This is a genomic window from Kitasatospora sp. NE20-6 (assembly GCF_045862635.1).
In genome coordinates, this window is sequence record NZ_BPRL01000002.1 from 1 (window position 1) to 57,671 (window position 57,671).

Below are 57,671 nucleotides of genomic sequence, written 5' to 3' on the forward strand. Positions count from 1 at the left end.
CCCTCGGCCCGGCCCCATCGCGCCGGGGGGGGGGGGGCCCGCCGGCCCCGGCCCGGGCCCCCCCCGCCGGGGGGCCGGCCGCGGCCGGCCCGCACGGCCGGACGCGGCCGGACCGCTCACGCCTCGCCGGTGTGCTCCGCGAGGATCGCCCGCAGGCGGGTCGTCCGGGGTGCGCCGGGCCGCTCGGCGACCGCCTGGGCCAGCAGCGGGCCCGCCGGGTGCACCACGGAGAGGTGCCGCTCCGCACGCCCGAACGCCGTGTACGCCCACTGCCGGGTGAGCAGGGCGCCCGCGTCGCCCGGGACGACGGCGACGACGCCCGGCCACCGCCGCCCGACCGCCTGGTGCGCGGTGAGCGCCCAGCCGTGCCGCAGACGGTCGGCCTGGGCGGGGGAGAGCGTGAGGCGGGCGCCGTCGGCGAGCTCCAGGTGGAGCCCGGCGGCGTCGCCGTCCAGCACCCGGCCGGGCAGGGTGGTGCCCGGGGCGGGCGACCAGGCGACCCGGTCACCCGGGTCGAAGCCGCCGAACGTGCCGGGGCCGGGGTTGAGCCGGGCCTTGGCGGCGGCGTTCAGCGCGCGGGTGCCGGCACTGCCCGCGTGGCCCGCGGTGAGCAGCACGACCTGCTCGGCGGGGATGCCGAGCGCGCGGGGGATGGAGTCGGCGAGCAGCTGGACGGCCCGGTGCACGGCCTCGCCGGCGTCCTGGACGGCCAGCACCACGACCTCCTTCTCCGGGGCCTCGACGGGCTGCAGCTCGCCGATCGAGATGCCGGAGACGAGCTCGCCGACGGGACCGAGGTCGGGCGTGCGGGACGCCACGACGGGGCAGAACTTCGCGGCGGCCAGATCGGCGAGGAAGCGTCCGGGACCGGCCGACCAGAGCTGGGCCGGGTCACCGCTGAGGACGAGCCGGGTGCCGTCGGCCAGCGCCTCCAGCAGGGTGGCGGCGAGTTCGACGTCGAGCAGCTGGGCGTCCGGGACGACGAGCAGGTCGAGGCCGAGGGTGCCGTCCACGGCGCGGCCCGGGCCGTCCGCGGTGCCGCCGAGAAGCCGGGCGAGGGTGGTGACCCGGGCGGCCGCGGGGGAGTCGTCCAGCAGGGCGCCGAGGGCGGCGCTGCCGTGGTCCGTCCAGGCCGCCGCCCAGGCGTTCAGGCCGAGGCCGTCGGCGGCGGCCAGCAGGGCGGCGAGCTCCGCGCGGGAGGCCTCGCCGCCGGTGTGGACGACCAGGGCGTCACCGGCCACCGCGCGGATCAGCGCGGCCGCCGAGGAGGAGGGCGCGGCAGCGGCGGCGGCCTCCCAGGCGGCGGGGCCGGGCCGGACCGGGACGTGCTCGGCCCCGTCCTGCGCGTCGTCGCCCGGCTCCGCGCCCTCGTCCTCCTCGCTGCCGCTGTCGGCCTCGGCACCGGCCTCGGCATCGGCAGCGGAATCCGTGCCGGAGTCGGCAGCGGAGTCGCTCTCCTGCCCGGTCTCCTCGCCGGCCGGTGCGTCGGTGCCGGGCACGAGGGTGGACCGCAGCCGGACGAGCCCCTCGCCGAGGCTCTCCTCGGCGAGGGCGAGCCGCTCCAGTGCCAGCAGGGTGCGGGTGGGGGGCTCCTCGTCCTCGTCGGCCGGGCGGTGCCCGGGCAGCTCCTCCTGGAAGGCCATCACCCGGCCGTCCACCACGGCCTCCTGCAGCGCGGCCGCGGCGTCCGGCACCCGGTGGGCCTCCAGGGCCGCCGCGACCTCGCCGATCTCCTGCGCGGAGTGGCCGCGCAGCACGGCCTGCTCCAGCAGCCACGGCACCAGGGCGCCCGCACGGCGCGGGTCGGCCGGGTCGGCGGTGGCGCCGAGGAGGCCGCGGGCGAAGCCGTCGGCCTGGTCGGGACGGACCCCGGGCAGGCCGAGGACGGCCCACGGGTCCTCGCGCAGCACCGCGCCGGCGCTCTCGCCGAGGGCGGCCACGGCCGGCCCGGCGAGCCCGGCGGGGGCGCCGCCGGCGGCCAGCGCCTCGGCGGCGGCCGCGAGCGCGGCCCGGTGCTGCTCGTCCGTGCGCGGCCCGGGGGCGGCGGCGGGTTCGGTGCCGGGCCCGGACGACGCCCCCGCCACGCGGATCGCCTCGGCGAGCGCGGCGACCGCCTCGGCCTGTCGCTCCGGGGCCGGCTGCTCCGCTTGCGTCATCTGTGTCTCCTCGCGGCCGACGGTGTCACAGCTCCGTCCAGCCCTGGTCCGGGTAGCGGTGCACCGGCGCCGAGACGTCGTCGAGCGCACCGCGGATCTCACCCGGAAGCGTAAGGGCCTCCACGGACAGGGCTGCCTGCAGCTGGGCGGACGTGCGGGCGCCGACCAGGGCGCTCGCCACGCCGGGCCGGTCGCGGACCCAGGCGAGGGCGACCTTCAGCGGGCTGGTGGCGAGCCCGTCGGCGGCGGTGGCGAGCGCGTCGACGATCCGGCGCGAGCGTTCGCCGAGGTACGGCTGCACGGTGCCGGCGTGGTGGGAGGAGGCCCCGCGCGACTCGGGCGGCACCCCGTGCCGGTACTTGCCGGTGAGCACGCCCCGGCCGAGCGGCGAGGAGGCGAGCACGCCGATGCCGGCGTCCAGGGCGGCGGGCAGCACCTCGCGCTCCAGGCCGCGCTGGAGCAGGGAGTACTCGAGCTGCGCGGCGGCGGGCGGCACCCGGGCGGGGTGGCCGTGCTGCCAGGAGGCGGCCTTGGCGAGCTGCCAGCCGCTGAAGTCGCAGACGCCGGTGTAGCGGGCGCGGCCGGAGGAGACGGCGATGTCGAGGGCGTGCAGGGTCTCGTCGAGCGGGGTGGCGGGGTCGTGGCCGTCGACCTGCCAGAGGTCGACGTGGTCCGTGTTGAGGCGGCGCAGCGAGGCGTCCAGTGCGGTGAGGAGGTGGCCGCGGGAGGCGTCGTGGCGGCGGCCTGGGCCGGGGCGGGCGCCGGCCTTGGTCGCGATGACGAGGTCGGAGCGCGGCACGAGGCCGTCGGTGAGCCGGGAGAGGAGGTACTCGGCGCCGCCGTCGGCGTAGGCGTCGGAGGTGTCCACGAGGGTGCCGCCGGCGTCGACGAAGGCCTTGAGCTGCTCGGCGGCCTCCTGCTCGTCGGTGTCGAGGCCCCAGGTCAGGGTGCCGAGGCCGATCCGGCTCACCGTGAGGCCCGTCCTGCCGAGGTGGCGCTGCTTCATGGGGGGTGCCCCTTCGTCGACGGGCTGGTACGGCAGGGTGGGGGCGGAGCCCACGAGCGCAGAGCGTAGCGGCCGCGACACGCCGGGTGGCGGAGACCCGCGCGACCGGGTGACGCAGCCCACAGCTACCCGCCGGTAGCCCGGGATCGGGCGGCGCGGCTACCCTCGCGGTAGGACCGACCGGAAGGCGTGGGCAGCGCAATGCGACTTGGCATCAACCTGGGGTACTGGGGACTCGGCATGGACGCCGACAACATCGCCGTCGCGCAGGAGGCGGACCGCCTCGGCTACGCGGTCTGCTGGGCCGCGGAGGCGTACGGCTCGGACGCCGCGACCGTGCTCAGCTTCGTCGCGGCGAAGACCGAGCGGATCGACGTGGGTTCGGCGATCTTCCAGATCCCGGCCCGTACGCCGGCCATGACGGCGATGACCGCGGCCACCCTGGACACCCTCTCCGGCGGGCGCTTCCGGCTCGGCCTCGGCGTGTCCGGCCCGCAGGTCTCCGAGGGCTGGTACGGCGTGAAGTTCGACAAGCCGCTGGCCCGCACCCGCGAGTACGTGGAGATCATCCGCAAGGCGATGGCCCGCGAGCGGCTGGTGCACGAGGGCGCCCACTGGACGCTGCCGCTGCCCGGGGGCCCGGGCAAGCCGCTCAAGCTGACCGTGCACCCGGTGCGCGAGCACATCCCGCTCTACATCGCGGCGATCGGCCCGAAGAACCTGGAGCAGACCGGCGAGATCGCCGACGGCTGGCTCGGCATCTTCTTCGCGCCCGAGCACGCCGCCCTCTCCCTCGACCCGCTGAAGGCGGGCCGCGCCACGGCCGGGCTGACCCTGGACGGCTTCGACCTCTGCCCGACCGTCACCATCGCGGTCGACGAGGACGTCCGGGCCGCCGCCGACGTGCAGCGCGACTACGCCGCGCTCTACATCGGCGGGATGGGCAGCAAGGACAAGAACTTCTACAACCAGCTGACCCGCCGCATGGGCTTCGAGCAGGCCGCGGACGAGATCCAGCAGCGCTACCTCGCCGGCGACAAGGCCGGCGCGGCCGCCGCCGTCCCGCACGAGCTGATCGACGCCACCTCGCTGATCGGCACCACCGAGCGGATCGCCGACCGGATGCAGGCCTACGCGGAGGCGGGCGTCACCACGCTCACCCTGGCCCCGGCCGGCTTCACCCTGGACGAGCGGATCACCGCACTGCGCACCGGCGCCGAGGCGCTGGAGCGGGCCGGCCTGGCCTGACGGGCGCCCCGGGCCCGTCCCGGCCTCCGCCCCGCGCGGAGGCCGGGCGCGGAGGCGGGGAGGCGGGGAGGCATCGGGGACAGAGGTGGGTGACGGAGCCCGCGGGCGGAGGCTCAGAGCCAGCCGGCCCGCTTGAACGACCGGTAGAGCACCGTGCAGGCCAGCGCCATCAGCCCGACCGCCGCCGGGTAGCCCCAGGGCTGCCGCAGCTCGGGCATGTGCTCGAAGTTCATCCCGTAGATGCCGGCGATCATGGTCGGCACGGCCGCCAGCGCGGCCCAGGCGGAGATCTTCCGCATGTCGTTGTTCTGCTGCACGCTGACCTGCGCGAGGTTGGCCGCCAGGATGTCGGTGAGCAGCCGGTCGAGCGCGTCTATCTGCTCGTTGACCCGGGTCAGGTGGTCCAGCACGTCCCGCAGGTAGGCCTGCAGGTCCTCCGGCACGAACGGCAGTCCGCCGCGCACCAGCCGGGTGGCGGGCTCCTGGAGCGGCGCGACCGCCCGCCGGAACGCCACCGCCTGCCGCTTGAACGAGTAGATCCGCTCGGCGACGCCGCGGGTGCGGCCGGGCGAGAAGACGTCGGCCTCCAGCTCGTCCAGATCGCCCTGGACGGTGGTGACGAGGTCGACGTAGTCGTCGACGACCCGGTCGCAGACCCCGTACAGCACGGCCGCCGGGCCCAGGGCCAGGATCTCGGGGCGCCCCTCCAGCTCCTTGCGCAGCGCGCCCAGCGGGCTGATGGCGCCGTGGCGGACGGTGATCACGAAGGCGTCGCCGACGAACATCAGCACCTCGCCGGTGACGACCGGCACGTCCGGCCGCTCGTAGGCCAGGGTCTTGACGACGGCGAAGACCGAATCCGGGTAGACCTCCAGCTTGGGGCGCTGGTGAGCGGCCGTCAGGGCGTCCTCGACGGCCAGCGGGTGCAGGTCGAACTCGGCCGCGACCAGGTCGAGTTCCTCGGCGGACGGGTCGTGCAGCCCGATCCACAGGAAGCCGTCCCCGGCGGCCCGCACGGCTTCCAGCGCGTCCGAGAAGTCCTCGGGGCCCTTCACCCGGTGGCCGTCCCGGTAGGTGGCGCAGTCGACGATCATGCGGACATTCTCCCGCGCCGACGCCCCGGCGGTCATCACATCCCGTCACATCCGCGGAAATCACACGCGACGGACACCGCCCGGCCCCGACCGCCCGTAGCCCCGCCCCGCACCCGCCCCACCACCCGTGCCCGTAGCCCGTCCCACCCCGCCCCGCACCCGCCCCCGGGTGCAGGCCTTAGGCTTGGCCGCATGCCCACGCTGCTGCTCGTACGCCACGGCCGCTCCACCGCCAACACCGCCGGTGTGCTGGCCGGGTGGACACCCGGCGTGGACCTCGACGACACCGGCCGCGAGCAGGCCGCCGCCCTGGTCGGACGCCTCTCCGGGGTGCCGCTGGCCCAGGTCGTCAGCAGCCCGCTGGAGCGCTGCCGGCAGACGCTCGCCCCGTTGCTCGCCGCCCGTCCGGAGCTCGGCGGCCCCGCCGTCGACGAGCGGTTCGGCGAATGCCGCTACGGCGACTGGACCGGCCGGCCGCTGCGCGAGCTCGCCGGGGAACCGCTCTGGCGCGTCGTCCAGGACCACGCCTCCGCCGCCGCCTTCCCGGGCGGCGAGTCGCTGCGCGAACTCTCCCACCGCACGGTCGACGCCGCCCGCGAGTGGAACGAGAAGGTCGCCGCCGAGCACGGCGAGGACGCGGTCTGGGCCGCGTGCACCCACGGCGACGTCATCAAGGCGGTCGTCGCCGACGCGCTCGGCCTGCACCTCGACCACTTCCAGCGGATCTCCGTCGAACCCTGCTCGGTCACCGCGATCCGCTACACCCCCCACCGCCCCTTCCTGCTGCGCCTCGGCGACACCGGCAGCCTCGCCGCGCTCGCCCCCCGGCCGGAGCGGCCGCAGGTGCCCGGCGGCGACGCCGTGGTCGGCGGAGCCGCTTGAGCAGACCGGCCGCAGCGTCCCCACGGCGCACGCCGTAGGGTGGCCGATGAGCCCGTCCGAATCCCGATCCGGAGCGAGAGAGTGCCCCGTCAGGTCTTCTTCTACGACCAGCCCGAGCGGTTCGTGGCCGGTACCGTCGGCCAGCCCGGTTCCCGCGCGTTCTACCTGCAGGCCAGCGCCCGCGGCCGGATCACCAGCGTGCTGCTCGAAAAGGCCCAGGTGGCCGCGCTCGCCGAGCGGGTCGAGGAGGTGCTCGACGAGGCGCTGCGGCGCAGCGGCGGCTCCACCGCGATCCCGGCGGTCGCCCCCACCGAACTCCTCGACAGCGCTCCGCTCGACGTGCCGCTGGAGGAGGAGTTCCGGGTCGGCACGATGGCGCTCGCCTGGGACAGCGCCGACGAGCGCCTCGTCGTCGAGGCCCAGGCCGTCGTCGAGGACGCCGAGGACGAGGAGACGGCCCTCTTCGAGGACGACGAGAACGGCCCCGACATGCTGCGGGTCCGGCTCACCGGCGCGATGGCCCGGGTGTTCGCCCGGCGCGCCCTCGACCTCGTGGCCGCCGGCCGCCGGCCCTGCCCGTTCTGCAACCTCCCGCTCGACCCGGAGGGTCACCTGTGCCCGCGCGCGAACGGCTACCGGCGCTGAACGACGCCGAGCAGCCCCAGGACCCGCAGACGCCGGCCCCCCGCGCCCCGGAACGGGGGCCGGAGCAGCCGCCCGAGCCCGGGCCTGAGCCCGAGCCCGAGCTTGAGCCCGAGCCCGGGCTTGAGCCCGAGCCCGGGCCCGGCCTCCCCGGCACCGACCCGGCCACCAGCGCCGCGCTCGCCGCCGACCTGCCCGCCGCCCTCGCCCTGCTGCGCGAGGGCCGGCTGGCCGTCCACGGCCGGCTCACCGACGCCTCCAACGCCGTCCTCTACTGCACGGTCGCGCTGGACGGCGTCACGGCCCCCTGCGTCTACAAGCCGGTCGCCGGCGAACGCCCGCTCTGGGACTTCCCCGACGGCACCCTCGCCGGCCGCGAGGCCGCCGCGTACGAGCTCTCCGCCGCCACCGGCTGGGCGCTGGTGCCGCCCACCGTGCTGCGCGACGGGCCGCACGGCCCCGGCATGGTGCAGCTGTGGGTCGAGCCCGACCCGGACGCCCCCGAACTCCTCGACCTCCAGGACCCGGACGGCCCGGCCCCCGGCTGGCTGCCGATCGTCCGCGCCGAGATCGAGGACGGGCGGACGGCGCTGCTGGTGCACCGCGACGACGACCGGCTGCGCCGGCTCGCGGTGCTCGACGCGGTGCTCAACAACGCCGACCGCAAGGGCGGCCACTGGATACCGGCCGCCGACGGCCGGATCTACGGCATCGACCACGGCGTGACCTTCAACACCGACGGCAAGCTGCGCACCCTGCTCTGGGGCTGGGCCGGGCAGCCGCTGACCGGCGAGGCCCGCGAGGTGCTGGGCCGGCTCGCCGCCGACCTCGACGGGCCGCTCGGCGGCCGCCTCGCCCCGCACCTCACGCCCGCCGAACTCGACGCGGCCCGCGCCCGGACCGCCGCCCTGCTGCGCACCGGGAGCCATCCGCTGCCGTCGGCGCAGTGGCCTTCTATTCCCTGGCCGCCGCTCTGATACCGATCCGGAACCGACGGCGAACGTAATCCGGCCGATCCCGTCGACTGGTTGGTCTTTCAAATGATCGCAAGGTTAGAGTCGGAGCCATGCATGCCTGGCCCGCCTCCGAGGTTCCCGCCCTGCCTGGTCAGGGGCTTCCCCTTCGAATCCACGACACCGCCACGAACAGTGTCCGGGAGGTCGTGCCCCAGGGCCCGACCGCCCGTCTCTACGTCTGCGGCATCACCCCGTACGACGCGACCCACCTGGGCCACGCCGCCACCTACACCACCTTCGACCTGGTGCAGCGGGTCTGGAAGGACGCCGGTCACGACGTCCTGTACGTGCAGAACGTCACCGACGTCGACGACCCGCTCCTGGAGCGCGCCGTCGCCACCGGCCAGGACTGGACCGAGCTCGCCGAGCGCGAGACCGCCCTCTTCCGCGAGGACATGACCGCCCTGCGGATGCTCCCGCCGGCGCACTACATCGGCGCCGTCGAGTCCATCCCGTGGATCGTCCCGCTGGTCAGGAAGCTGCTCGCGAGCGGCGCCGCGTACGAGCTGGACGGCGACGTCTACTTCTCGGTCGACGCCGACCCGCGCTTCGGCGGGGTCAGCGGCCTCGACCGCGAGGCGATGCTGCCGGTCTTCGCCGAGCGGGGCGGCGACCCGCAGCGCCCCGGCAAGAAGCACCCGCTGGACGCCCTGCTGTGGCTCTCCGCCCGCCCCGGCGAGCCCGCCTGGGACACCGAGCTCGGCCACGGCCGCCCCGGCTGGCACATCGAGTGCGTGGCGATCGCCCTGGAGTTCCTCGGCATGTCGTTCGACATCCAGGGCGGCGGCAGCGACCTCTCCTTCCCGCACCACGAGATGGGCGCGTCGCACGCGCAGGCCGTCACGGGCGAGCACCCGTACGCCCACGCCTACGTCCACGCGGGCATGGTCGCGCTGGACGGCCACAAGATGTCGAAGTCCCGCGGCAACCTCGTCTTCGTCTCGAAGCTCCGCCGCGAGGGCGTCGACCCGGCGGCCATCCGCCTCGCCCTGCTCGCCCACCACTACCGCAGCGACTGGGAGTGGACGGAGCACGACCTCACCCGGGCCCAGGAGCGCCTCGCCCGCTGGCGGGCCGCCGTCTCCCGGCCGGACGGCCCGGACGCGTCCGGCCTGCTCGCGGAGGTCCGGACCGCCCTCGCCGACGACCTGGACGCCCCGGCCGCCCTCGCGGCCGTCGACCGCTGGGCCGAGGGCCAGGCCGCGACCGGCGGCGAGGACATCGGCGCCCCCGGGCTGGTGTCGCGCACCGTGGACGCGCTGCTCGGCGTGGCGCTCTGACGGCGCACCCCGGACACGCCGCAGGGGCCACCGACCGGTGGCCCCTGCGGCGTTCCACGTCCTACTCGTCGTCCTTCGGCGCCTCGTCCTTCGGCGTCTCGTCCTTGGGTGCCTGGTCCTCCGGCGTCTCGTCCTTCGGCGCCTCGTCGGGCCCGGTCTCCGGTGCGTCCGGAGCCTCGCCGGCCGTGGCCCCGGGTGCGTCGGCGGTGGTGTCCGGCCCGTCGGTCCTGGGCTCCGGGGGAGCCTCCGTCGGGCGCTCCGCGACCGCGTGCCCGGCCACCGGCTTCTCCCCGGTCGGCCCGAGGTTGTCCCGGCGCCGCAGGTAACGCTCGAACTCCCGGGCGATGGCGTCGCCGGACGCCTCCGGCAGCTCCGCGGTGTCCTGCGCCTCCTCCAGCTGCTGCACGTACTCCGCCACCTCGCTGTCCTCGGCGGCGAGCTGGTCGACACCGAGCTGCCAGGCCCGGGAGTCGTCGGCGAGCTCGCCCGGCGGGATCCGCAGGTCGAGCAGGTCCTCCAGCTTGTTGATCAGCGCCAGGGTGGCCTTCGGGTTGGGCGGCTGCGCCACGTAGTGCGGCACCGCGGCCCAGAGCGTCACGGCCGGCACCCCGGCGTGGGCGCAGGCCTCCTGCAGCACGCCGACGATCCCGGTCGGGCCCTCGTACTTGCTCTCCTCCAGGTCGAGGGAGCGGGCGAGCGCCGCGTCCGAGGTGACGCCGCTGACCGGCACCGGCCTGCTGTGCGGGGTGTCGCCGAGCAGCGCACCCAGGATCACGACCAGCTCGACGCCCAGCTCGTGCGCGAAGCCGAGCAGCTCGTTGCAGTACGAGCGCCAGCGCATGCTGGGCTCGATGCCGCGGACGACCACCAGGTCGCGGATCTTCGGCTCGTTGACCCGCACCACCGACAGCCGGGTGGTGGGCCAGGTGATCCGGCGTACGCCGCCGTCCAGCCAGATCGTCGGACGGTTCACCTGGAAGTCGTAGTAGTCCTCGGCGTCCAGCGCGGCGAACACCTTGCCGCCCCAGGTCTCGTCGAGGTGTCCGACCGCGGCCGAGGCGGCGTCGCCGGCGTCGTTCCAGCCCTCGAAGGCGCAGATCATCACCGGGTCGATCAACTCGGGAACGTCCTCCAGCTCGATCACCCAGCGTCTCCCTCCGTCGGCCGGTGCCGCCCCCCTCCCGGCCCGCGGACCGGTGGCCGGCAGTCGGCCGGTCGAACCTCGCGTGGAACGCCGCGTTCCACGGTCCCTACCTGCCCAGCCTACGGGCTTTGATGCCTGCCCAGGCCGGAGTGGGCAGCCTATCCGAGCACGGCGTCCGACACGCTCGGCAGGTAGCCGCCGGACTGCCCGGACGCCTTCGGGTGGTACGACTCCCACAACGGGAGCGTGATCGGGTGGATCCACTCGTCCGGGCCGCCGCGGCAGGCGCCGTGGTCCGCGAACCCGGCCCGGACGTCGGCGAACCGGAACCCCTGCTTCGCCGATTGACGTCCGATCAGCTCGTCCAGCCGGTCGGTCAGCGCGTTGAAGCGCGACCGCCGCGCCTCCGTCCCGATGAGGCAGGTGCTGCCGGTGCCCAGCAGGTGCGGGTAGCCGGTCACCACCACCCGGGCCGCGGGGGCCTGCGCGTCGAGCGCGCGGTAGAGGGTGTCGAGCCGGCCGGGCAGTTCCTCGGCGAGCCGCCGCTCCGACTCGTCGAGCGCCGCGTCGCACCGGGCGTCGGTGGTGAGCGGCTGGAGGCAGGCGACGGCCGCGTCCGCGAAGGCGAGGTCGTTGCCGCCGATGGTGAGGGTGACGAGGGTGGTGTCCGCCGGCACCCGGGGGATCTGGTCGCGCAGCACGTCGGCGGTGAGGGCGCCGCTGCACGCGGCGAAGAGGAAGTCCGCCGGGCCGTGCCCGGCGCGCCAGAGCGCGGGGTAGGCGCCGGCGGAGCGGTGGCAGGCGCCGCTCGCCGGGTCGTAGCCGCCCGCGCCGACCCCGGCGGCGAAGGAGTCTCCGAGTGCGGCGTAGCGGTCGGCGGGCGCCGCCGACGCGGGGGCGGCGGACAGCATCAGGGGGACGGCGGCGAGGGCGGCGAGCAGCTTGGGACGCACGGTTCCTCCAGGAACGCACGGGCATGGTCGTCACGCACAGTAGCGCTACGGGTGCGTAACGCAAGCACCTTCCACTCTGCAAATCAGCGCAAGCGGTTTGCGCTTTTTGCCGTACACTCACAGCCATGACACGACGACTTGCCGAAGTGGCCAAGAAGGTCGGGGTGAGCGAGGCCACCGTCAGCCGAGTGCTGAACGAGAAGCCCGGCGTCTCCGAGGCGACCCGCGCGGCGGTGCTCACCGCTCTCGACGTGCTCGGGTACGAGCGCCCGACCCAGCTGCGGGGCGAGCGGGCCCGGCTGGTCGGACTCGTGCTCCCCGAGCTGCAGAACCCGATCTTCCCGGCGTTCGCCGAGGTGGTCAGCGGCGCCCTGGCCGGCCAGGGGTTCACCCCCGTGCTCTGCACCCAGACCGCCGGCGGGGTCTCCGAGGCCGACTACGTCGACCTCCTGCTGGAGCAGCACGTCTCCGGCATCGTCTTCTTCGGCGGCCTGTACGCGCAGGGCGACGCCCCGCACGAGCACTACGACCGGCTGGCCGACCGCAGCCTGCCGACGGTGCTGCTCAACGCCGCCATCGACGACCTCGACTTCCCCCGGGTGTCGTGCGACGACGCCGTCGCCGTGGAGCAGGCCGTGGGCCACCTGCGGCAGCTGGGACACAGCAAGATCGGCCTGGTGGTCGGTCCGGTCGACCACGTGCCGTCCCAGCGGAAGCTGGCCGCGGCCCGTGCGGCGCTGGCCAGGGTCGGTGCGGAGCTGCCGGACATCCACGTCGAGCGGGCGCTGTTCAGCCTGGAGGGCGGGCAGGCGGCGACGACCAGGCTGCTGCGCCAGGGGGTCACCGGGATCGTCTGCGCGAGCGACCCGCTGGCGCTGGGCGCGGTGCGCGCCGTCCGCCGCGCGGGGCTCTCCGTGCCCGACGACGTGTCGGTGATCGGCTACGACGACTCGTCGTTCATGATGTGCACCGACCCGCCGCTGACCACGGTGCGCCAGCCGATCGAGGCCATGGGGCGCGCGGCCGTGGAGCTGCTGGTGGGGGAGATCGCCGGGGTGAAGGTGACCCACGACGAGCTGCTCTTCGAGCCGGAGCTGGTGGTGCGGGGTTCGACCGCGCCGATGCGGCCGCGCGGCTGACGGCGGGCCGGACGCGGGGCTGCCGCGGATCGGCCGGGGGCCGATCGCAGCCGGTCAGGGCTTCCTGACGGACAGACAGATGCAGGGCGGGCACTCCGGTGCCCGCCCTTTTTTCGTGTGCACTCGGTCGGTGCGATCCGTTGACATGCCTGTAGCACCTCTGTAACTCTTGGCTGCCATCGCGCAAAACAGCTACAGATGAACGTCATTTTCTTGATTCCTTCTGCAACTTCCCCCACGAAGGCAGGAACCCCCATGGGAATCTCGTGCTGCCCGTCCTCGGCCCCCGATGCGACCGCCACCGCGGTCCGCCCGGCACCGGCCACCCGGACCCGGACCACCGGGCCCCACCCCGTCGTCGTCACCGCCCGGCCCGTCGGCCGGTGCACCGGACTCCACCACCCCGTCCGGTAGCTGACGCTCCACCACAGGTTTCGGACCGCCCCACTCGGTCGGCTGTCCGATCCGGGGCCTGCGCCCCGGTGCACCCGCGAGGGTGCCGCGCGGCGGAGCCGGGGGCCGCCACGCCGCGCACCATCACGAACCGCAGAGACAGAGGGACACAATGAGATCGAAGCGCACACTGCCGCGGCTCGGCGCCGCGACGGTCGCGACCGGCCTGCTGATGATGGTGATAGGCCCGGTCGTCCCGGCCCACGCCGCCGGCGGACCGAACCTCGCGGCCGGCAAGACCGTCACCGCCAGCAGCTCCACCGGCGAGCGCGTCGTGGCCAACGTCAACGACGGCAGCCAGGACAGCTACTGGGAGTCCAGCAACAACGCCCTGCCGCAGTGGGTCCAGGTCGACCTCGGCAGCGCCACCGCCATCGACCAGGTCGTGCTGAAGCTCCCTGCCGGCTGGGGCTCCCGCAACGAGACCCTGACGCTGCAGGGCTCCACCGACGGCTCGAACTTCTCCACCATCCTGGGCTCCGCCCTCTACGCGTTCGACCCGGGTGCGGGCAACACCGTCCGGCTCAACTTCGGTGCCACCACCACCCGTTTCGTCCGCGTCAACGTCAGCGCCAACACCGGCTGGCCGGCCGCGCAGTTCTCCGAGCTGGAGGTGTACGGCGCCACCAGCGCGTCCGGCAACCTCGTCCGCTCGGCGACCTCCAGCAGCGCCGTCGCGCCGTACGCGGCCGGCAACGCCGCCGACGGCAACACCGGCACCTACTGGGAGAGCAACAGCAGCTCCTTCCCCCAGTGGTTCCAGGCCGACCTCGGCTCCGCCGTGCCGGTCAACAAGGTCGTGCTGCGGCTGCCGTCCGCCTGGGAGAGCCGCAGCGAGACGCTGAAGCTCCAGGGCTCCAGCGACGGCACCAACTTCACCGACCTGGTGGCCTCCGCCGCGTACGCCTTCAACCCGGCGACCGGCAACACCGTCACCATCAACGTCAGCACCGTCACCACCCGGTACGTGCGGGCGACCTTCACCGCGAACAGCCAGTGGCCCGCGGCCCAGCTGTCCGAGTTCGAGGTGTACGGCCCGAGCTCCGGCGACACCCAGGCGCCCACCGCGCCCGGCGGCCTGGCGTTCACCCAGCCCGGCTCCGGCCAGATCAGGCTGACCTGGAACGCCGCCACCGACAACACCGGCGTCACCGGCTACGACGTGTACGCCAACGGCTCGCTGCTGACCAGCGTCGCGGGCAACGTCCTCACCTACACCGACACCCGTGCGGACAGCGCCACCGTCTCGTACTACGTGAAGGCCAAGGACGCCGCGGGCAACCAGTCGGCCGCCAGCGCCACCGTCACCCGCACCGGCGCCACCGGCGACACCCAGGCGCCCAGCGCCCCCGCCGGCCTGGCGTTCACCCAGCCGGCCTCCGGTCAGATCAGGCTGACCTGGGGCGCGTCGACCGACAACACCGGCGTCACGGGCTACGACGTGTACGCCAACGGCTCGCTGCGCGCGAGCGTCGGCGGCAGCGTGCTGACCTACACCGACAGCCAGCCCGACAGCGCCACGGTCTCGTACTACGTGAAGGCCAAGGACGCCGCCGGCAACCAGTCGGACACCAGCAACACCGTGATCCGCACCGGCCAGACCGGCGGCACCGGCACCAACCTGGCCGCCGGCAAGCCGATCACCGCCAACTCCTCGGTGTTCACCTTCGTCGCGGCCAACGCCAACGACAACGACACCGCCACCTACTGGGAGGGCGCGGGCGGCAGCTACCCGAACACCCTCACCGTGGCGCTCGGCTCCAACGCCGACACCAGCTCGGTGGTCGTGAAGCTCAACCCGGCCTCCGCCTGGGGCGCCCGCACCCAGACCATCGAGGTGCTGGGCCGCGAGCAGAGCAGCTCCTCCTTCACCAGCCTGTCCGCCGCGAAGGCGTACACCTTCGACCCGGCCTCGGGCAACACGGTGACCATCCCGGTCTCCGGGCGGGCCGCCGACGTCCAGCTGAAGATCACCTCCAACACCGGCTCCTCCGCGGGTCAGGTCGCCGAGTTCCAGGTCGTCGGCGTCCCGGCGCCCAACCCGGACCTGCTGGTCACCGCGACGACCGTCAGCCCGGCCAACCCGGTCGAGACCGACGCCCTCACCCTCGCCACCACGGTGAGGAACCAGGGCACCGCGGCCTCCGCCGCCACCTCGGTGAACCTCTACCTCGGTTCGACCAAGGTCGGCACCGCCCAGGTCGGCGCCCTCGCGGCCGGTGCCTCCAGCACCGTCAACGTGAGCGTCCCCGCGCAGAACGCGGGCAGCTACCAGCTCGTCGCGAAGGTCGACGAGTCCAACGCGGTCATCGAGCAGGACGAGACCAACAACACCTTCACCGCGGCCGCCAACCTGGTCGTGGCGCAGGTCGCGAGCTCCGACCTGGTGGCCTCCCCGGTCTCCTGGTCGCCCTCCAACCCGGCCGCGGGCAACGCCGTGAACTTCACGGTCGCCATCAAGAACCAGGGCACCTCGGCCGCCGCCTCCGGCAGCCACGGCGTCACCCTGACCGTCGCGGACGCCACCGGCGCCGTGGTCAAGACGCTGACCGGCTCCTACAGCGGTGCCATCGCGCCGGGCGCCACCACCTCCCCGGTGTCGCTGGGCAGTTGGACGGCCGTCAACGGCAAGTACACGGTGAAGACGGTCATCGCGACCGACAGCAACGAGCTGCCGGTCAAGCAGGCCAACAACACCACCAGCCAGGGCCTCTACATCGGCCGCGGCGCGAACATGCCGTTCGACATCTACGAGGCCGAGGACGGCGTCCTGGCGGGCGGCGCGGCCGTGGCCGGCCCGAACCGCACCATCGGCGACATCGCCGGCGAGGCGTCCGGCCGCAAGGCCGTCACGCTCAACTCGACCGGTGCGTCGGTGGAGTTCACCACCAAGGCGAGCACCAACTCGCTCGTCACCCGGTTCTCCATCCCGGACGCGGCGGGCGGCGACGGCATCAACTCGACGCTGAACGTCTACGTCGACGGCACCTTCCTGAAGGCCGTCAGCCTGACCTCCAAGTACTCCTGGCTGTACGGCAACGAGACCTCTCCGGGCAACGGCCCGAGCGCCGGCGGCCCGCGCCACATCTACGACGAGGCCAACCTGCTGCTCGGCACCACCGTGCCGGCCGGTCACAAGATCAAGCTGCAGAAGGACGCGGCGAACAGCACCAGCTACGCCATCGACTTCGTCAGCCTGGAGCAGGCGACCCAGATCGCGAACCCGGACCCGGCGAAGTACGCGGTGCCGACCGGCTTCACCCACCAGGACGTGCAGAACGCCCTGGACAAGGTGCGGATGGACACCACCGGCACCCTGGTCGGCGTCTACCTGCCCGCCGGTGACTACCAGACCTCGAACAAGTTCCAGGTCTACGGCAAGGCGATCAAGGTCGTCGGCGCGGGTCCGTGGTTCACGCGGTTCTTCGCCCCGACCGACCAGAGCAACACCGACGTGGGCTTCCGCGCGCAGAACACCGCCAACGGCTCGACCTTCTCCGGGTTCGCCTACTTCGGCAACTACACCTCGCGCATCGACGGTCCCGGCAAGGTCTTCGACTTCGCCAACGTCGCGGACATCACGATCGACAACATCTGGACCGAGCACATGATCTGCATGTACTGGGGTGCCAACACCGACAACATGAAGATCACGAACTCCCGGATCCGCGACACCTTCGCCGACGGCATCAACATGACCAACGGCTCCACCGACAACCTGGTCTCCAACAACGAGGCCCGCGCCACCGGTGACGACTCCTTCGCGCTGTTCTCCGCCATCGACGCCGGCGGCGCCGACGAGAAGAACAACGTCTTCGAGAACCTCACCACCATCCTGACCTGGCGTGCGGCGGGTATCGCGGTGTACGGCGGCTACGCCAACACGTTCCGCAACATCTACATCGCGGACACCCTCTGCTACTCCGGCATCACCATCTCGTCGCTGGACTTCGGCTACGCGATGAACGGCTTCGGCGCCTCGCCGACGACCGACCTGCAGAACATCTCGATCGTGCGGTCCGGCGGCCACTTCTGGGGCTCGCAGGTCTTCCCGGCGATCTGGGTCTTCTCGGCCTCCAAGGTCTTCCAGGGCATCCGCGTCAGCGACGTCGACATCGTCGACCCGACCTACAGCGGCATCATGTTCCAGACCGGCTACACCGGCGGCCAGCCGCTGTACCCGGTGAAGGACACCGTCTTCACCAACATCTCGATCACCGGCGCGAAGAAGAGCGGCGACGCCTTCGACGCGAAGTCCGGCTACGGCGTCTGGGCGAACGAGATGCCCGAGGCGGGCCAGGGTCCGGCGGTGGGTGAGGTCGTCTTCAACCACCTGACGACGAGCGGCAACTTCAAGGACATCCAGAACACGACGTCGACCTTCAAGATCACGGTCAACCCGTAACGATTGCGCAAACGAAGCAGGGCGGGCGCCCGACGGCCCGCCCTGCTTCGGCATGTCCGGGGCCGTTTGCGGTGGCCCCGGAGCGCCGGCCGGTGGTGCCCGGGGCGGGGCGGATTCGTTCGGGACACGGTCAGGACACGGTCGGGCCACGACCTCGCAGCCGGGCCCCGGAGCCCCAACGGGCCTGCAGGGGCCGGTTTCGGGCCCTGGCGGCCCGGGTGGGCCGGATCGGTCCGGGAGGGGGCCGCGAGGCGCCCTGAGGGCCGTTGCGGGCTCGTCCGCAGGCCAGGGCGGGACAGTGGGCCGTCGGCGGACGCCACGGAAGTCGCAAGGTCTACGTCAGGTTTTTGCGAAATCTCGTCGACATCTTGTGGACATCTGTCGGGGCTGGTTAAGTAGTCGACACCAGCCGGCGCTGCCGCAAGCAGCGTCCGTGGCTCGGCCTTGCACGCTTCCCCTTCCCCGGGTGTCTCCCGGGGACGGCCCCCCACCGGAATTCCACGGGCACCCCCGCGCCTTGGCGCCGCCCACCGTGCTTGAAAGGGTCCATCCGCATGAACAGAGACCGGCTCGTCCGCAGAACCGTCGCCTTCGCCGCCGCTGCGGGCCTTGCGCTCACCGCGGCCGCCTGCTCCTCCTCGGGCAGCGGCGACTCGGGCACCTCCGGCGACTCCGGCAAGCCGGCGGCCAGCGCGACGCTCGACCCGAACACCAAGGTCACCATCAGCATCGACTGCCAGCCGCCGACCACCAAGCCTGCCGAGCGCAAGGAGTGGGCGGAGGACGTCGCGGCGTTCAACAAGCTCTACCCGAACGTCACGATCAACTCCAAGGACGCCTCGCCCTGCGAGGAGCCGGCCTCCTTCACCGCCCAGCTCAAGGGCAAGACCCAGCCGGACGTCTTCTACACCTACTTCACGGACCGCGAGCAGGTCCTGGACGCGGACGGCGCCGAGGACATCACGGCCTACGTCAACGACCAGACCGTGCCGGCCCTCAAGGACATCGACCCCTCGGTCATGTCCACCCTGAAGTCGGAGGGCAAGCTCTACGGCCTGCCCACCACCAACTACAAGATGGGCCTGCTCTACAACCGCGCCCTCTTCAAGCAGGCCGGCCTCGACCCCGAGAAGCCGCCGACGACGTGGGCCGAGATCCGTGAGGCGGCCAAGAAGATCGCCGCGCTCGGCAACGGCGTCAACGGCTACGGCGACTACAGCGCCACCAACCAGGGCGGCTGGCACTACACCGCCGAGCTGTACGGCCTCGGCGGCTCGATGACCACCGAGGACGGCAAGAAGGCCGCCTTCAACACCCCCGAGGGCAAGCAGGTCCTGCAGAACCTGTACGACATGCGCTGGACCGACAAGGTCATGGGCGAGACCCAGAGCCTCAAGTGGCCCGACCTGATGACCCAGATGTCGACCAACAAGCTCGGCATGTACATCGGCGCGCCGGACGACATCACGTACATGGTCCAGACCCTCAAGGGCAAGTACGAGGACTACGGCATGGGCCCGATGCCGGGCGGCAAGTCGGCCCTGCTCGGCGGCGCCGACTACATGTTCAAGAAGGGGTCCACCCCGGACCAGATCAAGGCCGGCATCGCCTGGGTCAACTTCAAGTTCCTCACCATGGGCAAGGGCCAGTTCGACTACGCCCGCACCAAGACCGACGGCCTGCCCGTCGGCCTGCCCCAGCCCTTCTTCTTCGGCGGTTCCACGCTGGAGGAGGACAACAAGCTGAAGGCCGCGAGCGCCACCGTCCCGGTCGCCAACTACGCGCCCTACCTGGCCGTCCAGGTGCCCGGCAAGACCGAGCCCGCCAACGCCCAGCAGATCTACAAGGTCCTGGACAACGCCGTCTCGGCCGTCCTGACCGACAAGAACGCCAACGTCGACAAGCTGCTCTCGGACGCCGAGAGCCAGGTCAACCAGGTTCTGGCGAACCTCCAGTAACGGCTCGCGGGGGCCGGCCGGCGGGCCGGCCCCCGCGTCGCCCTGGACAGACCGGCCCGACCGACCAGGAGTACTTCCCATGGCAGCGATCAGCGTCTCCGCACGGCGGAAGACCGAGCCAGCGGCACCGGACACCGCGCCCGCGGGCCGCGCCGCCTTCCGTCAGCGCCTCCGCCGGAATCTCACCGGCCACGGCTTCCTCATCGGGGCGCTGCTCTGCTTCGCCTACTTCTCGTGGTACCCGATGGTCCGCGAAGTCATCATGAGCTTCCAGAAGACCAAGCGCGGCAAGACCACGTGGGTCGGCATGGAGAACCTGGACCGCATCTTCCAGGACCCGGACTTCTGGCACGCCTGGCGCAACACCCTGCTCTTCACCCTGCTGGCGCTCGTCCTCGGCTTCGCCGTCCCCTTCGTGGTGGCCGTGCTGCTGAACGAGCTCCGGCACGCCAAGTCGTACCTGCGCATCCTGGTGTACCTGCCGGTGATGCTCCCGCCGGTCGCCTCGGTGCTGCTCTTCAAGTACTTCTACGACCCCGGCTACGGCCTCTTCAACGCGATCCTGAAGTCGCTGCACCTGCCGACCTCGGCCTGGCTCAACTCGCCGGACACCGCGATGCTCTCCGTGGTCATCGCGGCGACCTGGATGAACATGGGCGGCGCGACCCTGATCTACCTCGCCGCGCTGCAGGGCATCCCCGGCGAGCTGTACGAGGCCGCGGAGCTCGACGGGGCCGGCCTGCTGCGCCGGATCTGGCACGTCACCATCCCGCAGACCCGGCTGATCCTGTCGCTGCTCCTGCTGCTCCAGGTCGTCGCGACCATGCAGGTCTTCGTCGAGCCCTACCTGCTGACCGGCGGCAACGGCCCGCAGAACTCGACGCTGACCGTCGTCAACCTCATCTACCAGTACGCCTTCAGCTTCAACAACTACGGCAGCGCCTCGGCGCTCGGCCTGGTCATGCTGCTCGTACTCGCCGGCTTCTCCGCGCTGTACGTGCGCCTGAGCCGCACCACCGACTAGGACGGGAGCCCCGCCATGGCAGACACCTCGACCCGTACCCTGATCTCCGAGACGCAGCTGAACCGCCCGCTGGGCCGGGCGATCTACTGGACCGTCCTCGTCCTGGTGGTCATCGGCTTCACGCTGGTCTTCCTCGGCCCGCTGTACTGGCTGGTCACCGGTGGACTCAAGTCCACCCAGGAGGTCATCCAGAACCCGCCGACCTTCTTCCCGAAGCAGATCCACACCGACACGTACAGTGAGGCGTGGTCCAAGCTCAACATGGGTCGGCTGCTCTTCAACACGCTGTACTACGCGTTCGGGGCGCTGGCCTTCCAACTGGTCTTCGACGTCGCCGCGGCGTACTCGCTGTCGAAGCTGCGGCCGGTGCTGGGCAACGTCATCCTCGGCATGATGCTGGCCACGCTGATGATCCCGTCCGCGGTGCTGGTCGTGCCGCAGTACCTGACGGTGCTCGACCTGCCGCTGGTGCACGTCAACCTGATCAACACCCCGTGGGCGATCTGGCTGCCGACCGTGGCCAACGCCTTCAACATCTTCCTGCTGAAGCGCTTCTTCGACTCCATCCCGGAGGAGCTGATGGCCGCGGCCGCGATCGACGGCGCGTCGCCGCTGCGCGCGCTGTGGTCGATCGTGCTGCCGATGTCCCGGCCGATCCTCGGCGTGGTCTCGATCTTCGCCGTGGTGAACGTCTGGAAGGACTTCCTGTGGCCGCTGCTCGTGCAGCCGGACCCGAAGAACCAGCCGCTCAACATCGGCATCAACTCGCTCTCCATCGGTGTCCCGCAGAACGTCGTGATCGCCGCCCTGGCGATCGCCTCGGTGCCGACGGTCGTGTTCTTCCTGATCTTCCAGCGCAACATCATGGCCGGCCTGACTTCTGGCGGGCTCAAGGGCTGACGCCCGGTCATTTCGCGAAAGGACTACCCACCGTGGTACTGCAGCCCGACCGCCCGGACTGGTGGCGAGACGCGGCGATCTACCAGGTCTACCCGCGGAGTTTCGCCGACGGCAACGGCGACGGCACCGGAGACCTGGCGGGCATCCGCGCCCGGCTCCCGTACCTCGCCGAACTCGGTTTCGACGCCGTGTGGTTCAACCCCTGGTACCCGTCCCCGCTCAAGGACGGCGGCTACGACGTGGCCGACTACCGTTCGATCGACCCGGTCTTCGGCACGCTGGAGGAGGCCGAGAAGCTGATCGCCGAGGCGCTCGACCTCGGCATCCGCACCGTCGTCGACATCGTGCCGAACCACGTGTCGAGCGAGCACCCGTGGTTCCGTGCTGCACTGGCGGCGCCGGTCGGCAGCCCCGAGCGCGAGCTGTTCCACTTCGCCGAGGGGCGCGGCGAGAACGGCGAACTCCCGCCCAACAACTGGAAGTCGGAGTTCGGCGGCTGCCCCTGGACGCGCATCGCGGACGGGCAGTGGTACCTCCACCTCTTCGCCACCGAGCAGCCCGACCTCAACTGGGCGCACCCGCTGGTCCGCCAGGAGCACGAGGAGATCCTCCGCTTCTGGTTCGACCGCGGCGCGGCCGGCGTCCGGATCGACTCGGCCGGCCTGCTGACCAAGGAGCCGGGCCTGCCCAGCTTCGAACTCGGCGTGGACACCCACCCGTTCGTCGACCGTGACGACCTGCACGACATCTACCGGTCCTGGCGCGCCATCGCCGACTCGTACGAGCAGCCGCGCGTGCTGATCGGCGAGATCTGGGTGCCGGACACCGAGCGGTTCGCCCGCTACCTGCGCCCGGACGAGCTGCACACCGCGTTCAACTTCGACTTCCTGGCCCGCCCCTGGGCCGCCGCCGAACTGCGCGCCTCCATCGACGGCACGCTCGCCGCGCACGCCCCGGTCGGTGCCCCCGCCACCTGGGTGCTGTGCAACCACGACGTGACCCGCACGGTGACCCGGTACGGCCGCGCGGACACCCGGTTCCAGTTCTCCGCCAAGGCGTTCGGCACGCCGACCGACCGCGCGCTCGGCGTCCGCCGCGCCCGCGCCGCGGCGCTGCTGTCGCTGGCCCTGCCGGGGTCGCTGTACATGTACCAGGGCGAGGAGCTCGGCCTGCCGGAGGTCGAGGACCTGCCGCTGAGCACCCTGCAGGACCCGATGCACTTCCGCTCCGGCGGCACCGACCCGGGCCGTGACGGCTGCCGGGTGCCGATCCCGTGGTCCGGCGATGCGGCGCCGTACGGCTTCGCGCCGGAGGGCGTCGAGCCGTGGCTGCCGCAGCCCGAGGACTGGGCCGCGCTCACGGTGGCGGCGCAGACCGGCGACCCCGACTCGATGCTGGAGCTCTACCGGGAGGCGCTGCGCATCCGCCGGGAGCGGATCGGCGGGGAGTTCGGCTGGCTGCCGGCCGACCCGGAGGTGCTGTCGTTCCGGCGTGCCGACGGCTTCGGCTGCCTGGTCAACCTCGGTGCGGAGCCGGTGGCGCTGCCCGGGGGTGCCGCGCCGCTGCTGGCGAGCGGTCCGCTGGCGGAGGACGGGACGCTGCCCGCCGACACGGCCGTGTGGTTCGAGATCCTGGACACTCGTCTATGATGCCTGGACAGGTGTCCAGAAAGTAGGAGTGGTCATGCAGACGGCGGCGAGCGTCCTGGTGGGTCTGGTGGCGGCCCTGCACGCGTACATCCTGGTGCTGGAGATGTTCCTCTGGGAGCGCTCCCCCGGCCGGAAGCTCTCCGGCTTCGACGCCGGGCTCGCGCGCACGACCGCGCCGCTCGCCGCCAACCAGGGCCTCTACAACGGGTTCCTCGCGGCCGGCCTGGTCTGGGGCCTCGTCGCCGCGGACCCGGTCGGCCACGACGCGCAGGTCTTCTTCCTCTGCTGCGTCGTCGTCGCCGGCGTCTACGGCGCCGCCACGGCCAACCGCCGCATCCTGGTCGCGCAGGCGCTGCCCGGGGCGGTCGCCCTCGCCGCCGTACTGGCCGCCGGATGAGCGATCCGCGCGCCGAGCGCACCCGGGACGCCCTGCGGGCGGCACTCCTCGCCGAGTGCGCGGAGCGGCCGCTCGCCGAGGTCAGCGTCTCCGCCGTGGTCCGCCGCGCCGGGCTCGGCCGGGCCACCTTCTACCTCCACTACGTGGACCTGCGGGCGCTCGCCGTCGACGCCTGCGGGGAGGTGGCCGACCGCGCGGTGGACGCCCTCCACGCCTGGCGGGGGCCCGTGGACCCGGCCGCCCCGCCGCCCGCGCTCGGTGCGTTCCTGACGGACAGCGCCGACCGTGCCGCGCTCCACCGGGCGCTGCTCGCCCCGGGCGGCGGCGGCCCGCTCGGCGACCTGCTGCACGAGCGCCTGCGGGCCCGCAGCCGCGCCGAACGCGAACGGGCCGGCGCCCCGCACGCCGACACCGTGGCCTCCGCGGTCGCGGCGGCCTTCACCGGCCTCTTCGCCGACTGGCTGCACGGCCTGATCGACACCGACGCGGAGACGCTCGCCGCCCGCACGTGGCGCCTGCTGATCGCCCTGCACCGGGCGCCGCTCGACGCCCCGCCCGGCCCCGCGGACCCGCACGAGGCGTGACCCCGCGACCGGGCGGCCGTTCGCAGGCCCGGCCGGTCAGCCCAGGTTGGCGGCCCAGATCCAGTCGAGGCCGTCCGAGCCGATCTCGTCCAGGTGGTCGGCGCGGACGAGCCCCGCCCGCAGGGCGACGCGCTGCGACGCGGTGTTGGCGGGCCTGATCCGCGCGACCAGCGGCAGCCCGGGCAGCTCCCGCAGCGACCAGGCGACGACCGCCCGCGCGGCCTCGCCCGCGATCCCCAGGCCCCAGTGCGCCGGGTCGAGCCGGTAGAAGAGGTTCAGCGCCCGCAGTCCGCTCAGCACCGTCGGCTTGATCCCGCAGAAGCCCAGCACCTCCGGCTCGCCGTGGCGGCGCACCACCCGGTACCCGTAGCCGTGCGTGCGCCACCCGGCGTCCCAGCGCCGGTAGATCTCCTCGGCCTCGGCCCGGTCCGCGAGGACGTCGGAGGGGTTGTGGGCGCAGGCCCGCGGGTCGCTGTGCACGCGCAGCATCGCGTCGACGTCCGCCGGGCCGGGCCGGCCGAGGACCAGCCGCCGCGTCGTCAGGTCGGTGCCGGGGAACGGCGGCGCGCTCACCGGCGTGCCGCCGCGGCGCCGCCCGCGCACCAGCCGCTCCGGTAGGCCTCCCAGTCGGCGGGTGTCGCGGTGAAGTCGACGTACAGGGCGAGCCCGAAGTTCTGCCGGTCGCTGCGGCCGAGCGCCAGCCGGGCGCCCCGGACGGCCGCCGTCACCGTCTCCGCCGAGCCGCGGTGACTGTAGTCGTCCTCCCAGTACGCGGGCAGTCCCATCAGCAGGTCGACGTCCGCGGGGGTGGCCTCCAGGGCGAGCGCGGTCTGCTGGGCGACGTACCCGCCGTAGAGCGACTCCAGCTGCATCGAGGTGTCGTACGACATCACCGCGACCTGGTCGACCCGCCGGGCGACCTGCCCGAAGTACGCCTGCGACCACCACTTGCCGTGGTGGGTGAGCGCGAGGCCGACCCGGTGCAGGCCCGGCAGCGGGTCGATCTGCGGGGCGGCCACCGAGAACGGCACCTGCCGGGCGGCGGTCACCGCGTGCACCCCGTCGAGCAGTGCGAGGAAGCCCGCGGAGCCGGAGTGCACGGGTTCCATGTCGAAGTGCACCCCGTCGAAGCCCTGGTCGAGCACCTGCCGGGCGGAGGCCGTGACGCGGTCGCGCACGTCGGCGCGGTCGAGGTGCAGGCCGTCCTTCTCCGGGGCGACGACGTCGCCGAGCCAGGCCTGCACCCGGACGCCGGGCAGCAGCCGGTGCACGTCCTGCACGAGCTGCGCGGCCCGCGGGGAGCGGTCGGCGCGCAGCGAGCCGTCGTGCTCCAGCGGCCCGGTGTGCACGTAGAGGTCGTGGATGCCGGTGCCGGCCAGCCGTGCGGCGAGCGCGGTCAGGTCGGCCCCGGTCCGGCGGCCGTCGACCCAGGCGTGGCCCATCCAGAGGGCGTCCCGGCCGCGCGTCCTGGCCTCGGCGGACGGTTCGCCCGCGTACTGCAGGCGCAGCGCGGCCGCCGCCGCGGCCACCGGAAGGAGTAACAGGCCCCAGGCCAGGCAGACGCAGACCACCACCCTCCGCCGCCGCGTCCACCCGCGCCACCGTGCCCGCAACCTGCCCGGTTCCGTCCCGGTTCTCCGACGCACGACACCCCTTCCGTCCGGTCCGTTCGTGTGGTGAGGACGCCCAGGATGCGAAACGGGTTCCGTCTGCGGGCAGGTGTCCGGATACGCTGGCGGCGTGCATCCCCGTTCACGGAGGGGACGCATAGCCGACAGCCGTCGCACCCAGGGAGTTGCCCCATGGCCACCGCCGTCCCCCCGTCCGCCGCAGTCTCCGCCCAGCAGGCGCGTGCGAACGCCCTGCGCGAAGCCCTCGCCACCCGGGTCGTGGTGGCGGACGGCGCGATGGGCACCATGCTGCAGGCACAGGACCCGACCATGGAGGACTTCCAGCAGCTGGAGGGCTGCAACGAGATCCTCAACGTCACCCGCCCCGACATCGTGCGCTCGGTGCACGAGGCGTACTTCGGCGTCGGCGTGGACTGCGTGGAGACCAACACCTTCGGCGCGAACCACTCGGCGCTCGGCGAGTACGACATCCCGGAGCGCGTCTTCGAGCTCTCCGAGGCCGGCGCCCGGATCGCCCGCGAGGCCGCCGACGCCCACGACGACGGCCGCATCCGCTGGGTGCTCGGCTCGATCGGTCCCGGCACCAAGCTGCCGACGCTCGGCCACGCCCCGTACGAGCTGCTGCGCGACGGCTTCGAGCGGAACGCGGCCGGCCTGATCGCGGGCGGCGCGGACGCACTGCTGGTGGAGACCAGCCAGGACCTCCTGCAGACCAAGGCCGCGATCCTCGGCTCCAAGCGGGCGCTGGCCGCGGCCGGGCTCGACCTGCCGGTGCTGGTGCAGGTGACCGTGGAGACCACCGGCACCATGCTGCTCGGCTCGGAGATCGGCGCGGCGCTGACCGCGCTGGAGCCGCTGGGTGTCGACTACATCGGCCTCAACTGCGCGACCGGCCCCGCCGAGATGAGCGAGCACCTGCGCTACCTGGCGAAGAACGCCCGGATCGGCCTGTCCTGCATGCCGAACGCGGGCCTGCCGGTGCTCGGCAAGGACGGCGCGCACTACCCGCTGAGCCCGCAGGAGCTCGCGGACGCCCACGACTCCTTCACCCGCGAGTACGGCCTGTCACTGGTCGGCGGCTGCTGCGGCACCACCCCCGAGCACCTGCGCCAGGTCGTCGAGCGGGTCCAGGGCCGCCCGGTCACGCCGCGCGACCCGCACCCGGAGGCGGCCGCCGCCTCGCTCTACCAGTCGGTGCCGTTCCGGCAGGACCTCTCCTACCTGGCGATCGGCGAGCGCACCAACGCCAACGGCTCGAAGAAGTTCCGCGATGCCATGCTGGCCGAGGACTGGCAGGCCTGCGTCGAGATCGCCCGCGACCAGATCCGCGACGGCTCGCACCTGCTCGACCTGTGCGTCGACTACGTCGGCCGGGACGGCGTCGCCGACATGAAGGAGATCGCCGCCCGGCTGGCGACCGCCTCGACCCTGCCGATCGTGCTCGACTCCACCGAGCCGCAGGTGCTGCTGGCCGGCCTGGAGGCGCTCGGCGGCCGTGCGGTGCTCAACTCCGTCAACTACGAGGACGGCGACGGCCCGGACACCCGCTTCGGCCGGATCGCCTCGCTGGCCCGGGAGCACGGCGCCGGCCTGATCGCGCTGACCATCGACGAGGAGGGCCAGGCCCGCACCGCGGAGACGAAGGTCGCGATCGCCGAGCGCCTCATCGCGCAGCTCACCACCGAGTACGGCATCGACGAGGGCTCGATCCTGGTCGACTGCCTGGCCTTCACCCTGGGCACCGGTCAGGAGGAGTCCCGCCGCGACGGCATCGAGACGATCGAGGCGATCCGCGAGCTGAAGCGGCGTCACCCGGACGTCCAGACCACGCTGGGCCTGTCCAACATCTCCTTCGGCCTCAGCCCGGCCGCCCGCGTCGTGATCAACTCGGTCTTCCTGCACGAGTGCGTCGAGGCGGGCCTGGACTCGGCCATCGTGCACGCCTCCAAGATCCTCCCGATCGCGCGCATCCCGGAGGAGCAGCGCGACGTCGCGCTCGACCTCGTCTACGACCGCCGCCGCGAGGCGGTCGGCGACGAGCCCGCCTACGACCCGCTGCAGAGGCTGCTGCAGCTCTTCGAGGGCGTCTCGATGGCCTCCACCGCCGCCTCGAAGGCGGAGGAGCTCGCGGCCCTCCCGCTCGACGAGCGCCTGCAGCGCCGGATCGTCGACGGCGAGCGCAACGGGCTGGAGGCCGACCTCGACGAGGCGCTGGCCGGGCGCCCCGCGCTGGAGATCGTCAACGGCACGCTGCTGGCGGGCATGAAGGTGGTCGGCGAGCTGTTCGGCTCGGGCCAGATGCAGCTGCCGTTCGTGCTGCAGTCCGCCGAGGTCATGAAGACCGCGGTGGCGCACCTGGAGCCGCACATGGAGAAGTCCGACGACGAGGGCAAGGGCACGATCGTGCTCGCCACCGTCAAGGGCGACGTCCACGACATCGGCAAGAACCTCGTCGACATCATCCTCTCCAACAACGGCTACACCGTCGTCAACCTCGGCATCAAGCAGCCGGTCTCGGCGATCCTCGACGCCGCGCAGGAGCACAAGGCCGACGTCATCGGCATGTCGGGCCTGCTGGTCAAGTCCACGGTGATCATGAAGGAGAACCTGGAGGAGCTGAACCAGCGCGGCCTGGCCGCCGACTACCCGGTGATCCTCGGCGGCGCCGCGCTCACCCGCGCCTACGTCGAGCAGGACCTCCACGAGGTCTACCAGGGCGAGGTCCGCTACGCCCGGGACGCCTTCGAGGGCCTGCGGCTGATGGACGCCCTGGTCGCCGTGAAGCGCGGCGTGCCCGGCGCGGCCCTGCCGGAGCTGCGCCAGCGCCGCCACGCCCGGGTGCAGGTGGAGGAGCCGGAGGAGGTCAACCTCGGCCAGGTCCGCTCCGACGTGGCCGTCGACAACCGGGTGCCCTCGCCGCCGTTCTGGGGCGACCGGATCGTCAAGGGCATCCCGTTCGCCGACTACGCCTCCTGGCTCGACGAGGACGCGCTCTTCAAGGGCCAGTGGGGCCTGAAGGCCGCCCGCAACGGCGACGGCCCCTCGTACGAGGAGCTGGTGGAGACCGAGGGCCGGCCGCGGCTGCGCATGTGGCTGGACCGCCTGCAGACCGAGGGCTGGCTGGAGCCCGCCGTGATCTACGGCTACTACCCGGCCAACTCCAAGGGCGACGACCTGATCGTCTTCCACGAGGACGGCTCCGAGCGGACCCGCTTCACCTTCCCCCGGCAGCGCCGCGGCCGCCGCCTCTGCCTGGCGGACTTCTTCCGCCCGGAGGACTCCGGCCTGCGCGACGTGCTGGGGCTGCAGGTCGTCACCATGGGCAACCGGGTCTCGGAGGCGGCCAACGAGCTGTTCGCCGGCAACGCCTACCGCGACTACCTGGAGCTGCACGGCCTGTCGGTGCAGCTCGCCGAGGCGCTCGCCGAGTTCTGGCACGCCCGGGTCCGCTTCGAACTGGGCTTCGGCGACGAGGACCCGCAGGACGTCCGCGACATGTTCGCCCTGAAGTACCGCGGCGCCCGCTTCTCGCTGGGCTACGGCGCCTGCCCGGAGCTGGAGGACCGCGCCAAGATCGCCGACCTGCTGAAGCCGGAGCGGATCGGCGTGGTGCTCTCCGAGGAGTTCCAGCTGCACCCGGAGCAGTCCACCGACGCGATCGTCATCCACCACCCCGAGGCGAAGTACTTCAACGCGAGGTAACGCCACGGATGCGCTCCGTTCTGCGCGGAAACGGTCGCCGGGCGTATCCTGAATGATCCTGAACGGGCCGGTCCGCTCACCAGCGGGCCGGCCTGTGCCATCCCCGGATCCGTCCGGGCGCGCCCCGGCGTGCACCCACCCAGGCGAAGGGATCTTCCATGACGACCATCTCGACCCCCACCGAAAACCTCGACGGCACCGGCGGCGGCCTGCAGGCCGTCCTGTTCGACATGGACGGCACGCTGGTCGACACCGAGGACTTCTGGTGGCAGGCCGAGGCCTCGCTCTTCGCGGAGCTCGGACACGTGCTGGACGAGGCCGACCGCGCCCACGTGGTCGGCGGCCCGATGACCCGGGTGATCGACTACCTGCTGTCGCGCACCGCCGTGACGCTCTCCCCGGCCGAGCTCACCGTGCTGATCAACCGGCGCTTCGTCGACCTGCTGGCCGGCGGCGTGCCGCTGATGCCCGGCGCCGAACGGCTGCTCAACACGCTGGACGCGCACGGCGTGCCCGCCGCCCTGGTGTCCGCCTCGCACCGGCACATCATCGACATCGTGCTCGGCAGCCTCGGCGCCCACCACTTCGCCTTCTCGGTGGCCGGCGACGAGGTGCCGCGCACCAAGCCGTACCCGGACCCGTACCTGGAGGCCGCGGCCCGGCTCGGCGCCGACCCGTCGCGGTGCGTGGTGATCGAGGACGCGCCGACCGGGGTGCGCGCCGCGGAGGCGGCCGGCTGCCCGGTCATCGCGGTGCCCTCGGTCGCCGCGATCGAGCCCGCGCCGGGGCGCCTGGTGGTGCCGTCGCTGGAACTCGTCGACCTGGAGCTCCTCCTCTCGGCGGTCGCCGCCCGGGTGTGAGATCGGTCTCCTTCCGGGCGTACCGTGCTTTCGCGCCGCTGCCTCCCGGCAACGGTGCGTACAGGGTGCGCCGGAGAAAACGGACATCACGTGACAGATCGTCGGGTTGCGGGACTCGGCGGTCGACGGCGGCCATAACGGCCGCCCGTTCGGGCGGTGGCAGCGCGTGTTCGATATGGCACGCTACATCCGGTCAGTCCCCGACAACGGGGTCGAACGGACCGTCACCGACCGCGCCCCCCACCCCGGACGCACCCACGTGACGGTTCCTCCCGGCGCCTCCCCACAAGCCCGGCCGCACGGAGAAGGAATCAAACCCGCATGTCATCCGCCAACCGCCTGGCCGTACTGGGCTGTGCCGTCGTCGTGGCCACCGCCGCCTCCGGCTGCGCCTCCGCGACCAAGGCCGTCACCGGCAAGGACTCGCCGTCGGTGATCACCATGGGCACCACCAACGTGACCAGCGTGCTCGACCCGGCCGGCGCCTACGACGCGGGTTCCTGGCTGGTGCTGAACAACACCTTCCAGTCGCTGCTGAGCTTCCCGCCCGGTGCGACCGTGCCGCAGCCGGACGCCGCGCAGTCCTGCGGGTTCACCGGGGGCGACGCCACGACGTACGAGTGCACCGTGCGCAGCGGCCTGAAGTTCTCCAACGGCCACGCGCTGACCGCCGAGGACGTCGTCTTCTCCGTGCAGCGCATGCTGAAGATCAACGACCCGAGCGGCCCGGCCTCGCTGCTCTCGACGATCAAGTCGGTCCGGTCCGAGGACGGCGGCAAGGTGGTCTTCCACCTGAACGCCCCGGACGCGGTGCTCCCGGCGAAGCTCGCCTCGGCGGCCGGATCCATCGTCGACCACCAGGTCTTCCCGGCGGACGGCCTGCTCGCCAACGACAAGCTGGTCGGCTCCGGCCCGTACAAGATCGACTCGATCGACACGATGAGCGACGGCGAGGCGCCCGCGAAGGTCGCCCTCTCCGCGAACAGCGAGTACCGGGGCGAGAACAAGCCGCAGAGCGGCTCGTTCGCGCTGCGCTACTTCAACACCCCGGACGAGCTCAAGTCCGCCCTCGAACAGGGCGACGTCGACCTCGCGGACAACAGCATGGAGCCCGCCGCCGCGGCCAAGATCAAGGACGACCAGATCGCCGGCAAGGGCGACCTCAAGGTCGCCGAGGGCGAGAGCGCCGAGACCCGCTTCCTCGTCCTCAACACCAAGGACCCGGTCGCCGGCAACCCCGCCGTGCGCCAGGCCGCCGCCCAGCTCCTCGACCGCAAGGCACTCGCCCACACGGTCTACGCGGGCACCGTCCAGCCGCTGTACTCGCTCGTGCCCGCCGGCATCACCGGCCACAACACGGCCTTCTTCGACCGCTACGGCGACCCCAGCACCGAGAAGGCCAGGAAGATCCTCTCCGCGGCCAAGGTCCAGACCCCGGTCAAGCTGACCCTCACCTGGTCGCGCGCCCGCGCCGGCGTCGCCGAGATGGACCAGTTCAAGAAGGACCTGGAGGCCGGCGGCCTCTTCCAGATCACCGTGAAGCAGGAGCCGGACTGGAAGAAGTACCAGGCCGGCTGGAAGGCCGGGATCTACCAGGGCTACACCGTCGGCTGGACCCCCGACTACGCCGACCCCGACGACTTCGTCAGCCCGATCGTGGTCGACGGCGGCGCCTTCCACAACGGCTGGGACGACGAGCGCATCAGCGGCAGGCTCGTGCCCGCCAGCATCAAGCTGACCGACCGCACCGCGGGCGGCGCCTACGGCCAGATCCAGAACATCGTCGCGGAGGCCGCCCCGGTCATCCCGCTGTTCCAGGCCAAGTCGTTCTACGCCTCGCGCAACGACATCACCGGCGTCGACGCGACCGTCGACACCACCGGCGTCTTCCGCCTCTGGCTGATCGGCCGCACCGAGAGCATCGGCTGACCCGCCGTACGCCGACGGCCCGCCCCTCCGCGCAGGAGGAGGCGGGCCGTCGGCCGTCCGGGGCGCGCCGTCAGAGCGCGCCGGGGCGCACCAGGCCGGACTCGTACGCGTACACCGCGGCCTGCACCCGGTCACGCAGGCGCAGCTTCGTCAGCACGTGGCCGACGTGGGTCTTCACCGTCGTCTCGCTGACGAACAGCTCGGCGGCGATCTCCGCGTTCGACAGCCCCCGGGCGACCAGCCGCAGCACCTCCACCTCGCGCTCGGTCAGCGCGCCCAGCGCCTGCGGCGGCGCCTCCTCGCCGGACGGCAGCCGGGTGGCGTACATGTCGAGCAGGCGGCGCGTCACCGACGGCGCCAGCATCGCCGCGCCGTCCGCGACCACCCGGATCGCCTGCACGAGCTCCTCGGCCGGCACGTCCTTCAGCAGGAAGCCGCTGGCCCCGGCCCGCAGCGCCTCCACCACGTACTCGTCGAGGTCGAAGGTCGTCAGCACCAGCACCTTCGCCGGGCCGTCGCGGCCGGGCCCGGAGATCCGCCGGGTCGCCTCCACGCCGTCCATCCGCGGCATCCGGATGTCCATCAGCACCACGTCCGGCTGGAGCGCCCGCACCTGCTCCAGCGCCTGCTGGCCGTCCCCGGCCTCGCCGACCACCACCAGGTCGGGCTCGGCCTCCAGGATCATCCGGAAACCGGTGCGGAGCAGCGGCTGGTCGTCCACCAGCAGCACCCTGATCGTCACCTACGACTCCTCGCTCACCATGGGATCCCCCGGGGGATCGTCGTCGGGCCGTCGCGCCGCGGGCAGCGGCAGCGGGTACGGCGGGGGAGTGCCTCCGAACTCCGGGCAGCGGGCCTGGTGGTCGCACCAGTCGCAGAGCCGGTTGCGGGTGGCGGGGAACTCCCCGGTCTCCACCGCCCGCGAGATGGTCTCCCACAGCGCGTGCAGCTTGCGCTCCACCGCCAGCAGGTCGGTCTCGTCCGGGTCGTACGTGACCACGTCGCCGCCCCCGCCGAGGTAGACCAGCTGCAGGCGCCTGGGGATCACGCCCTTCCAGCGCCACACCACCAGGGCGTAGAACTTCATCTGGAACATCGCCTTGCCCTCGAAGTCCCGCGAGGGCGCCCGCCCGGTCTTGTAGTCGACCAGCCGCACCTCGCCGCTCGGGGCGACGTCGACGCGGTCGATGTAGCCGCGCAGCAGGAGCCCGGACCCCAGCGACGTCTCCACGTACAGCTCGCGCTCGGCGGGGTGCAGGCGGGTCGGGTCCTCCAGGCGGAACCAGCGGTCCACCAGCTTCTCCGCGTCGCCCAGCCAGCCCGCGAGGGCGGTGCCGTCCGGGTCGTCGGGGAAGAGCTCCGCGAGCTCCGGCCGCTCGCCCAGCAGCCGCTCCCACTGGGGGCGCAGCAGCGAGCGCGCCAGGCCGGCGGTCCGCTCGGCCGGCGGGTGGTCGAACAGCCGCTCCAGCACGGCGTGCACCACCGTGCCGCGGGTCGCGGCCGGGCTCGGCGGTTCGGGCAGGCGGTCGATCACCCGCAGCCGGTACAGCAGGGGGCAGGTCATGAAGTCGCCGGCGCGCGAGGGCGAGAGGCCCGTCGGCGGGGCCGCCGGCCGGGCCGTCGGGCCGGTGTCCGTCTGGTGCATGCCCCGACCCTATTGCCCTCCGCTCACATCCCGCTGTCGGCCCACTGACACCGCGACCGCTGCGCGGGCCCCGACCGGGGTATGACCCCCTACGAGCGGCGCCCTCCGAGGGGCGCGCGCGGGATCCGGACGGAGATCACGTAGCGTGGGCGCCACGGCGCGGGCCGGTACGACGGGGACGAGAGCGAAGGGGACGCGGTGAGCGACACCAGGGGGCAGCGGACCTCCGAGAAACCGCCGGCCGGCCGGGCCGGCGACCCGCAGCCGCGCGGCGGGATCCTGATGGGCCGCCCCTTCGGCGTCCCGGTGTACGTCACGCCGTCCTGGTTCGTCATCGCCGCCCTGATCACCTGGATCTTCGGCGGACGCCTCACCGAGGTGCTGCCCGGCCTCGGCGGCACCCGCTACCTCGTCTCCTTCTCCTTCGCCGTCGCCTTCTACGCCTCCGTGCTCGTCCACGAGCTGGCGCACACGGTGATCGCCCTGCGCTACCGGCTCGGCGTCCGCAGCATCCAGCTGCAGTTCTTCGGCGGCGTCTCCGAGATCGAGAAGGAGGCCGAGACCCCGGCCCGGGAGTTCTGGCTGGCCTTCGTCGGGCCGCTGCTCTCGCTCGTCCTCGGCGGCGTGTTCTACCTCGCGACGAACGCCGTCGAGCTCGACACCGTGCCCGGCGTGCTCCTCGCCGGCCTCATGGTGAGCAACCTCGTCGTCGCCGCCTTCAACCTGCTGCCCGGCCTCCCGCTGGACGGCGGCCGCATGCTGCGCGCCGTCGTGTGGGGCGTCACCGGCCGCCCGATGGCCGGCACCGTCGCCGCCGCCTGGGTCGGCCGCGGACTGGCCCTCGCCGTGCTCGTCGGCCTGCCGCTCGTCAGCGCCGCCCAGACCCCGGAGCAGTCCACCGGCGACAGCCTCGTCGACGGCGTGCTCGCGGCCATCCTCGCGATCATCATCTGGAACGGCGCCACCGGTGCCGTCCGCAACGCCCGCCTGCGCGAGGTCCTGCCCGGGCTCGACCTGCGCGAACTCGCCCGCCGCTCCGTCGACGTCACCGCCGACACCCCGCTCGGCGAGGCGCTGCGCCGCGCCCACGAGGCCCGGGCCGGCGCGATCGTCGTCGTCGACGGCCGCGGCGACCCCGCCGCCCTGGTCACCGAGGCCGCCGTCACGAAGGTGCCCGAGCGCCGCCGTCCCTGGGTCGCCGTCGGCGCCGTCGCCCGCGACCTCGAACCCGGCCTGCACCTCGACCTCGCACTCACCGGCGAGGACCTCCTCGCCGCGCTCCGCCGCACCCCGGCCGCCGAGTACCTGGTCGTCCGCCCGGACGGCAGCCCGTACGGCGTGCTCGCCCTCGCCGACCTCGAACGCCGCCTGGCCCGCGCGCTCGGCGGCCGCTGAACCGCCCCGCCGCCGCGGCCCGCCGAAACGATCTGCCGTACGGCTCCCGGGCCCGGGCCGGGCGGCTGGTCGGGGGAGTGCCGCCGTTCCCTTAGGATTGGCCGCATGTCCGAACCGACCGGTGCCACCCGCCGACGCGGGCCCTTCCAGGTCGGGGACCAGGTACAGCTGACCGACCCCAAGGGCCGCCACTACACGTTCACGCTCCAGGCCGGGAACCAGTTCCACACCCACAAGGGTGCGTTCCCGCACGACGAGCTGATCGGCGCCCCCGAGGGCACGGTCGTACGCACGACGGGCAACGTCCCGTACCTCGCGCTGCGCCCCCTGCTCCCCGACTACGTCCTCTCCATGCCCCGCGGCGCGGCGGTGATCTACCCCAAGGACGCGGGTCAGATCCTGGCGATGGCCGACATCTTCGCGGGCGCGCGCGTCGTCGAGGCCGGCGTCGGCTCCGGCGCGCTCTCCACGTACCTGCTGCGCGCCGTCGGGGACACCGGCATGCTCGCCTCGTACGAGCGCCGCGAGGACTTCGCCGAGATCGCCAGGAACAACGTCGAGCGGTACTTCGGCGGCCCCCACCCGGCCTGGAAGCTCACCATCGGCGACCTGCAGGACAACCTCGTCGAGAACGACGTCGACCGCGTCATCCTCGACATGCTCGCCCCCTGGGAGTGCCTGGACGTCGCCTCCAAGGCGCTCGTCCCCGGCGGCCTCATCTGCTGCTACGTCGCCACGACCACGCAGATGTCGAAGACCGTCGAGGCGCTGCGCGAGCACGGCACCTTCACCGAGCCGCAGGCCTGGGAGACCATGGTCCGCACCTGGCACCTGGAGGGGCTGGCCGTCCGCCCGGACCACCGGATGATCGGCCACACCGGCTTCCTCCTCACCGCCCGCCGCCTCGCCGACGGCGTCGAGCCCCCGCTGCGCCGCCGCCGCCCCGCCAAGGGCGCCTACGGCGAGGACTACGACAACGGCAGCCCCGAGCCCTCGCTGGCCGAGCGGGCCGCCGTCCGCCGGGCCACCCGCGAGAACGCCGCCACGGACGGCGTCGAGCTGCCCTGACGCCGTGACGGCCCGTCCTCCGGGGGGCGGCGCAACCGGTCCCCGACCGGCTGCGCCGCCCCCCGCCGCATGCCCGTGACGGGCTGTCGGGGCCGGTGCCGGGACGTCCCGGACGGTGTGGGACGATGCTCGCTCACAACAGCCGCCGTGCCCGCCGGGGCACCCTCGTGGTGGAGAGGACTGCCTGGTGGAAGCAGCGGTCGAGGCGGAGAACCCCCGGACGGCGGACGGTGCCGGTACGGCACCCGGTCACGCCCGGAGCGGGATAGGACACTGGGCCCTGGTGGCGGCGGGCTGCGCCGCGGTCGTCGCCGGCGCACTGGCGGCCTCCCCGGCCGAGGGCACGCCCGCCGCGGCCCGCCCGACGGCGAAGGCCGCGCCGCCCGCGGCGGCCCCCGATCCGGCGAAGGCCGAACTTCCCCTTGACTGCGGGCCGTTCCCGGTGACCGTCGTGCTGAAGGTGAGCGCCGATCTCGGTGACGGTTCGCCCAGCACCGTGGTCGCCGCGCACTGCGCCGCGGACAACGGCACCCCGCCCGACGGCGTCTTCGTGCTCACCGCCGGCCCCGACGGCCGCCCGGAGGTCGCCGGCACCCTGCTGGATCCGGCCGCCGACAACCTGACCGTCACCGCCCTCACCGTGCGCAGCGACGGCGAGATCCGCGCCCGCGCCCGGGGCTACTCCTCGCCCGACGTGCCGCGGTGCTGCCCGGACCGCTCCCTCGCGATCGCCTGGAAGCGGAACGCGGGCCACTGGGTGCGGGCCGAGAGCGCCGCGCCGGCCGGTCAGGTCTGACCCCGGCGGACCTGCTGGGCCTGCGGGCGGTCAGTCCGCGTCGGGGCCGTAGACCTCGACGCGGTCGGCCACCCGGCGCACGTGGATGCAGTCGCCCGGGCACTCCTTCGCGGAGTCGACGACGTCCTGAAGGAGCGTCAGGGGCACCGGCGCGGTCTGGCCGGGCTGCTGGCGCAACTCGTCGTCGTCGCCCTTGACGTAGGCGAGGCCGTCGATGTCGAGCTCGAAGACCTCCGGTGCGTACTGGACGCAGATGCCGTCGCCCGTGCACAGGTCCTGATCGATCCAGACTTCGAGCTCTTCGCCGGTCGCGGACATGTCCCCTGCCGTTTCTGTACCGGAATGCCCCGCTTCGCGTGGCATTTCCACTCCTCCTGCAGTGCCGACCTTACCCCTGCCCTGCTTTGAACCGTTGAGCGGTGGGCACATCCACTACCAGAGGGGAAGCAACGCAAGGGCGAAGATCGGACACGCCCGATCCATCTTTCTGATCTAGGGGTTTACAGACCCCTGGCTCCAGGTAGGTTTGGGTCGTCCAGCTCCCCCAGGAGGAGGTGAGGACCGTGGCAGCCCACGATGACGACTACAACCGCAGCGCCGGCCGGCCCGCTCGTGGTTCCGACGAGGCCGCGCAGGTCTCGTACCTCGAGCAGGAGATCGCCGCCCTGCGTCGGAAGCTCGCCGACTCGCCGCGCCACTCGAGAATCCTCGAGGAGCGCATCGTCGAGCTCCAGACCAACATGGCCGGTGTTTCCGCCCAGAACGAGCGGCTCGCCGCCACGCTCCGTGAGGCCCGCGACCAGATCGTGGCCCTCAAGGAAGAGGTGGACCGCCTCGCCCAGCCCCCCGCCGGATTCGGCACCTTCCTCAGCGCCAACGAGGACGGCACCGCGGACATCTTCACGGGCGGCCGCAAGCTGCGCGTCAACGTCAGCCCGAGCATCGAGCTGGAGGAGCTGCGCCGCGGCCAGGAGGTCATGCTCAACGAGGCGCTCAACATCGTGGACGCGATGGCCTTCGAGAGCATCGGCGACATCGTCACCCTCAAGGAGGTCCTGGAGGACGGCGAACGCGCCCTGGTGATCGGCCACACCGACGAGGAGCGGGTGGTCCGGCTCGCCGAGCCGCTGCGCGACCTCACCCTGCGCTCCGGCGACGCCCTCCTTCTGGAGCCCCGCTCCGGATACGTCTACGAGGTCGTCCCCAAGTCCGAGGTCGAGGAACTGGTCCTCGAAGAGGTCCCGGACATCGACTACCGGCAGATCGGCGGCCTCGCGGGCCAGATCGAGCAGATCCGCGACGCGGTCGAGCTGCCGTACCTGCACGCCGACCTCTTCAAGGAGTACGAGCTCCGTCCGCCCAAGGGCGTCCTGCTCTACGGCCCTCCCGGCTGCGGCAAGACGCTCATCGCCAAGGCGGTCGCGAACTCGCTGGCCAAGAAGGTCGCCGAGGTGACCGGCCGGCCGCAGGGCAAGAGCTACTTCCTCAACATCAAGGGCCCGGAGCTCCTCAACAAGTACGTCGGCGAGACCGAGCGGCAGATCCGCCTGGTCTTCCAGCGTGCCCGGGAGAAGGCCAGCGAGGGCACGCCCGTCATCGTCTTCTTCGACGAGATGGAGTCGCTCTTCCGCACCCGTGGGTCCGGTGTCAGCTCGGACGTGGAGAACACCATCGTCCCGCAGCTGCTCGCCGAGATCGACGGCGTGGAGGGCCTGGAGAACGTCATCGTCATCGGTGCCTCCAACCGCGAGGACATGATCGACCCGGCGATCCTGCGGCCCGGCCGCCTGGACGTCAAGATCAAGATCGAGCGGCCGGACGCCGAGGCGGCGAAGGACATCTTCTCCAAGTACCTCAAGGACTCGCTGCCCTTCCACCCGGACGACGTCAAGGAGCACGAGGGCTCGGTGGTCTCCACCGTCGCCGGGATGATCCAGGCGGTGGTCGAGCGGATGTACTCGGAGACCGAGGACAACCGCTTCCTGGAGGTCACCTACGCCAACGGTGACAAGGAGGTCCTGTACTTCAAGGACTTCAACTCCGGCGCCATGATCCAGAACATCGTCGACCGCGCCAAGAAGATGGCCATCAAGGACTTCCTCGACCACGGCCAGCGCGGCCTGCGCGTCTCCCACCTGCTCGCCGCCTGCGTGGACGAGTTCAAGGAGAACGAGGACCTGCCCAACACCACCAACCCGGACGACTGGGCCCGGATCTCGGGCAAGAAGGGCGAGCGGATCGTCTTCATCCGCACCCTGGTCACCGGCAAGCAGGGCGCGGAGTCCGGCCGCTCCATCGACACCGTCGCCAACACGGGGCAGTACCTGTAACGACGCCCGAACCCTCCGTCCGGCTGCGGTGCCACCCGCCCCGCAGCCGGACGGCGCGTCTCAGCAGGATCACTACGGGCAAGGAGGGCCGCATGACCGTACGCCGCGTGATGGGCATCGAGACCGAGTACGGGATCTCCGTGCCCGGTCACCCCAACGCCAACGCCATGCTCACCTCGTCCCAGATCGTCAACGCCTACGCCGCGGCGATGCACCGGGCCCGCAGGGCCCGCTGGGACTTCGAGGAGGAGAACCCGCTGCGCGACGCCCGCGGCTTCGACCTCGCACGCGAGGTGGCGGACTCCAGCCAGCTCACCGACGAGGACATCGGCCTCGCCAACATCATCCTCACCAACGGTGCCCGGTTCTACGTGGACCACGCCCACCCCGAGTACAGCTCGCCCGAGGTCACCAACCCGCGCGACGCCGTGCTCTGGGACAAGGCGGGTGAGCGGATCATGGCCGAGGCGGCGGCCCGCGCCCTGGAACTGCCCAACGGGCAGACGATCCACCTGTACAAGAACAACACCGACAACAAGGGCGCCTCCTACGGCACCCACGAGAACTACCTGATGAAGCGGGCGACACCGTTCGCCGACATCGTCCGCCACCTCACCCCGTTCTTCGTCTCCCGCCAGGTCGTGACCGGCGCCGGCCGGGTCGGCCTCGGGCAGGAGGGCTCCGCCGACGGCTTCCAGATCAGCCAGCGCGCGGACTACTTCGAGGTCGAGGTGGGCCTGGAGACCACCCTCAAGCGCCCGATCATCAACACCCGCGACGAGCCGCACGCCGATGCCGAGAAGTACCGCCGGCTGCACGTCATCGTCGGTGACGCCAACCTCTCCGAGATCTCCACCTACCTCAAGCTCGGCACCACCTCGCTGGTGCTGGCCATGATCGAGGAAGGCTTCATCGCCGTCGACCTCGCCGTCGACCAGCCGGTGCGCACCCTCCACCGGGTCTCCCACGACCCGGGGCTCGACCAGCTGATCACGCTGCGCAGCGGGCGCAAGCTCACCGCGGTGCAGTTGCAGATGGAGTACTGCGAGCTGGCGAGCAAGTACGTCGAGGACCGCTACGGCCAGGACGCCGACGACCAGACCCGCGACGTGCTGGCCCGCTGGGAGGACGTCCTGGGCCGGCTGGAGCGCGACCCGATGAGCCTGTCGAAGCAGCTCGACTGGATCGCGAAGAAGGAGCTCCTGGAGGGCTACCGCCAGCGCGACGGCCTGGACTGGGACAACCCCCGGCTGCACCTCGTCGACCTCCAGTACAGCGACGTGCGGCCCGACAAGGGCCTCTACAACCGCCTGGTCGCCCGCGGCCGCTTCGAGCGGCTGCTGACCGAGGAGGAGGTGCTGCGGGCCGTCGGCAAGCCGCCGGAGGACACCCGGGCCTACTTCCGCGGGCGCTGTCTGGAGCAGTACGCCGACCACGTCGCCGCGGCTTCCTGGGACTCGGTCATCTTCGACCTGCCCGGGCGGGACTCGCTGCAGCGCGTACCCACCATGGAGCCGCTGCGCGGCACCCGTGAGCACGTCGAGAGCCTGCTCGACCGGTGCCGCACGGCCGAAGAACTGGTTCGTGTACTGTCCGGAGGGTAACTCTTCGATCACCGGGGGTGAATCCTGCCGCGAAGGGGAATCATTCCGGTGAGCGCCGGACGTTGAAGCAGAACCGGGCGCGAATGTCGTACCCGGCGGATAGGGTCTGACCACACAGAGCGAGCGGGGTGAGGGAAATGGCTAGCAAGGACACCGACGGCGGCCAGCAGCGGGCGAACCGTTCCTCGGAGGAGGTCGAGGAGCAGTCCGTCGAGACGCAGGCCTCCGACGAGCTCAAGGAGCGCCAGGAAAAGCTGAGCGACGACGTCGACGCCGTGCTCGACGAAATCGACGAGGTCCTCGAGTCGAATGCCGAGGATTTCGTCCGCGGTTTCGTGCAGAAGGGCGGCGAGTAGGAGGGGGTATTCCCCTTTCCCGAATCGCTTCCGCAGTGTCGCGCTGCAGGTGTGCACCCGCACGCCTGCAGCGCGCTCTGCTCCCACGGCAGCCCTCGGCGGCGGCTCCCGGCGGCATCCGCACGGCTTCGCGATCCTGTGGATCACGAGCGGCCGACGCGGGTAGGGTCCGGGCATCAGGTGCTTGATCGTCAACCTGGAAGGAATCGTGTGGAAGCCAACACTGGTGGCACCGGGCGTCTACCGGCTGCCTTCCTGACCCCCGGGTCGTCGTCGTTCCTCGAGTTCCTGGGCCGGCACTCGCCCGAGCTGCTGCCCGGCAACCGCACCCTCCCCGAGGGGCTCGCCGTCGAGGCGCCGCACGGCACCACCATCGTCTCGGCGGTCTTCGACGGCGGCGTCGTCATCGCCGGCGACCGCCGCGCGACGATGGGCAACGTCATCGCCCAGCGCGACATCGAGAAGGTCTTCCCCGCCGACGAGTACAGCGCCGTCGGCATCGCCGGCACCGCGGGCCTCGCCGTCGAGATGGTCCGGCTGTTCCAGCTGGAGCTGGAGCACTACGAGAAGATCGAGGGCGCCGTCCTCTCGCTGGAGGGCAAGGCCAACCGGCTCACGACCATGATCCGGTCCAACCTCGCGATGGCCATGCAGGGCCTCGCCGTCGTGCCGATCTTCGCCGGCTACGACCTGAACCTCGGCCGCGGCCGGATCTTCACCTACGACGTCACCGGCGGCCGCTCCGAGGAGCGGGGCTTCGCCGCCACCGGCTCCGGCTCGGTCTTCGCCCGCGGCTCGCTCAAGAAGCTCTACCGCGACGGCCTCGGCGGCGAACAGGCCGCCACCCTCGCCGTCCAGGCGCTCTACGACGCCGCGGACGACGACTCCGCCACCGGCGGCCCCGACCTCGCGCGCGGCATCTACCCCATCGTCTCGCTCATCACCGAGGACGGCTTCCGCCGGCTCACCGACGACGAGGTGGCCGAGATCGCGGCCTCCATCACCGCCGGCCGCCGCGAGCACCCCAACGGGCCGCAGGCCCCGCTCCTCTAGTCCGCCACACTCCCAGGAAGAAGGGGAAGACCGCCGGTGTCCACACCGTTCTACGTCTCGCCTCAGCAGGCCATGGCGGACCGCGCGGAGTACGCCCGCAAGGGCATCGCCCGCGGCCGAAGCGTGGTCGTGCTCACCTACGCCGACGGCGTCGTCTTCGTCGCGGAGAACACCTCCCGGGCGTTGCACAAGGTCTCCGAGATCTACGACAAGATCGCGTTCGCCGCGGTCGGGCGCTACAACGAGTTCGAGAACCTCCGCATCGGCGGCGTCCGCTACGCCGACCTGCGCGGGTACTCCTACGACCGGGCCGACGTCACCGCCCGCGGCCTCGCCAACGTCTACGCGCAGACCCTCGGCACCATCTTCTCCTCCGTCGGCGAGAAGCCGTACGAGGTCGAGCTGGTCGTCGCCGAGGTCGGCCGCGGCGTCGACGACGACCAGATCTACCGGCTCACCCCGGACGGCTCCGTCGTCGACGAGAAGAACTACGTCGTCGTCGGCGGCAACTCCGACTCCATCGGCAACTACATCGGCCAGCACCACCAGGCCGGCATGGCCCTCACCGAGGCCCTCCGGGTGGCCGTGGACGGCCTCGCCCGCGACCCCAACGGCGGCAGCCCGCGCACCCTGACGCCGGAGCAGCTGGAGGTCGCCGTGCTGGACCGCGCGCGCGTCCAGCAGCGCAAGTTCAAGCGCATCCTGGGCGGCCAGCTCGGCCGCCTGCTCGGCGGCGACGCGTCCGCCGCGAACGAGGACGAGCCGTCCGCCGTGAACGAGGACGAGCCGTCCGCAGGCGGGGCGCCGGCCGACGGGTGACCCGGCCGCGTGAATCCCGTACGGCGCAGGAACCGCGCCGTACGGGATTCACGTGCGCCTGCCGGGATTTGACGCGGCGGCATGGTCGGATTGCCGAGGACCGTGCCCGGAACCGTCGGCAGGGCCGTTAGTCCTTTCGGCTGGGCCGAAGGGGTTTCGGAATGCTCCCGGAAGAGAAAAGATGCCTCATGGACCGCCGAATTTTCGGGCTGGAGAACGAGTACGGTGTCACGTGTACGTTTCGGGGACAACGGCGTCTGTCTCCGGACGAGGTGGCCAGGTACCTCTTCCGCCGCGTAGTTTCCTGGGGCCGCAGCAGCAATGTGTTCCTGCGCAACGGTGCACGCCTGTATCTCGACGTGGGCTCGCACCCCGAGTACGCCACTCCGGAGTGCGACGACGTCACCGAACTGGTGACGCACGACAAGGCCGGTGAGCGCATCCTGGAGGGCCTGCTCGTGGACGCCGAACGGCGCCTCCACGAGGAGGGCATCGCCGGGGACGTCTACCTCTTCAAGAACAACACCGACTCGGCCGGCAACTCCTACGGCTGCCACGAGAACTACCTCGTGGCCCGGCACGGGGAGTTCTCCCGGCTCGCCGACGTGCTCATCCCGTTCCTGGTGACCCGCCAGCTGATCTGCGGCGCCGGCAAGGTGCTGCAGACGCCGCGGGGCGCGGTCTACTGCGTCAGCCAGCGGGCCGAGCACATCTGGGAGGGCGTCAGCTCGGCGACCACCCGATCCCGCCCCATCATCAACACCCGCGACGAGCCGCACGCCGACGCCGAGCGGTTCCGCCGCCTCCACGTCATCGTCGGCGACTCCAACATGTCGGAGACCACCACCCTGCTCAAGGTCGGCGCCACCGACCTCGTGCTGCGCCTCATCGAGGCGGGCGTGGTGATGCGCGACCTCACCCTGGAGAACCCGATCCGGGCGATCCGCGAGGTCAGCCACGACCTGACCGGCACCCACCAGGTGCGGCTCGCCAACGGCCGCGAGGCCAGCGCGCTGGACATCCAGGAGGAGTACTTCACCAAGGCGCTGGAGTTCGCGGACCGCAAGGGCCTCAACACCGGCACCATCGCCCGTGTGCTCGAACTCTGGGGGCGCACCCTGGAGGCCGTCCGCACCGAGGACCTCGACCGCGTCTCGACCGAGATCGACTGGATCATGAAGTACCGGTTGATCGAGCGGTACCGCGAGAAGCACCAGATGACGATGTCGAACCCGCGGGTCGCCCAGATCGACCTCGCGTACCACGACATCCACCGCCGCCGCGGCCTGTTCTACCTGCTCCAGAACAAGGGGCGGGCCGCACGGGTCACCACCGACCTCAAGACCTTCGAGGCCAAGTCGGTGCCCCCGCAGACCACCCGGGCCCGGCTGCGCGGCGACTTCATCCGCCGGGCGCAGGAGCAGCGGCGCGACTTCACGGTCGACTGGGTGCACCTGAAGCTCAACGACCAGGCGCAGCGCACCGTGCTGTGCAAGGACCCCTTCCGCTCGGTCGACGAGCGGGTGGAGAAGCTCATCGCCGGCATGTGACGGCGGCGCGGGGGCGGTGCCCGGACGGTCCGTCCGGGCACCGCCCTTTTGGCTTGCGTGTGCCTCCCCGGCGGGGGCGGACCCGGGCCATACGCTGGCGGCCATGCGTCGATTCGCCGGACTGCCGGCCGTGCCCCTAGCCGCCCTGCTCGTCGTGGTGCTGTCCGGCTGCAGCAGCGGCTCGTCCGGCTCGTCCGGCGGCTCGCCCACGGCCTCCGCGTCCGCGACGGCGGTGCCGAGCCCGGTCGAGTCGGCCGACCCGATGCCCAAGGTCTCCGGGGAGGTCGGCTCGAAGGCCGTCATCGAGATCCCGGCGGAGAAGCCCGGCGGCGAGTTCGTCGTCGCCACCGTCCACGAGGGCGACGGGGCCACCGTCGCCAAGGGCGACTGGGTGACCGTCAACTACACCGCCAAGGACTGGACGACCGGAAAGGACGTCTCCAGCTCCTACGACTCCGGCGGCAAGCCCCAGCTCTACCAGGCCGGCAGCGGGCAGCTGGTGCCCGCCTTCGACCAGTCCGTCGTCGGCAAGAAGGCCGGCAGCCGGCTGCTCGTCGTGGCGCCGCCCGCGGCCGGTTTCGGCACCGCCGGCAACACCTCCGCCGGGGTCGGCTCGCAGGACACCGTGGTCTTCGTGCTCGACATCGTGGACGTCGTCCCGCCGGACTCGACCGTCTCCGGCGACGTCACCCAGCCGCCCGCCACGGCGCCCCAGGTGAAGGACAACGGCAAGCAGGCGCCGACGATCACCATCCCGCCCGGCCAGGCCCCGCCGACCGAGCTGCAGACCTACGTGCTGATCAAGGGCGACGGCAAGGAGGTGCAGTCCGGCCAGCAGCTGCTGGTGCAGTACACGGGCGTGCTGTGGTCGGACGGCAAGCAGTTCGACTCCTCGTTCGAGCACGGCGGCGCGCAGGCCCTGCAGGTCGGCACGGGCAGCCTCATCAAGGGCTGGGACCAGGGGCTCGTCGGCCAGACCGTCGGCAGCCGGGTCATGCTCGTGGTGCCGCCCGCGCTCGGCTACGGCAACCAGTCCAGCGGGCCGGTGCCGGCCGACGCCACCCTGGTGTTCGTGATCGACATCCTGGAAGCGGTCTGACGCCGCCCCCCGGCGGACGGATCGTGCACCGGGAGGGCCCGTCCTCATGCGGACCTGACATACTGCTGCCGTTTTCCGCACTGTGGCAGGCGGGGTCAGGTCCGGCGAGGGCATGGCACGGCGAGATGGATGGGGAGTCATGACTGAGAAAGCGTCGAGCCCGGGCGAGACCGGCACCGCCGCGGGCGACCCGGCGGCCGCACGGCCCGGCGGCCCGCTGCCCGGCGACGGCGAGTCGATCGTCGTCCCGCCCGCGATCCTGAAGCAGCAGGCCGGCTGGGGCCAGACCCCGGCCCGGCCCGCCGGGAACCCGGAGGACGACGAGCCGCAGGTCTTCGCGTCGACCGTGCGGCGCAAGGACCTCTCGGAGGCCGGCTACGACGAGGACCCGCCCGGCGTGGGCCGCCTCGGCGTCGTCCTGGGCACCGTGCTGGCCGTCCTCATCGTCGGCAGCGGCATCACGCTGTACATGGTGAACAAGGACGACTCCCCGTCCGCCGCGGCCACCCCGGACTCCGTCGCGAGCGCCTCGCCGACGCCCACCGAGGCGCCGGTGCCGCCGATCAAGGACAGCGCCAAGGTGCTGCCGACGGTCACCGGCGACTTCGGCACGAAGGCGACGATCACCCTGCCCAAGGAGGCCGCCGACGGCACCTTCGTGGTGAAGGAGATCAAGGCCGGCGACGGCGTCAAGGTCGAGAAGAACACCTGGGTCACCGCGGACTTCTCCGCCAAGAACTGGGGCACCGGCAAGGACCTGGAGGACTCCTACGCCTCCGGCAAGCCGCAGCTCTTCCAGGCCGGCCTGGGCAAGCTGATCCCGGCCCTCGACCAGGCCGTGGCCGGTCACAAGGCGGGCAGCCGCCTGCTGGTCGTCGCGCCGCCCGCCGCCGCGTTCGGCTCCGCCGGCAACACCGGCATGGGCGTCGGCCCGAAGGACACCCTGGTGTTCGTCATCGACGTCCGCGGCGCCACCGCCCCCGACGCGGTGGTCAGCGGCACCGTCACCCCGCCGCCGGCCGACATGCCGAAGGTCACCGACAACGGCAAGAAGCCGGCGACCATCACGCCCGTCAAGGGCGCGGCCGACCCGACCGAGCTGAAGTCGCACGTGCTCGTCCAGGGCAAGGGCCGCAAGATCGAGTCCGGCGAGAAGGTCCTCGTCCAGTACACCGGCGCGCTGTACAAGGACGGCAAGAAGTTCGACTCCTCGCTCGACCGGGGTCAGGCGTTCTCCTTCGTCACCGGTGGCGGCGGCGTCATCGAGGGCTGGGACAAGGGCGTCACCGGCCAGACCATCGGCAGCCGGATCGAGCTCGTCATCCCCGCGTCGCTGGGCTACAAGGACCAGGCGCAGGGCGACATCCCCGCCAATTCGACACTCGTCTTCGTGATCGACATCCTGGATGCCGGCATCGGGTCCCAGGACTAGGTGCCGGCAGGCCGCCCGGCCCGGACGACACGTCGTTCCGGGCCGGATGGCCGTGACGGGAGGCGGAGCGCCGTACGGTGGATCGCAGGGGTGCCCCGCCGCCCCGTCGTGTCCGTACCGACGAACGAGATGAGTCTGTTGTGAGCCTTACCAAGCCGGAGATCGAATTCCCGGGCGGCGAGCCGCCGGTGGAGCTGCAGATCCGCGACATCCTGGTCGGCGACGGTGCCGAGGCCAAGGCCGGCGCGACCGTCGAGGTCCACTACGTGGGTGTCACCTTCTCCACCGGTGAGGAGTTCGACGCCTCCTGGAACCGCGGCCAGAGCTTCCGCTTCCCGCTCGGCGCCGGCCGTGTCATCAAGGGCTGGGACCAGGGTGTCCAGGGCATGAAGGTCGGCGGCCGCCGCGAGCTGGTCATCCCGCCGCACCTGGCCTACGGCAACCAGTCGCCGAGCCCGCTGATCCCCGCCGGTTCGACCCTGATCTTCGTGGTCGACCTGCTCGGCGTCTGACACCGCCGCACGCCGGGCCGCACCCCTCCGCGGGGTGCGGCCCGGCGCCGTTTCCGGCCGCACCCGCCGCCGAACCCGGACTCGGCTTTCGCCGCGCGTGTCCGGACCGGTACGGTCGGGTCCGCCGGATCACGAAAGCGCCGGTCACCACGGACAGGAAGGCCAGCGATGGCGATCGCCAAGGCGGAGCGCTTGATGAACCTCGCGCTCTGTCTGATGAACACCAGACGGCCGCTCTCCAAGAAGGAGCTGCGCGAATCCGTCGAGGCCTACCGCGAGGCCTGGCAGCAGGGCAGCGAGGACGCGTTCAACCGCATGTTCGAGCGCGACAAGGACGACCTCCGCGAGCTCGGCCTCGTCATCGACGTCGACGAGAACGCGATCGACGGCGAGATCGGCTACCTCGCCCGCCGCGACCGCAACCGCCTGCCGGAGATCGCCCTCGACGCCGAGGAGGCCGCCGCCCTCACCCTGGTCGCCCGGGTGTGGCAGCAGGCCAAGATGTCGGGCGCCGCCAGCGGCGCCCTGCAGAAGCTCCGCGCGGCCGGCGTGCCCTTCGCCGAGGACGCCGAGCACAGCGCGCTCCAGCCCCGCATCCCGGCCCGCGAGGCCGCCTTCGAGCCCCTCCTCGTCGCCGCCCGCGACCGGCGCCCCGTCACCTTCGACTACCGCAAGGCCGGGGCCGCCGGTCCCGAGCAGCGCTCCGTCGAACCGTGGGCGCTGGAGTGCTGGCGCGGCCACTGGTACCTCGCCGGCTTCGACCGCGACCGCGGCAGCGCCCGCGTCTTCCGCCTCAGCCGGATCACCGGCAAGGTGCGCTCCCGCGCGGGCGTCTTCACCGGCGACATCCCCGAGCACGTCGACGTCCGGGCCACCGTCGCCCGCTTCGCCGGCGAGGGCGCCACCACCACCGCCACCGTCCGGCTGCGCCGCGGCGCGGCCTTCCCGCTCCGCGCCAAGGCCGTCGCCAGCAGCCGCGTCGACGAGCAGTGGGACGAACTCGAGATCCCGTACGGCAACGGGCTCGGCGCCGACCTCGCCGAGTTCGGGCCCGACGTCGTCGTCCTCGGACCGGACGACCTGCGGGCGGACGTCATCGACCGGCTCCGCGCGGTGGCCGGACTCAACGAGGTGGGGGCATGAGCAACGCGATCGACCAGACCCGGCGGATGCTCTCGCTGGTCACCTACCTCCGCGAACGGCCCGGCGCCGAGGTCGCCGAGGTGGCCCGCGCCTTCGGCATCACCGAGCGCGAACTCATCGGCGACCTCAACGTGCTGCCGATGTGCGGCACCAGCTTCCGCGGCGGCGACCTCCTCGACATCGACACCGACGGCGACCGCATCTGGTGGCACAACGTCGACGACGTCGCCCAGCCGCTGCGCCTCGCCGCCGACGAGGCCACCGCCCTGCTCGTCGCCGCCCGCGCCGTCGCCGGCCTGCCCGGCCTGCGCCGCCGCGACCGCGAGGCCCTGACCCGCGCCGTCACCAAGATCGAGGACGCCGCGGGGGAGAGCGCCGAGTCGAGCGCCCGCATCGGCGTCACCTTCGAGGCCGAGGGCCAGGTCTTCGCCGACATCGACCGCGCGCTCACCGAGGGCCGCCGCCTCTGGCTGCGCTACTGGTCGCACGGGCGCGGCGGCATGACCGAGCGCGAGGTCGACCCGATCCGCCTCGTCGCCGAGGGCCACACCTACCTCGAAGGCTGGTGCCGCACCTCCGAGGACCGCCGGATCTTCCGCCTCGACCGGGTCGCCGAACTCCGCGTGCTCGACGAGCCCGCCGACCCGCCCCGGCTGGAACCCCGCGACCTCTCCGCCGGCCTCGTCAACCCGGCCGCGGACGACCCCGAGGTCGTCGTCGAGGTCGGCCCCGGCGGGCGCTGGGTCGCCGAGTACTACACCCACGACAAGGCCGAGGAACTGCCCGACGGCGGGCTGCGCATCACCCTGCGCAGCGCGGACCCGTCCGGGCTGCGCCCGCTCGCCCTGCGGCTCGGCCGCGACGGCCGGATCGTCTCCCCGCCCGACCTCGCCGGCCAGGCCCGCGACGCCGCCCTCGCCGCCCTCGGCGGCTACCCGGACGGGCGGTCCTGACCGGTGGCGTACGGCACCAGGTTCCAGGTGTACTGCTCGCAGTGCCGGGAGAAGGTCGAGGTCCCGGCCGAGGACTTCCGGCTGGCCCTCGGCCCCACCCCGGAACGCACCTTCTACGGCTTCGTCTGTCCCGAGTGCGGCGCCTCCGTGCGCAAGCCCGCGGGGGAGAAGATCGTCCAGGCGATGACCGCCGCCGGGGTCAGCACCATGCGGCTGCTGCCGGTGGAGGGCTGACCGCGGCGGGCACGGCCGGCGCGCACGCGCCGGACGGGTAGGGTCGGCCCATGTCGTGGACCCTCACCGCCGCCGTCCTGCTGGCCACCGCGGGCCTGCTCGTCCTGGGCGTCCTCGCCTGCCGGCTCTGGGCGGACGTCCGGACGCTCGCCCGCGAGGTCGACACCGCCTCCCGCGCCCTGGCGTCGGCGGCCCGGGACCTCCCGCGCCGCTGACCCGCCGGGTACCCTCGTGACAGGCCCCGCGGTGCGGCCGGGGCCCTACCCGGACGGCGGTTGCCGGGGCGTGAGGGGCAGCGGCTACCATCGCCCGGAACGGGGCCGCCCGGCCCCGCGGAGGAAGGTGGTCGCACATGCGCATCTCGCCGACGGCGATCCTGGTGGTCGCGGTCCTCGCGGTGCTGCTCTTCGGGGCGAAGCGGCTGCCCGACGCCGCGCGGGCACTCGGCCGGACCCTGCGCATCCTGCGCAGCGAGGCCAGGGCACTGCGGACGGACGGCGCCGGCGCCCCGCAGGCCCGCCCCGAGGCGGCACCCGCCGCCAGGACGATCAAGGCGGCACCCGGAGCGGGCTCCGCCCGGCCGGTCGCCACCGCCGACCACGGCACGGCCCCGAAGGGCTGAGCCGGCACAGGCCACCGGGGGTCCGCCGGCCGGCGGGCTCCGTCGTACGAGTTGAGGACCGGGCTTGAGCAAGTCTTCCAAGGCGCCGAAGCCGCCCAAGGACCCCGAGGGCCGGATGGCGCTCGCCGACCACCTGCGCGAGCTCCGCAACCGCGTCGTCTGGTCGGTCCTGGCCATCGTGGTCACGACGATCGCCGCGGCGTTCTTCCACCGGGAACTCACCGACTTCCTGCTCGACCCGCTGCCCGCCTGCGGCGGCGACGGCCTGAACCCCAAGGGCGAGCGCTGCGCGCTGGTCTCCACGATCGGCCTGCTCACGCCGTTCACCCTGGCGCTCAAGGTCAGCCTCACCGCCGGCGTCGTCGCCGCGCTGCCGGTCTGGCTCTACCAGCTGTGGTCGTTCGTCTCGCCCGGCCTGCACAAGCACGAGCGGAAGTACACGCTGGGCTTCCTCGCCGCGGGCATCCCGCTCTTCCTGGCGGGCGCGGCCCTGGCCTACCTGATCCTCCCGGCCACCGCCGAGATGCTGATCTCCTTCACGCCGACCGGCGCCGTGCCGATCATGCCCGCCGAGGACTACCTCGACGTCGTGACCCGGATGGTGCTGGTCTTCGGCTGCGCCTTCGAGCTGCCGCTGTTCCTGGTGATGCTCAACTTCATCGGTGTGCTCAGCGGCAAGCGGCTGCTGGGCTGGTGGCGCGCCATGGTCATGGGCATCACCGTCTTCGCCGCGTTCGCCACCCCCAGCGCCGACCCGCTCAGCATGCTGGCCCTGGCCGCGCCGATCTGGGCGCTCTACTTCCTCGCCGCCGGCATCGCGATCATGAACGACCGCCGCCGGGCCCGCCGCAACCCCGACGCCGACCTCGACGACGAGGAGGCCTCGCACGTCGACCTCACCGTCGAGGGCGTGGCGGGGGCGGAGGCCGTCGAGGCGTCCGCCGCACCGGATGCGTCCGCCGCGCCGGAGCTGCCCGCCCCGGTGCCCGCCGCCCGCCGCGAGCAGATGGACGACATCACCTGACCCGCGCCCCCTCCGTACCGGAGCCCCGGCCCGCCGCACCCCGGCGGGCCGGGGCTCCGGCGCGTCAAGGGCTGTGCCGGGGCCGGATGCCGCAGGGCCGGGGCCGGGGTGCCGCAGGGCTCAGGACGGCCCGGTGGCGCCGCCCGCCCGCTGCGCCAGGTGGGCCGCCCAGCCGCCCGCCGCGGTGATGTCCTCCGCACCGTCCAGGGCGGCCGGCTCGCACAGGAAGCCGGGCACCTGCCGGCCGTCGGCCAGCTCGACGCTGCCGAGCGCCATCGGCCGCGGCAGGGACGCCAGCAGGGTGCCGAGACCGGCCGCGGGCAGCTCCCACAGCTCGCCGCGGACCGTCCGCCCGCCCTCGGCGGTGCGGACCAGCCCGGGCTTCGGCGGCACGGTGCCGAGGGCGTGGAGGCGGTAGGCGGCGGCCGTGCCGACCTCGGCCAGGAACCGGCCGCCGAGCGCGGTCAGCTGCCCGTTCAGCGGCTGCCCGGTGAGGTGGGCGCCGAAGACGGCCAGCGGAACGGGCCGGTCGGCGAGCAGCCGGGCGACGGCACCGAGGCGCTCCTCGGTGTGCGCGGGGCCGACCAGCATCACGCCGAAGGGCAGCCCGGCGACCGTGCCCGCCGGCACCGCGAGGGCGCACAGGCCGAACAGGTTCGCCGAGTTGGTGAACCGGCCGAGCCGGGTGTTGACGCCCACCGGGTCGGCGGCGACCTCGGCGAGCGTGGGGTGGGCGGTGGTGGTGGGCAGCAGCAGGGCGTCCGCGTCGCCGAGGGCGGCCGCCGCCTGCTCGCGCAGCCGGGCCAGCTCGGCGAGGTCGTCGTACAGCCGGTGCGCGGGCACGTCGCGCGCGGCCGTGACGATGCCGCGCACCACCGGGTCGAGGTCCGGGCCGCCCTTGTCGACGAACGCGCCGACGGCCGCGTACCGCTCGGCGACGAACGCGCCCGCGTACAGCATCGCCGCCGCCGCGTCGAAGGGCGTGAGGTCGACCGGGCGCAGCTCCGCCCCGGCGGCGGCCAGCCGGCCCGCGGCCGCCCCGTACGCCTCCGCCCAGCCCTCGGCGAGCTCCCCGAGCGCACCGCGCCCCGGGACGGCGATCCGCCACGGGCCCGGGGCCCTGGCCGGTGCGGCGGCCGGGTCGGCGAGCAGCCGGAACGCGTCCTCGGCCTCGCCGACCGTCCGGGCGAACACCGACACGCAGTCCAGACTCGCGCAGGCGGGCACGACGCCGTCGGCCGGCACCCGGCCCGGGGCGCCCTTGAGGCCCACGATGCCGTTCAGCGCGGCCGGCACCCGGCCGGAGCCCGCGGTGTCCGTGCCGAGCGCCAGGTCGGCCAGGCCGAGGGCGACCGCGACCGCCGAGCCGGAGCTCGACCCGCCGGAGATCCGGGCCGGGTCCACGGCCCCCCGCACCGCGCCGTACGGGCTGCGGGTGCCGACCAGGCCGGTCGCGAACTGGTCGAGGTTGGTGGTGCCGAGGACGACCGTGCCGGCCGCCCGGAGGCGGGCGACGGCGGGGGCGTCGTGCTCCGGGAGGTACGCGTAGCCGGGGCAGCCGGCCGTGGTGGGCAGACCGGCGACGTCGATGTTGCCCTTCACGGCGGTGACGGTGCCCGCCAGCGGCAGGTGCTCGCCCGCGGCGGTGCGGGCGTCGACCAGCGCGGCCTCCGCCTCCGCCTCGGCCTGCGGCCGCAGGCCGATCCACACCTCGGGGCGGTCGACGGCGGCGATCCGCGCGTACGCCCGGCGGACGCGTTCGACGGCGCTCACGCGATCGCCCCCAGCACCACGAGCGGGCTGCCCGCCTGCACCTGGTCGCCGGGGCCGACGAGCAGCTCGGCCACCACGCCGTCGCGGTCGGCCGTGACGGGTGACTCCATCTTCATCGCCTCCAGTGCCATCAACTGCTGTCCCTTGCCGACGCGTTCGCCGGGTGCGACGTCGACCTTCCACACGCAGGCGGTGAACTCGGCCTCCACGACCGCGCCGCCCGGCGGGGCCGTCACGGTGCGCGGTGCGACCGGCGCCGTGCCCGCGGCCTGCTCGGCGCGGTCGAACTCGCCCGCCTCCTCCCAAGCCTGGCGCTCGGCGGCGAACGCCGCCGCCTGGACGGCCCGGAACTCCTCGATCGGCCCGGCCTCGTCCGCGAGGAAGCGCAGGTGGTCGGCGAGCGCGAACTCGCCCTCCTCGATCCGGGGGTGGAAGCGTCCGGCGGCCATGTCGGCCCGCAGTTCGAGGAGTTCCTCCGCACCCACCGGGTACCACTTGATCCGGTCGAAGAAGCGCAGCAGCCACGGCGCGCCCGGCTCGAACGGGCCGCGCTGCTGCCAGCCCGACCACATCTGCACGGTGCGGCCGACGAACTGGTAGCCGCCCGGGCCCTCCATGCCGTACACGCAGAGGTACGCGCCGCCGATGCCGACCGAGTTCTCGGCCGTCCAGGTCCGGGCCGGGTTGTACTTGGTGGTGACCAGCCGGTGCCGCGGGTCGAGCGGCGTGGCGACCGGCGCGCCCAGGTAGACGTCGCCGAGGCCGAGCACGAGGTACTCGGCGTCGAAGACCGTGCGGTACACGTCGTCGACCGAGGCCAGGCCGTTGATCCGGCGGATGAACTCGATGTTCCACGGGCACCACGGCGCGTCGTCCCGCACGCCCGCGATGTACCGCTCGATCGCCTCGCGGGTCGCCGGGTCGTCCCAGGAGAGCGGCAGGTGCACGGTGCGGCTGGGCACCGCGAGCCGGTCGGTGGCGGGCAGCGCCCGCTCGATCTCCTGCACCAGGGCGAGGAGTTCGCCGACCGGCAGGAGGTCCGGGTCGACGTGCACCTGCAGCGAGCGGATGCCCGGGGTCAGGTCGGTGACGCCCGCGGGCCGCTCGGCGGCGAGCCGTTCGGCGAGCGCGTGGACCCGCATCCGCAGGGCCAGGTCGAGCTGCATCGGCCCGTACTCGACGAGCAGGTTGTCGTCGCCGCTGCGCCGGTAGGTCACGCTCGGCCGGTCCGCGGTCGCCGGGAGCGCGGCGAGGATGCCGCCGTCGAGCACCGCCGGGCGCGAGGGGAGCGGCACCGCGGTGGGGCTGCGCCGCAGCTCGGCGGCGGCCTGTTCGGTGACGGGCACGAACCGGACGCGGTCGCCGGGGCGGAGCTGTCCGAGCTTCCAGCGCTGCCCGGTGACGACGGTGGCGGGGCAGACGAAGCCGCCGAGCGAGGGGCCGTCCGGGCCGAGCAGCACGGGCATGTCGCCGGTGTAGTCGACGGCGCCGACCGAGTACGGGGTGTCGTGGATGTTGGACGGGTGCAGGCCGGCCTCGCCGCCGTCCGGGCGGGCCCAGACCGGCTTGGGGCCGACCAGCCGCACGCCGGTGCGGGCGCTGTTGAAGTGCACGGACCAGTCGGCGGCGTAGAACTCCTCGACGTCCTGCGGGGTGAAGAACTCCGGTGCGGCGTGCGGGCCCTCGACGGCGGCGATCTCCCAGTCGGCGGTGAACGGCGGCCGGTCGGCGGCCGGTCCGGCGCCGTCGCCGAGCGGGCCGGTGCCGCCGTGCAGGACGTCGCCGACGCGCAGCGCCCGCCCGCCGTGCCCGCCGAAGCCGCCGAGGGTGAAGGTCGAGGCGCTGCCGAGGAACTCCGGCACCTCCAGGCCGCCCGCGAACAGCAGGTAGGTGCGCAGGCCGGGCCCGGGCGGCGCGGCGATGTCGAGCAGGCCGCCGGCGGGCACCAGGACGGGCTCCCACTGCGGGACGGGCACGCCGTCGACGGTGACCGGCGCGGGCGCGCCGCTGACGCACACCCAGGCCGGCGCGGTGAAGCGCAGCGCGGGGCCCTGCAGGGTGCACTCCAGGCCCGGGGCGCCCTCCGGGTTGCCGAGCGCCCGGTTGCCGAGCCGGAAGGAGAGGTCGTCCATCGGGCCGCACGGGGGCACGCCGACGTGCCAGTAGCCGGTGCGGCCCGGCCAGTCCTGGACGGTCGTCTGGGTGCCGCCGCGGACGACCTCGATCCGCGGGGTGGGGTCGGTGACGTGCGCGAGCGTGCCGGTGTGGTGGACGGCGCCCTGCACCGCGGGCACGGCGGGGATGGCGCGCAGCAGGCCGAGGTTGGTCTCGATGCCGTGGATCCGGGTGGTGGCCAGGGCGTCGGTGAGCCGGGCGAGGGCGTCGGCGCGGTCGGTGCCGTGCACGATCACCTTGGCGAGCATCGGGTCGTACGCGGTGGTGACCTCGGTGCCGGTCTCCACCCAGGCGTCGACGCGGACGTCCGCGGGGAAGGACACCTCGGTCAGCAGGCCGGCGCTGGGCCGGTGGTCGCGGCTCGGGTCCTCCGCGTACACCCGGGCCTCGACGGCGTGGCCGTCCGGCGGGCCGACCTCGCGGACGGCCGCGGTGTCGCCCTGGGCGAGCCGGAGCATCCACTCGACCAGGTCGACGCCGTACACGGCCTCGGTGACCGGGTGCTCGACCTGCAGGCGGGTGTTGACCTCCAGGAAGTACGCCTCCTCGCGGGCCGCGTCGTAGACGTACTCGACGGTGCCGGCCGAGCGGTACGCGACCGAGGCGCACAGGCCGCGGGCGGACTCGGCGAGCTGCTTGCGCACCCGGTCGGGCAGGCCGGGCGCCGGGGCCTCCTCCAGCACCTTCTGGTTGCGGCGCTGCAGCGAGCAGTCGCGGTCGCCGAGGGTGACGACGCGGCCGGTGCCGTCGCCGAACACCTGCACCTCGACGTGGCGGGCCCGCTCGACCAGGCGCTCAAGGAAGACGCCGGCGGTGGAGAAGCTGGCCGCGGCGACGCGCTGGACGCGTTCCCAGGCGTCGGCGAGGTCGGCGGGGCCGTGGCAGGCCTGCATGCCGATGCCGCCGCCTCCGCCGGTCGCCTTGAGCATCACCGGGTAGCCGGTCGCCCCGGCCGCGTCGAGGGCCGTCGCCAGGTCGGGCAGCAGCCCGGTGCCGGGCAGCAGCGGCACGCCGGCGGCCTCGGCGGCGGCGCGGGCGGTGTGCTTGGCCCCGAACACCTCCAGCTGCGCGGGGGTGGGGCCGACGAAGGCGAGCCCGGCGGCCTCGACCCGGCGGGCGAAGGCGGCGTCCTCGGAGAGGAAGCCGTAGCCGGGGTGGACGGCTCCGGCCCCGGTGTCGAGGGCGGCCTGCAGCACGAGGTCGGTGCGCAGGTAGCTGTCCTTCGCGGCGGCCGGGCCGAGCCGCATGGCGTGGTCGGCGAGCCGGACGTGCGGGGCGGCGCGGTCCGGGTCGGAGAACACCGCGACGGTGGCGAGGCCCATCCGCCGGGCGGTGCGGATGATCCGGGCGGCGATCTCGCCGCGGTTGGCGATCAGCAGGGTGTCGAAGCTCATGGCGGCTCTGCTCTCCTGGCTCTAGGACCCGGTGACCGTCATGCGGACCGGCGTCGGGTCGAAGCCGTTGCACGGGTTGTTGATCTGCGGGCAGTTGGAGACGAGGACGAGGACGTCGGTCTCGGCCTGCAGGACGACGCGCAGGCCGGGCGCGGAGAGGCCGTCGACGATGCCGAGGGTGCCGTCCTGCTCGACGGGCACGTTCATGTACCAGTTGATGTTGGGGACGAGGTCGCGCCGGCCGAGGCCGTGGCGGGCGCCCTCGGCGAGGAAGTTCTCGACGCAGGCGTGCTGGTGCCAGGTGTGGTGGCCGTAGCGCAGGGTGTTGGACTCCTTGGAGCAGGCGCCCGCGATGGTGTCGTGGTTGCCGCAGTCGTCCTCGGCCACCGTCATCAGCGGGGTGTGCTCGGTGGACATCAGCACGCTGCCCTTGCCGAGGAAGAGCGAGCCCTGGGCCTGGAGGGTGTCGGGGGCGCTGTAGCGGACCGCGGTGTCGTGGGCGTCGTAGAGGAGGCAGTCGACGGCCTGGTTGCCGCCGAGGTCGGTGATGGTGAGGCGCTGCCCGCGGCGTACGACGGCCGACCAGGCGGCGCGGGCGGGCACGGTCTCGTCGAGCAGGACGGTCATCGGACCCCCAGGGCG

General features: G+C 72.9%; 48 protein-coding genes (1 of these 48 running past the window's edge). 34 read left to right on the forward strand and 14 right to left on the reverse strand.

Annotated features, from left to right (window positions below; all coding sequences use genetic code 11):
- Positions 1–116 precede the first annotated feature (116 nt).
- The gene (locus SNE206_RS00605; protein ID WP_407911313.1) at positions 117–2,156 is read right to left on the reverse strand and encodes an AAA family ATPase; all 2,040 of its coding nucleotides are present in this window, start codon (positions 2,154–2,156) and stop codon (positions 117–119) included.
- Between the two features lie 25 nt (positions 2,157–2,181).
- On the reverse strand, positions 2,182–3,162 hold the full coding sequence (locus tag SNE206_RS00610) for an aldo/keto reductase (RefSeq protein WP_407911314.1): 981 nt from the start codon (positions 3,160–3,162) through the stop codon (positions 2,182–2,184).
- 201 nt (positions 3,163–3,363) lie between these two features.
- Between SNE206_RS00610 and SNE206_RS00615 the strand changes: the two genes are divergently transcribed.
- Positions 3,364–4,410 (forward strand): LLM class F420-dependent oxidoreductase, encoded by a 1,047-nt coding sequence (locus SNE206_RS00615; protein ID WP_405010537.1) that lies wholly within the window; start codon positions 3,364–3,366, stop codon positions 4,408–4,410.
- A 113-nt stretch (positions 4,411–4,523) separates the two neighbouring features.
- On the opposite strand, the gene SNE206_RS00620 is transcribed toward SNE206_RS00615, so the two are convergent.
- Positions 4,524–5,504, reverse strand: coding sequence for a magnesium and cobalt transport protein CorA (locus SNE206_RS00620; protein ID WP_407911315.1), 981 nt, complete (start codon positions 5,502–5,504; stop codon positions 4,524–4,526).
- A 192-nt stretch (positions 5,505–5,696) separates the two neighbouring features.
- Here SNE206_RS00620 and SNE206_RS00625 point away from each other — a divergent pair, with 192 nt between their 5' ends.
- The 4 genes from SNE206_RS00625 to mshC all read left to right on the forward strand — a co-directional run bounded on the left by SNE206_RS00625 (position 5,697) and on the right by mshC (position 9,324).
- Positions 5,697–6,386 (forward strand): histidine phosphatase family protein, encoded by a 690-nt coding sequence (locus SNE206_RS00625; RefSeq protein WP_407911316.1) that lies wholly within the window; start codon positions 5,697–5,699, stop codon positions 6,384–6,386.
- Between the two features lie 81 nt (positions 6,387–6,467).
- Complete coding sequence (locus SNE206_RS00630) at positions 6,468–7,031, forward strand: DUF3090 domain-containing protein (protein ID WP_407911317.1); 564 nt, start codon at positions 6,468–6,470, stop codon at positions 7,029–7,031.
- Complete coding sequence (locus SNE206_RS00635; RefSeq protein WP_407911318.1) at positions 7,001–8,005, forward strand: SCO1664 family protein; 1,005 nt, start codon at positions 7,001–7,003, stop codon at positions 8,003–8,005. Before SNE206_RS00630 ends, SNE206_RS00635 begins: the two co-directional genes overlap by 31 nt.
- An 89-nt stretch (positions 8,006–8,094) precedes the next feature.
- The gene (mshC, locus tag SNE206_RS00640) at positions 8,095–9,324 is read left to right on the forward strand and encodes a cysteine--1-D-myo-inosityl 2-amino-2-deoxy-alpha-D-glucopyranoside ligase (protein WP_407911319.1); all 1,230 of its coding nucleotides are present in this window, start codon (positions 8,095–8,097) and stop codon (positions 9,322–9,324) included.
- Positions 9,325–9,385: 61 nt separating this feature from the next.
- On the opposite strand, the gene SNE206_RS00645 is transcribed toward mshC, so the two are convergent.
- Together SNE206_RS00645 and SNE206_RS00650 are read right to left on the reverse strand one after the other, a co-directional pair.
- Positions 9,386–10,468, reverse strand: coding sequence for a PAC2 family protein (locus tag SNE206_RS00645; protein ID WP_407911320.1), 1,083 nt, complete (start codon positions 10,466–10,468; stop codon positions 9,386–9,388).
- Positions 10,469–10,626: 158 nt separating this feature from the next.
- Positions 10,627–11,421 carry an SGNH/GDSL hydrolase family protein gene (locus tag SNE206_RS00650; RefSeq protein WP_407911321.1) on the reverse strand — a complete coding sequence of 265 codons (795 nt, stop codon included), beginning with the start codon at positions 11,419–11,421 and terminating at the stop codon, positions 10,627–10,629.
- A 125-nt stretch (positions 11,422–11,546) separates the two neighbouring features.
- Between SNE206_RS00650 and SNE206_RS00655 the strand changes: the two genes are divergently transcribed.
- The 8 genes from SNE206_RS00655 to SNE206_RS00690 all read left to right on the forward strand — a co-directional run bounded on the left by SNE206_RS00655 (position 11,547) and on the right by SNE206_RS00690 (position 23,930).
- Positions 11,547–12,560, forward strand: coding sequence for a LacI family DNA-binding transcriptional regulator (locus SNE206_RS00655; RefSeq protein ID WP_405010531.1), 1,014 nt, complete (start codon positions 11,547–11,549; stop codon positions 12,558–12,560).
- A 565-nt stretch (positions 12,561–13,125) separates the two neighbouring features.
- Complete coding sequence (locus SNE206_RS00660; RefSeq protein ID WP_407911322.1) at positions 13,126–17,418, forward strand: discoidin domain-containing protein; 4,293 nt, start codon at positions 13,126–13,128, stop codon at positions 17,416–17,418.
- Positions 17,419–17,972: 554 nt separating this feature from the next.
- Positions 17,973–19,376: an extracellular solute-binding protein gene (locus SNE206_RS00665; RefSeq protein ID WP_407911323.1), complete on the forward strand. Its 1,404-nt coding sequence runs from the start codon at positions 17,973–17,975 to the stop codon at positions 19,374–19,376.
- 79 nt (positions 19,377–19,455) lie between these two features.
- Positions 19,456–20,400, forward strand: a complete 945-nt coding sequence (locus tag SNE206_RS00670) for a carbohydrate ABC transporter permease (RefSeq protein ID WP_407911324.1) — start codon at positions 19,456–19,458, stop codon at positions 20,398–20,400.
- 15 nt (positions 20,401–20,415) lie between these two features.
- Positions 20,416–21,300 carry a carbohydrate ABC transporter permease gene (locus SNE206_RS00675; protein ID WP_407911325.1) on the forward strand — a complete coding sequence of 295 codons (885 nt, stop codon included), beginning with the start codon at positions 20,416–20,418 and terminating at the stop codon, positions 21,298–21,300.
- Between the two features lie 32 nt (positions 21,301–21,332).
- Positions 21,333–22,949: a glycoside hydrolase family 13 protein gene (locus tag SNE206_RS00680; RefSeq protein WP_407911326.1), complete on the forward strand. Its 1,617-nt coding sequence runs from the start codon at positions 21,333–21,335 to the stop codon at positions 22,947–22,949.
- A 34-nt stretch (positions 22,950–22,983) separates the two neighbouring features.
- Positions 22,984–23,346: a DUF1304 domain-containing protein gene (locus SNE206_RS00685; protein ID WP_405010525.1), complete on the forward strand. Its 363-nt coding sequence runs from the start codon at positions 22,984–22,986 to the stop codon at positions 23,344–23,346.
- Complete coding sequence (locus tag SNE206_RS00690) at positions 23,343–23,930, forward strand: TetR/AcrR family transcriptional regulator (protein ID WP_407911327.1); 588 nt, start codon at positions 23,343–23,345, stop codon at positions 23,928–23,930. Before SNE206_RS00685 ends, SNE206_RS00690 begins: the two co-directional genes overlap by 4 nt.
- Positions 23,931–23,966: 36 nt before the next feature.
- On the opposite strand, the gene SNE206_RS00695 is transcribed toward SNE206_RS00690, so the two are convergent.
- Both SNE206_RS00695 and SNE206_RS00700 read right to left on the reverse strand, forming a co-directional pair.
- The gene (locus SNE206_RS00695) at positions 23,967–24,503 is read right to left on the reverse strand and encodes a GNAT family N-acetyltransferase (protein ID WP_407911328.1); all 537 of its coding nucleotides are present in this window, start codon (positions 24,501–24,503) and stop codon (positions 23,967–23,969) included.
- A complete protein-coding gene (locus SNE206_RS00700) occupies positions 24,500–25,699 on the reverse strand; it encodes a hypothetical protein (RefSeq protein ID WP_407911329.1) in 1,200 nt (399 codons plus the stop codon). The genes SNE206_RS00695 and SNE206_RS00700 overlap by 4 nt, the downstream gene beginning before the upstream one ends.
- Positions 25,700–25,732: 33 nt before the next feature.
- Between SNE206_RS00700 and metH the strand changes: the two genes are divergently transcribed.
- The 3 genes from metH to SNE206_RS00715 all read left to right on the forward strand — a co-directional run bounded on the left by metH (position 25,733) and on the right by SNE206_RS00715 (position 32,052).
- Positions 25,733–29,263, forward strand: coding sequence for a methionine synthase (metH, locus tag SNE206_RS00705; RefSeq protein ID WP_407911330.1), 3,531 nt, complete (start codon positions 25,733–25,735; stop codon positions 29,261–29,263).
- Between the two features lie 158 nt (positions 29,264–29,421).
- A complete protein-coding gene (locus tag SNE206_RS00710; RefSeq protein WP_407911331.1) occupies positions 29,422–30,123 on the forward strand; it encodes an HAD family hydrolase in 702 nt (233 codons plus the stop codon).
- A gap of 321 nt (positions 30,124–30,444) precedes the next feature.
- Positions 30,445–32,052, forward strand: coding sequence for an ABC transporter substrate-binding protein (locus SNE206_RS00715; protein WP_407911332.1), 1,608 nt, complete (start codon positions 30,445–30,447; stop codon positions 32,050–32,052).
- Positions 32,053–32,122: 70 nt separating this feature from the next.
- On the opposite strand, the gene SNE206_RS00720 is transcribed toward SNE206_RS00715, so the two are convergent.
- Positions 32,123–32,794, reverse strand: a complete 672-nt coding sequence (locus SNE206_RS00720) for a response regulator (RefSeq protein ID WP_405010519.1) — start codon at positions 32,792–32,794, stop codon at positions 32,123–32,125.
- Positions 32,795–33,697 carry a RecB family exonuclease gene (locus tag SNE206_RS00725; RefSeq protein ID WP_407911333.1) on the reverse strand — a complete coding sequence of 301 codons (903 nt, stop codon included), beginning with the start codon at positions 33,695–33,697 and terminating at the stop codon, positions 32,795–32,797.
- A 198-nt stretch (positions 33,698–33,895) separates the two neighbouring features.
- Here SNE206_RS00725 and SNE206_RS00730 point away from each other — a divergent pair, with 198 nt between their 5' ends.
- From SNE206_RS00730 to SNE206_RS00740, 3 genes are all read left to right on the forward strand, one after another.
- Positions 33,896–35,092 (forward strand): site-2 protease family protein, encoded by a 1,197-nt coding sequence (locus SNE206_RS00730; protein ID WP_407911334.1) that lies wholly within the window; start codon positions 33,896–33,898, stop codon positions 35,090–35,092.
- Between the two features lie 105 nt (positions 35,093–35,197).
- Entirely contained in the window at positions 35,198–36,160 is a 963-nt protein-coding gene (locus SNE206_RS00735) for a tRNA (adenine-N1)-methyltransferase (RefSeq protein WP_407911335.1), read from the forward strand.
- Positions 36,161–36,347: 187 nt separating this feature from the next.
- Positions 36,348–36,956 (forward strand): hypothetical protein, encoded by a 609-nt coding sequence (locus SNE206_RS00740; RefSeq protein ID WP_407911336.1) that lies wholly within the window; start codon positions 36,348–36,350, stop codon positions 36,954–36,956.
- A 30-nt stretch (positions 36,957–36,986) separates the two neighbouring features.
- Here SNE206_RS00740 and SNE206_RS00745 read toward each other — a convergent pair whose 3' ends face one another.
- Positions 36,987–37,274, reverse strand: a complete 288-nt coding sequence (locus SNE206_RS00745) for a ferredoxin (protein ID WP_405010514.1) — start codon at positions 37,272–37,274, stop codon at positions 36,987–36,989.
- Positions 37,275–37,519: 245 nt separating this feature from the next.
- Here SNE206_RS00745 and arc point away from each other — a divergent pair, with 245 nt between their 5' ends.
- The 15 genes from arc to tatC all read left to right on the forward strand — a co-directional run bounded on the left by arc (position 37,520) and on the right by tatC (position 51,687).
- Positions 37,520–39,286 carry a proteasome ATPase gene (gene arc, locus SNE206_RS00750; protein WP_407911337.1) on the forward strand — a complete coding sequence of 589 codons (1,767 nt, stop codon included), beginning with the start codon at positions 37,520–37,522 and terminating at the stop codon, positions 39,284–39,286.
- 92 nt (positions 39,287–39,378) lie between these two features.
- A complete protein-coding gene (gene dop, locus SNE206_RS00755; protein WP_407911338.1) occupies positions 39,379–40,890 on the forward strand; it encodes a depupylase/deamidase Dop in 1,512 nt (503 codons plus the stop codon).
- Positions 40,891–41,027: 137 nt separating this feature from the next.
- The gene (locus tag SNE206_RS00760) at positions 41,028–41,246 is read left to right on the forward strand and encodes a ubiquitin-like protein Pup (protein WP_407911339.1); all 219 of its coding nucleotides are present in this window, start codon (positions 41,028–41,030) and stop codon (positions 41,244–41,246) included.
- A 210-nt stretch (positions 41,247–41,456) separates the two neighbouring features.
- On the forward strand, positions 41,457–42,299 hold the full coding sequence (gene prcB / locus SNE206_RS00765; RefSeq protein ID WP_407911340.1) for a proteasome subunit beta: 843 nt from the start codon (positions 41,457–41,459) through the stop codon (positions 42,297–42,299).
- Between the two features lie 36 nt (positions 42,300–42,335).
- The gene (gene prcA / locus SNE206_RS00770) at positions 42,336–43,118 is read left to right on the forward strand and encodes a proteasome subunit alpha (RefSeq protein ID WP_407911341.1); all 783 of its coding nucleotides are present in this window, start codon (positions 42,336–42,338) and stop codon (positions 43,116–43,118) included.
- Positions 43,119–43,306: 188 nt separating this feature from the next.
- Positions 43,307–44,668, forward strand: a complete 1,362-nt coding sequence (gene pafA, locus SNE206_RS00775) for a Pup--protein ligase (protein WP_407911342.1) — start codon at positions 43,307–43,309, stop codon at positions 44,666–44,668.
- A 103-nt stretch (positions 44,669–44,771) separates the two neighbouring features.
- Complete coding sequence (locus SNE206_RS00780) at positions 44,772–45,767, forward strand: FKBP-type peptidyl-prolyl cis-trans isomerase (RefSeq protein ID WP_407911343.1); 996 nt, start codon at positions 44,772–44,774, stop codon at positions 45,765–45,767.
- A 139-nt stretch (positions 45,768–45,906) separates the two neighbouring features.
- The gene (locus tag SNE206_RS00785; RefSeq protein ID WP_407911344.1) at positions 45,907–47,199 is read left to right on the forward strand and encodes an FKBP-type peptidyl-prolyl cis-trans isomerase; all 1,293 of its coding nucleotides are present in this window, start codon (positions 45,907–45,909) and stop codon (positions 47,197–47,199) included.
- 140 nt (positions 47,200–47,339) lie between these two features.
- Complete coding sequence (locus SNE206_RS00790) at positions 47,340–47,711, forward strand: FKBP-type peptidyl-prolyl cis-trans isomerase (protein ID WP_407911345.1); 372 nt, start codon at positions 47,340–47,342, stop codon at positions 47,709–47,711.
- A 168-nt stretch (positions 47,712–47,879) separates the two neighbouring features.
- On the forward strand, positions 47,880–48,854 hold the full coding sequence (locus SNE206_RS00795) for a helix-turn-helix transcriptional regulator (RefSeq protein ID WP_407911346.1): 975 nt from the start codon (positions 47,880–47,882) through the stop codon (positions 48,852–48,854).
- On the forward strand, positions 48,851–49,807 hold the full coding sequence (locus tag SNE206_RS00800; RefSeq protein WP_407911347.1) for a helix-turn-helix transcriptional regulator: 957 nt from the start codon (positions 48,851–48,853) through the stop codon (positions 49,805–49,807). The genes SNE206_RS00795 and SNE206_RS00800 overlap by 4 nt, the downstream gene beginning before the upstream one ends.
- 3 nt (positions 49,808–49,810) lie before the next feature.
- Positions 49,811–50,041 carry a hypothetical protein gene (locus SNE206_RS00805; RefSeq protein ID WP_407911348.1) on the forward strand — a complete coding sequence of 77 codons (231 nt, stop codon included), beginning with the start codon at positions 49,811–49,813 and terminating at the stop codon, positions 50,039–50,041.
- A gap of 50 nt (positions 50,042–50,091) precedes the next feature.
- Positions 50,092–50,256: a hypothetical protein gene (locus tag SNE206_RS00810; protein WP_407911349.1), complete on the forward strand. Its 165-nt coding sequence runs from the start codon at positions 50,092–50,094 to the stop codon at positions 50,254–50,256.
- A gap of 137 nt (positions 50,257–50,393) precedes the next feature.
- The gene (gene tatA / locus SNE206_RS00815) at positions 50,394–50,663 is read left to right on the forward strand and encodes a Sec-independent protein translocase subunit TatA (RefSeq protein ID WP_407911350.1); all 270 of its coding nucleotides are present in this window, start codon (positions 50,394–50,396) and stop codon (positions 50,661–50,663) included.
- 64 nt (positions 50,664–50,727) lie between these two features.
- Positions 50,728–51,687, forward strand: a complete 960-nt coding sequence (gene tatC, locus SNE206_RS00820; protein WP_407911351.1) for a twin-arginine translocase subunit TatC — start codon at positions 50,728–50,730, stop codon at positions 51,685–51,687.
- 120 nt (positions 51,688–51,807) lie between these two features.
- On the opposite strand, the gene SNE206_RS00825 is transcribed toward tatC, so the two are convergent.
- The 4 genes in view from SNE206_RS00825 to SNE206_RS00840 are tightly spaced (at most 21 nt apart) and all read right to left on the reverse strand, a layout consistent with a single transcriptional unit that may run on beyond the window.
- Positions 51,808–53,460 (reverse strand): allophanate hydrolase, encoded by a 1,653-nt coding sequence (locus SNE206_RS00825; protein ID WP_407911352.1) that lies wholly within the window; start codon positions 53,458–53,460, stop codon positions 51,808–51,810.
- Positions 53,457–57,029 carry an urea carboxylase gene (gene uca / locus SNE206_RS00830; RefSeq protein WP_407911353.1) on the reverse strand — a complete coding sequence of 1,191 codons (3,573 nt, stop codon included), beginning with the start codon at positions 57,027–57,029 and terminating at the stop codon, positions 53,457–53,459. The genes SNE206_RS00825 and uca overlap by 4 nt, the downstream gene beginning before the upstream one ends.
- A 21-nt stretch (positions 57,030–57,050) precedes the next feature.
- Positions 57,051–57,656: an urea amidolyase associated protein UAAP2 gene (locus SNE206_RS00835; protein WP_407911354.1), complete on the reverse strand. Its 606-nt coding sequence runs from the start codon at positions 57,654–57,656 to the stop codon at positions 57,051–57,053.
- On the reverse strand, positions 57,653–57,671 hold the end of the coding sequence (locus SNE206_RS00840) for an urea amidolyase associated protein UAAP1 (protein ID WP_407911355.1). It continues 791 nt past the right edge of the window; only the last 19 of its 810 coding nucleotides appear in the window; the start codon falls outside the window, past its right edge; the stop codon is at positions 57,653–57,655. The genes SNE206_RS00835 and SNE206_RS00840 overlap by 4 nt, the downstream gene beginning before the upstream one ends.

What these genes read in the sequence shown, in the direction of transcription:
- SNE206_RS00785 (WP_407911344.1), top strand. Translation starts at nt 45,907, where the DNA reads ATGACTGAGAAAGCGTCGAGCCCGGGCGAGACCGGCACCGCCGCGGGC.
- SNE206_RS00620 (WP_407911315.1), bottom strand. Translation starts at nt 5,504, where the DNA reads ATGATCGTCGACTGCGCCACCTACCGGGACGGCCACCGGGTGAAGGGC.
- SNE206_RS00665 (WP_407911323.1), top strand. Translation starts at nt 17,973, where the DNA reads ATGAACAGAGACCGGCTCGTCCGCAGAACCGTCGCCTTCGCCGCCGCT.
- SNE206_RS00725 (WP_407911333.1), bottom strand. Translation starts at nt 33,697, where the DNA reads ATGCACCAGACGGACACCGGCCCGACGGCCCGGCCGGCGGCCCCGCCG.
- SNE206_RS00690 (WP_407911327.1), top strand. Translation starts at nt 23,343, where the DNA reads ATGAGCGATCCGCGCGCCGAGCGCACCCGGGACGCCCTGCGGGCGGCA.
- SNE206_RS00810 (WP_407911349.1), top strand. Translation starts at nt 50,092, where the DNA reads ATGTCGTGGACCCTCACCGCCGCCGTCCTGCTGGCCACCGCGGGCCTG.
- uca (WP_407911353.1), bottom strand. Translation starts at nt 57,029, where the DNA reads ATGAGCTTCGACACCCTGCTGATCGCCAACCGCGGCGAGATCGCCGCC.
- pafA (WP_407911342.1), top strand. Translation starts at nt 43,307, where the DNA reads ATGGACCGCCGAATTTTCGGGCTGGAGAACGAGTACGGTGTCACGTGT.
- SNE206_RS00625 (WP_407911316.1), top strand. Translation starts at nt 5,697, where the DNA reads ATGCCCACGCTGCTGCTCGTACGCCACGGCCGCTCCACCGCCAACACC.
- SNE206_RS00685 (WP_405010525.1), top strand. Translation starts at nt 22,984, where the DNA reads ATGCAGACGGCGGCGAGCGTCCTGGTGGGTCTGGTGGCGGCCCTGCAC.
- dop (WP_407911338.1), top strand. Translation starts at nt 39,379, where the DNA reads ATGACCGTACGCCGCGTGATGGGCATCGAGACCGAGTACGGGATCTCC.
- SNE206_RS00800 (WP_407911347.1), top strand. Translation starts at nt 48,851, where the DNA reads ATGAGCAACGCGATCGACCAGACCCGGCGGATGCTCTCGCTGGTCACC.
- SNE206_RS00675 (WP_407911325.1), top strand. Translation starts at nt 20,416, where the DNA reads ATGGCAGACACCTCGACCCGTACCCTGATCTCCGAGACGCAGCTGAAC.
- SNE206_RS00605 (WP_407911313.1), bottom strand. Translation starts at nt 2,156, where the DNA reads ATGACGCAAGCGGAGCAGCCGGCCCCGGAGCGACAGGCCGAGGCGGTC.
- metH (WP_407911330.1), top strand. Translation starts at nt 25,733, where the DNA reads ATGGCCACCGCCGTCCCCCCGTCCGCCGCAGTCTCCGCCCAGCAGGCG.
- SNE206_RS00835 (WP_407911354.1), bottom strand. Translation starts at nt 57,656, where the DNA reads ATGACCGTCCTGCTCGACGAGACCGTGCCCGCCCGCGCCGCCTGGTCG.
- SNE206_RS00735 (WP_407911335.1), top strand. Translation starts at nt 35,198, where the DNA reads ATGTCCGAACCGACCGGTGCCACCCGCCGACGCGGGCCCTTCCAGGTC.
- SNE206_RS00670 (WP_407911324.1), top strand. Translation starts at nt 19,456, where the DNA reads ATGGCAGCGATCAGCGTCTCCGCACGGCGGAAGACCGAGCCAGCGGCA.
- SNE206_RS00700 (WP_407911329.1), bottom strand. Translation starts at nt 25,699, where the DNA reads ATGCGTCCCCTCCGTGAACGGGGATGCACGCCGCCAGCGTATCCGGAC.
- SNE206_RS00655 (WP_405010531.1), top strand. Translation starts at nt 11,547, where the DNA reads ATGACACGACGACTTGCCGAAGTGGCCAAGAAGGTCGGGGTGAGCGAG.
- SNE206_RS00715 (WP_407911332.1), top strand. Translation starts at nt 30,445, where the DNA reads ATGTCATCCGCCAACCGCCTGGCCGTACTGGGCTGTGCCGTCGTCGTG.
- SNE206_RS00760 (WP_407911339.1), top strand. Translation starts at nt 41,028, where the DNA reads ATGGCTAGCAAGGACACCGACGGCGGCCAGCAGCGGGCGAACCGTTCC.
- SNE206_RS00610 (WP_407911314.1), bottom strand. Translation starts at nt 3,162, where the DNA reads ATGAAGCAGCGCCACCTCGGCAGGACGGGCCTCACGGTGAGCCGGATC.
- SNE206_RS00660 (WP_407911322.1), top strand. Translation starts at nt 13,126, where the DNA reads ATGAGATCGAAGCGCACACTGCCGCGGCTCGGCGCCGCGACGGTCGCG.
- SNE206_RS00615 (WP_405010537.1), top strand. Translation starts at nt 3,364, where the DNA reads ATGCGACTTGGCATCAACCTGGGGTACTGGGGACTCGGCATGGACGCC.
- SNE206_RS00710 (WP_407911331.1), top strand. Translation starts at nt 29,422, where the DNA reads ATGACGACCATCTCGACCCCCACCGAAAACCTCGACGGCACCGGCGGC.
- tatA (WP_407911350.1), top strand. Translation starts at nt 50,394, where the DNA reads ATGCGCATCTCGCCGACGGCGATCCTGGTGGTCGCGGTCCTCGCGGTG.
- SNE206_RS00745 (WP_405010514.1), bottom strand. Translation starts at nt 37,274, where the DNA reads ATGTCCGCGACCGGCGAAGAGCTCGAAGTCTGGATCGATCAGGACCTG.
- SNE206_RS00780 (WP_407911343.1), top strand. Translation starts at nt 44,772, where the DNA reads ATGCGTCGATTCGCCGGACTGCCGGCCGTGCCCCTAGCCGCCCTGCTC.
- mshC (WP_407911319.1), top strand. Translation starts at nt 8,095, where the DNA reads ATGCATGCCTGGCCCGCCTCCGAGGTTCCCGCCCTGCCTGGTCAGGGG.
- SNE206_RS00795 (WP_407911346.1), top strand. Translation starts at nt 47,880, where the DNA reads ATGGCGATCGCCAAGGCGGAGCGCTTGATGAACCTCGCGCTCTGTCTG.